Origin of the sequence: Coprococcus sp. TF11-13 (assembly GCF_003481085.1) — a bacterium.
Classification (GTDB): domain Bacteria; phylum Bacillota; class Clostridia; order Lachnospirales; family Lachnospiraceae; genus Coprococcus; species Coprococcus aceti.
This window is the reverse complement of the sequence record NZ_QUKK01000001.1, coordinates 980412-1038082: the sequence shown is the minus strand read 5'-3', so window position 1 is coordinate 1038082 and position 57671 is coordinate 980412. Positions and strand designations below refer to the sequence as shown.

At 41.3% G+C, this 57671-nt stretch carries 40 protein-coding genes and 1 CRISPR repeat array (2 of these 41 cut by a window edge); of the genes, 37 read left to right on the top strand and 3 right to left on the bottom strand.

Going from position 1 to position 57671, the window contains the following annotated elements:
• The 33 genes from DXD11_RS04550 to DXD11_RS04385 form a co-directional block, all read left to right on the top strand.
• On the top strand, nt 1-453 hold the final stretch of the coding sequence (locus tag DXD11_RS04550) for a GGGtGRT protein (RefSeq protein ID WP_004853826.1). The gene continues 558 nt to the left of window position 1, outside the view; only the last 453 of its 1011 coding nucleotides appear in the window; its start codon lies beyond the left edge, outside the window; the stop codon is at nt 451-453.
• 761 nt (nt 454-1214) lie between these two features.
• A complete protein-coding gene (locus DXD11_RS04540) occupies nt 1215-1499 on the top strand; it encodes a hypothetical protein (protein WP_118649047.1) in 285 nt (94 codons plus the stop codon).
• A 376-nt stretch (nt 1500-1875) separates the two neighbouring features.
• Entirely contained in the window at nt 1876-2199 is a 324-nt protein-coding gene (locus tag DXD11_RS04535; protein ID WP_118757840.1) for a hypothetical protein, read from the top strand.
• Nucleotides 2200-2329: 130 nt separating this feature from the next.
• Nucleotides 2330-3322: a GH25 family lysozyme gene (locus DXD11_RS04530; RefSeq protein WP_118757839.1), complete on the top strand. Its 993-nt coding sequence runs from the start codon at nt 2330-2332 to the stop codon at nt 3320-3322.
• A 177-nt stretch (nt 3323-3499) separates the two neighbouring features.
• Entirely contained in the window at nt 3500-4198 is a 699-nt protein-coding gene (locus DXD11_RS04525) for a zinc metallopeptidase (RefSeq protein WP_015533113.1), read from the top strand.
• Between the two features lie 188 nt (nt 4199-4386).
• Nucleotides 4387-12690, top strand: coding sequence for a leucine-rich repeat protein (locus DXD11_RS04520; protein ID WP_147360971.1), 8304 nt, complete (start codon nt 4387-4389; stop codon nt 12688-12690).
• 156 nt (nt 12691-12846) lie between these two features.
• Nucleotides 12847-14988, top strand: coding sequence for an ATP-dependent helicase (locus tag DXD11_RS04515; protein ID WP_199688721.1), 2142 nt, complete (start codon nt 12847-12849; stop codon nt 14986-14988).
• Nucleotides 14989-15614: 626 nt separating this feature from the next.
• Entirely contained in the window at nt 15615-16295 is a 681-nt protein-coding gene (gene cas6, locus DXD11_RS04510) for a CRISPR-associated endoribonuclease Cas6 (RefSeq protein ID WP_243105802.1), read from the top strand.
• Between the two features lie 15 nt (nt 16296-16310).
• Nucleotides 16311-17996, top strand: coding sequence for a type I-B CRISPR-associated protein Cas8b1/Cst1 (gene cas8a1 / locus DXD11_RS04505; RefSeq protein ID WP_118757835.1), 1686 nt, complete (start codon nt 16311-16313; stop codon nt 17994-17996).
• Complete coding sequence (gene cas7i, locus DXD11_RS04500; protein ID WP_118757834.1) at nt 17989-18867, top strand: type I-B CRISPR-associated protein Cas7/Cst2/DevR; 879 nt, start codon at nt 17989-17991, stop codon at nt 18865-18867. The genes cas8a1 and cas7i overlap by 8 nt, the downstream gene beginning before the upstream one ends.
• Complete coding sequence (gene cas5b / locus DXD11_RS04495; protein WP_118757876.1) at nt 18851-19549, top strand: type I-B CRISPR-associated protein Cas5b; 699 nt, start codon at nt 18851-18853, stop codon at nt 19547-19549. Before cas7i ends, cas5b begins: the two co-directional genes overlap by 17 nt.
• Nucleotides 19550-19597: 48 nt before the next feature.
• Nucleotides 19598-21988, top strand: coding sequence for a CRISPR-associated helicase Cas3' (gene cas3, locus DXD11_RS04490; RefSeq protein WP_118757833.1), 2391 nt, complete (start codon nt 19598-19600; stop codon nt 21986-21988).
• 12 nt (nt 21989-22000) lie between these two features.
• Nucleotides 22001-22495 (top strand): CRISPR-associated protein Cas4, encoded by a 495-nt coding sequence (gene cas4 / locus DXD11_RS04485; protein WP_118757832.1) that lies wholly within the window; start codon nt 22001-22003, stop codon nt 22493-22495.
• An 11-nt stretch (nt 22496-22506) separates the two neighbouring features.
• The gene (gene cas1b, locus DXD11_RS04480; RefSeq protein ID WP_118757831.1) at nt 22507-23499 is read left to right on the top strand and encodes a type I-B CRISPR-associated endonuclease Cas1b; all 993 of its coding nucleotides are present in this window, start codon (nt 22507-22509) and stop codon (nt 23497-23499) included.
• A gap of 3 nt (nt 23500-23502) precedes the next feature.
• The gene (cas2, locus tag DXD11_RS14830; RefSeq protein ID WP_118757830.1) at nt 23503-23781 is read left to right on the top strand and encodes a CRISPR-associated endonuclease Cas2; all 279 of its coding nucleotides are present in this window, start codon (nt 23503-23505) and stop codon (nt 23779-23781) included.
• A gap of 177 nt (nt 23782-23958) precedes the next feature.
• A CRISPR array of direct repeats spans nt 23959-32512; the repeat unit is 30 nt; unit sequence GATTTAATAGATACATAGTGGAATGTAAAT.
• A 218-nt stretch (nt 32513-32730) separates the two neighbouring features.
• Nucleotides 32731-33180, top strand: a complete 450-nt coding sequence (locus DXD11_RS04470; protein ID WP_118757829.1) for a YaiI/YqxD family protein — start codon at nt 32731-32733, stop codon at nt 33178-33180.
• 66 nt (nt 33181-33246) lie between these two features.
• Complete coding sequence (locus tag DXD11_RS04465) at nt 33247-34440, top strand: class I SAM-dependent methyltransferase (RefSeq protein WP_118757828.1); 1194 nt, start codon at nt 33247-33249, stop codon at nt 34438-34440.
• A 20-nt stretch (nt 34441-34460) separates the two neighbouring features.
• Complete coding sequence (locus DXD11_RS04460) at nt 34461-34871, top strand: peptide deformylase (RefSeq protein WP_015534796.1); 411 nt, start codon at nt 34461-34463, stop codon at nt 34869-34871.
• A gap of 8 nt (nt 34872-34879) precedes the next feature.
• Entirely contained in the window at nt 34880-35662 is a 783-nt protein-coding gene (locus tag DXD11_RS04455) for an AlkZ-related protein (protein WP_118757827.1), read from the top strand.
• Nucleotides 35663-35841: 179 nt separating this feature from the next.
• Nucleotides 35842-37122, top strand: coding sequence for an L-aspartate oxidase (locus tag DXD11_RS04450; protein WP_118757826.1), 1281 nt, complete (start codon nt 35842-35844; stop codon nt 37120-37122).
• Between the two features lie 2 nt (nt 37123-37124).
• Entirely contained in the window at nt 37125-37979 is an 855-nt protein-coding gene (gene nadC, locus DXD11_RS04445; RefSeq protein ID WP_118757825.1) for a carboxylating nicotinate-nucleotide diphosphorylase, read from the top strand.
• Nucleotide 37980: 1 nt separating this feature from the next.
• Nucleotides 37981-38505: a transcription repressor NadR gene (locus DXD11_RS04440; RefSeq protein ID WP_118757824.1), complete on the top strand. Its 525-nt coding sequence runs from the start codon at nt 37981-37983 to the stop codon at nt 38503-38505.
• A 25-nt stretch (nt 38506-38530) separates the two neighbouring features.
• Nucleotides 38531-39445 (top strand): quinolinate synthase NadA, encoded by a 915-nt coding sequence (gene nadA, locus DXD11_RS04435; protein WP_118757823.1) that lies wholly within the window; start codon nt 38531-38533, stop codon nt 39443-39445.
• A 158-nt stretch (nt 39446-39603) separates the two neighbouring features.
• The gene (locus tag DXD11_RS04430) at nt 39604-40476 is read left to right on the top strand and encodes an aldose 1-epimerase family protein (protein WP_117549108.1); all 873 of its coding nucleotides are present in this window, start codon (nt 39604-39606) and stop codon (nt 40474-40476) included.
• A 234-nt stretch (nt 40477-40710) separates the two neighbouring features.
• On the top strand, nt 40711-41031 hold the full coding sequence (locus DXD11_RS04425) for a PadR family transcriptional regulator (RefSeq protein ID WP_117549107.1): 321 nt from the start codon (nt 40711-40713) through the stop codon (nt 41029-41031).
• On the top strand, nt 41024-41617 hold the full coding sequence (locus DXD11_RS04420) for a DUF1700 domain-containing protein (RefSeq protein ID WP_117549106.1): 594 nt from the start codon (nt 41024-41026) through the stop codon (nt 41615-41617). Before DXD11_RS04425 ends, DXD11_RS04420 begins: the two co-directional genes overlap by 8 nt.
• Before the next feature lie 2 nt (nt 41618-41619).
• Complete coding sequence (locus DXD11_RS04415; RefSeq protein WP_117549105.1) at nt 41620-42564, top strand: DUF4097 family beta strand repeat-containing protein; 945 nt, start codon at nt 41620-41622, stop codon at nt 42562-42564.
• Between the two features lie 208 nt (nt 42565-42772).
• Entirely contained in the window at nt 42773-43984 is a 1212-nt protein-coding gene (locus DXD11_RS04410; protein WP_117549104.1) for a PrsW family intramembrane metalloprotease, read from the top strand.
• Nucleotides 43985-44014: 30 nt separating this feature from the next.
• Entirely contained in the window at nt 44015-45304 is a 1290-nt protein-coding gene (locus DXD11_RS04405; RefSeq protein ID WP_117549103.1) for a dihydroorotase, read from the top strand.
• Nucleotides 45305-45355: 51 nt separating this feature from the next.
• Nucleotides 45356-45649: an acylphosphatase gene (locus DXD11_RS04400; RefSeq protein WP_015534784.1), complete on the top strand. Its 294-nt coding sequence runs from the start codon at nt 45356-45358 to the stop codon at nt 45647-45649.
• A gap of 26 nt (nt 45650-45675) precedes the next feature.
• The gene (locus DXD11_RS04395; RefSeq protein WP_117549102.1) at nt 45676-46608 is read left to right on the top strand and encodes a GTP-binding protein; all 933 of its coding nucleotides are present in this window, start codon (nt 45676-45678) and stop codon (nt 46606-46608) included.
• Between the two features lie 28 nt (nt 46609-46636).
• On the top strand, nt 46637-48457 hold the full coding sequence (locus tag DXD11_RS04390; RefSeq protein ID WP_117549101.1) for a hypothetical protein: 1821 nt from the start codon (nt 46637-46639) through the stop codon (nt 48455-48457).
• Nucleotides 48458-48495: 38 nt separating this feature from the next.
• Nucleotides 48496-50337, top strand: a complete 1842-nt coding sequence (locus DXD11_RS04385) for a DUF4153 domain-containing protein (protein ID WP_147360970.1) — start codon at nt 48496-48498, stop codon at nt 50335-50337.
• A gap of 90 nt (nt 50338-50427) precedes the next feature.
• On the opposite strand, the gene DXD11_RS04380 is transcribed toward DXD11_RS04385, so the two are convergent.
• On the bottom strand, nt 50428-51045 hold the full coding sequence (locus DXD11_RS04380) for a TerD family protein (RefSeq protein ID WP_117874281.1): 618 nt from the start codon (nt 51043-51045) through the stop codon (nt 50428-50430).
• Nucleotides 51046-51062: 17 nt separating this feature from the next.
• Nucleotides 51063-52508: a sodium:proton antiporter gene (locus tag DXD11_RS04375; RefSeq protein ID WP_117549098.1), complete on the bottom strand. Its 1446-nt coding sequence runs from the start codon at nt 52506-52508 to the stop codon at nt 51063-51065.
• 214 nt (nt 52509-52722) lie between these two features.
• Between DXD11_RS04375 and DXD11_RS04370 the strand changes: the two genes are divergently transcribed.
• The gene (locus DXD11_RS04370) at nt 52723-54552 is read left to right on the top strand and encodes a GGDEF domain-containing phosphodiesterase (RefSeq protein ID WP_117874279.1); all 1830 of its coding nucleotides are present in this window, start codon (nt 52723-52725) and stop codon (nt 54550-54552) included.
• Nucleotides 54553-54893: 341 nt separating this feature from the next.
• Nucleotides 54894-55484: an NADH peroxidase gene (locus tag DXD11_RS04365; protein ID WP_055224152.1), complete on the top strand. Its 591-nt coding sequence runs from the start codon at nt 54894-54896 to the stop codon at nt 55482-55484.
• 124 nt (nt 55485-55608) lie between these two features.
• Here the strand turns inward: DXD11_RS04365 and DXD11_RS04360 are convergent, their stop codons facing one another.
• Nucleotides 55609-56535, bottom strand: coding sequence for a DUF6709 family protein (locus DXD11_RS04360; RefSeq protein ID WP_330426609.1), 927 nt, complete (start codon nt 56533-56535; stop codon nt 55609-55611).
• Nucleotides 56536-56725: 190 nt separating this feature from the next.
• Here DXD11_RS04360 and DXD11_RS04355 point away from each other — a divergent pair, with 190 nt between their 5' ends.
• On the top strand, nt 56726-57277 hold the full coding sequence (locus tag DXD11_RS04355; protein ID WP_055273512.1) for a VanZ family protein: 552 nt from the start codon (nt 56726-56728) through the stop codon (nt 57275-57277).
• Nucleotides 57278-57377: 100 nt separating this feature from the next.
• Nucleotides 57378-57671 carry the 5' end (the start) of a chorismate mutase gene (locus tag DXD11_RS04350; RefSeq protein WP_117549095.1) on the top strand. Its footprint extends 570 nt past the window's final position, so the window shows 294 of its 864 coding nt (coding positions 1-294); its start codon is at nt 57378-57380; its stop codon lies off the right edge, out of view.

Sequence of the window (57671 nt, the reverse complement as noted above, 5' to 3'; positions counted from 1 at the left end):
GTATACGAGAAGGCATATTCAGATGGTATCCGTGCAACAGTTAAGTGCTACGGCGCTGATGATGTTCAGGAAGGTGTCGCTATCATGCACAAGGAGAACGTTGGTGTATCTATCACAGGTAACTCAACAAACCCTACACGTTTCCAGCATCCAGTTGCAGGTACATACAAGAAGGAGTGTATCGAGCAGGGTAAGAAGTACTTCTCAGTAGCATCAGGCGGTGGTACAGGACGTACACTTCACCCAGATAACATGGCAGCAGGTCCTGCTTCATACGGTATGACAGATACTCTCGGACGTATGCACAGTGATGCACAGTTCGCTGGTTCATCATCAGTTCCTGCACACGTAGAGATGATGGGACTTATCGGTATGGGTAACAACCCTATGGTTGGTGCTACAGTTGCTGTAGCTGTTAGCGTAGAGGAAGCAGCTAACGCTGGTAAGTTCTAAATAAAAACCTAGTATTTAAACGATTTAGAGGGCTTTTAGAGAGATCTAAAGGCTCTCTATTTTTTTGATTTTTAAATTCTTTGAAGGTTGAAATCAATTTTGATGAATACAAATTTGGCATGCTTGTATATTATGATGATGACAGCCATACATATGAAATATTGCTTTGATATTCAGCATTAGTTGGAAAACGGGAGTTGCTAAGGGATTTTACAGCAACTCTTTTGTTTTATTTTGTCAAGACTAGTTTTATATTTATTCGGTATTATAATTGCCTTACATATCAAATGGAAGGGGTGATTAAAATGGATAGAACTATAGTAGTAGAATATTTTGATGGCGAGAAGAAAGTAAAAAAAGTTATAATTTTAAAATAATCTCGCGAAAAATTGCCTTATACGCGCATTTGTGAAAATCTATTGACTTATGGTTGATTTAGGGCTAAAGTGTGGCTACCAATCGGAAGAAAAAACAGTAGGCAGTAATATAGATTGACACATAAAATACTTGACAGCACATTTAAAAAGATACTTACGCACTCCAGAAAATATAGCATCGTTGAAAAGCCTTATAAAAACAGATATAAGGGGTAGCATAGATAAGAACATTGAACTTGGAAATATAACACTTGAGGATGGGCACAGCTTTATGGCAACTCGGAAAGAGGTTGAATTAATATCCCGATTTCAGAGAAAAGGCCTATATCAATGAATTCTGAGAATTATATATAAGACATTTGAAATAAACAAGGAGGGCATGAGATGGGCATTTATTTTAATCCAAGTAATGACAGTTTTACAAAGGACAAGAATAGTGAATTGTATCTTGATAAGACAGGTTTGCTTGAATATCTGAACAGAGTTATATGTACAAATGCTAATTGTATCAGTGTCAGTCATGCCAGACGATTTGGTAAGTCCCATGCGGCATTTGATCTTGCACTTCAGAATTTTATTTTTGACAAACGTCAAAAATATTGTATAATATACTTAACAAGACAGCCGAGCGATAGATACGTCCTATCCGTCCGGCAAAAACCATTTTAAGATGAAACACCTCATAGCTTAGTCGGCTGAGGTGTTTTTCTTATTTTCTATGATTCAGAATTGTCACAATAAGTATCGCAACGGTTAATATAACCATGAATTCCTCATATGTACTCATAAGGCACCACTCCCTTCCAAGACTCGAACGGATATGGTGTAACACCCCTCGGCTGCCCGGTTAAATACATTATTCTATTTTCATACAGAAGTAATTTTGATATATATACATTTTGGAGATTCCTATATAACGTAAAACACCTCGCATTAACGCGAGGTTGGATTTAAAAAGAGATTTAAGAACACAATAATATTTTATAACCACATACCACCTTCCGGAATACATTAAACTATATCATGGACAAGGAGGTGAATACGCATGGACAGATTCGCAGTATATCTTGTAGTTGTTGCGGTTCTTTGCACTTTGATATCGATAATAACGGAATTTACGAAAGAGGTAGGAGTGCTGAAGAAGATCCCTACCTCTTTTCAGGTTCTGATCACCAGTGTCATTGTGTGTGAGGTGGGACTTTTTGTTGGACTATCATTTTATCACATAGCATTTGTGTGGTATTATCCTGTGGCTGCGTTTTTCGGGGCATTTGTCATTGCGATTATATGTACCCGGGGATGGGACTACCTGATATCGATATTCAAGCGGTTTTACAAGGGCGGAGATAAGGAAAAGTGGCATGAATAAAGGCGTCATGACAGTGGTACATGTAATACGAGACAGATAAGTATAAGTTCGGAATAATGATCCTAAGATTGTCTCCTGATTCAATGTCTGGAATATTATATACAGACAAAGAAATTCAGGAGACAATTTTATGGCTTCTAATAAGGTCCCATTAAAGGGCTACATGGATGGTATAGATATATCAGCGTGGCAGGATACTATAGATATAACCAAGGTGCCTTGTGACTTTGTGATAGTGAAAGCGACGGAGGGCACGGACTACAAGAACAGATTTTTTGCAAAGCACTGTGATCAGGTGATTAAAGTGGGAAAACTTCTGGGGGCATTCCACTATGCAAATGGTGGCGATCCCCACAGGGAGGCTGAGTATTTCCTTGCATACAGTAAGAAATATGTGGGCAAAGCCATACTCGTGCTTGACTGGGAGGGGCAGAACAACCCACAGTTTGGCAGAAGTGACAGGGCATGGTGCAAGGAGTGGTGTGATTATGTGTACAGAAAAACTAGGGTAAAACCGCTGATATATATTCAGAAGAGTGCCATGGAAAATGTCAAAAATCTTGGCTACAGGCTGTGGGTCGCTCAGTATCCTGATTATGAGCAGACTGGATATCAGGAGCATCCGTGGAATGAGGGGCAGTATGATTGTTCTATCAGGCAATACACTTCTGTAGGCCGGCTTCCGGGGTATGAAGGAAATCTTGACCTGAACAAGTCTTATATAGACAAAGCGACATGGAGAAAATGTGCTGCGATAAAGACTGGCAGTGATAAGGGAAAAACGAAAGGGAAAGGCTCTGACAGCAATAGCGGGAAAAGTAATTATAAGAATAGAAAAAAGAAAAGCATAGATGTGATCGCGAAGGAAGTCATAGCGGGCAGATGGGGGAACGGCGAGGATCGAAAAAAGAGATTAAAAACGGCGGGATATGATTACGATAAAGTTCAGGAGAAGGTGAACGCTATAGTGAAATTCTCACAGAAGAAATCTATTGACGAGATAGCCAGAGAGGTCATAGCCGGCGACTGGGGAAATGGCGATGACAGAAAGAACAGGCTGAAGAAGGCAGGGTATGATCATGTCAAGGTGCAGAATAAGGTAAATGAGATGCTTGGCAGATAGCTGCAGGTAAATGACATAAGAAAAATGGCAGGAAAACGAAGTATAAAATTAGTTCCGGCAAAAATGAAATTTATATGAAGAATCATCCACACCTGTTGACGAAGCGCAATATATACTATAGGATAGTGGAAAACAAAAGCCCCCGTCAGGGATACATGAAAGGAAAAGGTGATATATATGCCATATTATGGATTTTATTTTGACCCAACATATCTGTTGGTTCTCATAGGCGTGGTGCTCTGCATGATAGCGTCGGCAAGAGTCAAGACCACATACAAGAAGTATGAGAAGGTGGGATCGCGGTCAGGCTACACAGCGGACCAGGTCGCATACATGATACTCAGGAATGCGGGGATAACGGATGTGTCAATACATCACATCTCAGGAGATCTGACTGATAATTACAATCCTAAGGAGCATACGCTCAATCTGTCGGACAGCGTGTATGGTTCCAGATCCATCGCAGCGATAGGCGTGGCAGCCCATGAGTGCGGACATGCCATACAGCATGCAAATGCATATGCACCGCTCACCATAAGGTCAGCCATCATTCCAGCGGCAAATATAGGCTCAGCCATATCATGGCCGCTCATACTTATAGGACTTCTCATTCCGAGGGTTGATTACCTTATAACACTCGGAATCATATTGTTCTCACTGGTTGTTGTCCTACAGTTTGTGACACTTCCGGTGGAGTTCAATGCATCGAGAAGAGCCATGGCGATACTGGAGGGCAGCGGGTATCTCTATCCGGATGAACTCAAGGGTGCAAGAAGTGTACTCACAGCGGCAGCTATGACATATGTGGCAGCCATGGTATCAGCATCACTTCAGTTGCTCAGACTTGTATTATTGTTTGGCAACAGGAGAAGATAGCGGAATTATAACAGAAAATATAAAAATGCATAAAAAAGTCTTGTGAATTTGTTGATAGTATTTGCAACTTTGCTATGGTAAAATGGTTAAAGTGGCAAAAATCTACATATTTGCAAGACTTTTTCTGCTATAGTGCACAATTATAGCGGGAATGGTCTGCGAAACAATTAATTAAGGGAGGGTAATTGATGAGAAAGAGAAGGCTACGAGGAGGTATAACGGCCTTGTCGGTGCTTGCTGCTATTGGCATGGCATCGGGAATAACGGCATTTGCGGCGGACGGAACACAGTCTGAAGCTGCGAATACGGGAAAGGGGCTGGAGTATGTATATGAGTCGTCAGGCTCTACACCATCAGGTGTCACGCTCAACGGCAATTCGGTAATCATAAAGCAGTCGCCGAATTCCACTGACAGCGAGCAGTTATTAAATATTTACAATGACAAAGACAGGGATGGAATCCTTGATGAGGGCGAGGAAGCTTTCGCATTGGATGGAAGCACGGACATACAATATGGCAATATATATGGAATCTATCATGGTAATGGCAGTTCGCCGATCTCCATAACCATAGACGGTGCTGAACTGCCTGTTGTATATGGAGCATTTGAGAGCACTGTTGAGACTCCGGAGAACATGACTGCGGTAACTATCAGTGTGAAGGGCGACGCGGCAGTTGAAAGTCTGTATGGACTTTTCAGGACATATTGTACTGGTGGTGTACTGATAGACACGGAGAAGTCAGTTAAGATAAAGACGCTCTATGGTCTCAGCACATCGACCATAGATGGAGACATCACGGAGAATATCAATTATAGCTGTGACGGCAACACATTTGTCACACTGGCTACAGATGGATATTACACAGGAAAGGCATACACTATAAATGGCGATGCAGTGTTCAATATGAAAGGAGCCAGCGCCAATTCAGTGTATCTCGTGCAGAATGGAGCTGTGCTCAGTAAGACACTGACGGCCAAGGTGACTGACTCCAAGGTAGACAGCCTGAACGGAGTTTCCCAGGGGGCAAAGGTTGATGGTGACGTGAGCCTTACATTTGACGGAATATCAGCCGTAAAGGATGGAAGAAGTGCCAGTGTATATGGTGCGTCAAGTGCGACTATCCTTGGAAATCTGGACCTTAAGCTGAAAAGCCAGTCTGGATCAGAGATGTCTGTGTATGGCACCAATAATACAAATATAAAGGGAAATGTAAATGTCAGCATTGATGGCTCAGGAGCAAAGTTCAACACCATATATGGAATGTATGGCGGTATGCTGGGCGGAAGGGCTGATATAGATATAAAGAACTGCGCTGCCGGTTACACAACATGTGGCATGAATTCGGTTTCGTTCAGTCAGACTCAGCCGGAGGAAGAAGGAACATATACGTATACTGTGAACATGGAGAATATCACTGGCGCCAGCGGCAGGGTATATGGAATTTCAAATTGTTCCGGTATCACTTCTGCCAGCGTTGTAATGAAGGCTGTGGCAACAACAGATACATTAAATGGCATGTATCTGAGCACAGGTGTAAAAGGTGATATAAAGGCAGAACTTTACAACTGTAATGCAGCCTATGTAAAAGCTCTGGAGCTGTCAAATGTGACGGTAAATGGTTCTGTAGATGCCATAGTTTCGGGCTGCAGCATTACGAGATCTCTGAATGTAGAGCAGGGCGGAAGCATCAGTAAGGATCTTAACATAAGCGTCAGCAACGTTATCAGCAGTTCAGCACAGCTTGTATACGGCGGTAGCTGTCTGGGAAATATGACGGTCAATGTGGATGGCATGAATGATGAATCCATAGTAGACGAAAATGGCGATCCGCTTGTGAACTCGTATGAATACGCGGGCAGCGACATGTTTACCATGATGGGCAACTTTGCACTGGCAGGGGAACTCAAGGCGGATATAGCAAAGATACATTTTGCAAAATGTGGACTCGCCGGAGGTGATTACAGTTGCGGAAATATCGGAACAAAGGTTGACATAACGTTGTCAGACAGCAGTATAAATGGACTGGCGGGAAATAATATTTTCTATCTGGCAAATGAGAGCTATTCCGGTTCAACCGAGAATACAGTTCCTGTTGATATAAAGATCAACAACACAGATTTTACAAATGCAGACGGAATAAGTTTCCAGATGTATATAGGTAATAACAAGGATGCAAAAGTTACATTTGATGACAAGTGCAGTATGCCGGAGAAGTATTATATGGCTCCAAGCATGAATACCACCGGCTCATCTGTTATAACCTATGGACAGAATATATATTATGGCGGACAGAATCTTGTGATAGACAAGGATGTAACTGCTGACAATATTTACTTTGGTAACTTCACAGAGAACGGAAGCCAGGGCAATGCCGTGATCGTTATCAACAAGGGGGTAACGGTAACTGCAAATGAGGGTATATATGCAGCAGGCGGTTCAAACATACTCCACAGTGGAATCCTCAAGGGAACATTTAAGGCGACTGATGGGTATCTGCCAAATATATTCTCAAAGGGGGGCGTAATAGAGGACTCGGCTGTAGGGGATGTTGCAAATGTAAATTATTCATTGGATGTTGTGTCCAACGAGAAGGCCGCAACGTACACCATGACAGGCAAGACGTCACAGTATATTGATCCTGATGGTACATATGTCAAGGGCGGCGCAGATGTCAAGATAACACCGACCGTGAACAAGGGATATATTCTTGACAAGGTGACCTTCAGAGGTCAGAGCGACACAGCGGAAAATTCAGCGGTTGAAGCAAATGGCGTGTACACGTTCAGCATGCCGAACGAGCCTTGTACAGTGACGATCGCAACGACAGGAAAGCAGATCGTGGTATCCAAGACAACTGTTGATCCATCGGCACTGCTTGGAAAAGAATACACAGCAACTTCACCTCTCTATGACATGGCAGATCTTGTCATATCAAACGACGCAAGAGAGGGCGAGGTCACATACGAGATCGACGAGACAAATGGTCTTCCTGAGGGACTTACATTGATCGATGGCAAGATCGTCGGAACGGCAAGTAAGCTTTATGAAGACGGAAAAAATGTCATAGTCCATGTGACAGGAAGAAACGGTTCAAAGGCACAGCTCTCATTGAACGTGATCGTCTCAAATGAGGAGAAGAAACAGGACAACCAGGATGGCCGAATCGCAGTTGATGAGGATGAGAAGACTATATGTCTCAACGGAACATCAGTGGTCATCCAGGCAAAGGACGACACAGATACAGAGATATACGTGGACGACAATCAGGATGGACAGGCAGATGGCAAGACACCTCTGTACACCGGAGATCTGTCGGAGTACACGATAACAGGTGTCGAGGACAACGCCATAAGACGAAGCATCAGGATCACCATGACGGGGGGGAATGTAAAAGCAATATACGGTGCAAAGGATTCAGAGCTTTCATATAAAGGCGGCGATGCGGTGAGTATAAATATCCGTGGTGGTAAGGCAGCAACTATGTATGTTCTGTCGAATTCAACCGTGGATGGAACCATAGCATATGAGATCGCAGAGAACACTGTAGATAAGGGCGGATTTGCAGCGGATACAACATCAAAATATACCGGTGCATTCATGAGAAACAGCAAGGATATCGTAACTATCAGGGGAACCTACGTTGTGAATAAGAAGCTCACGGCAATGGCTCTGATAATCTATGACAGTGCGGCAGTTGATGTAAATGCTCCTGTTGAGGTAACGGATTATGTGTCACTGAACGAGAGATCATCCGCAGTATTTAACGATACGCTGACCGCTGACAGGCTTGGTTATTCAAAGTATGCCAAGGCAGTTGTGAATGGAGATACGAAGCTTGCGGCTCTCAATATGACACAGTATGACACGACACTCACAATAGGCGAGGATGCGCTGTTTGATGTGGGCAAGGTCAACATGACATCAGGCTGGGCAAGAGTATATCAGAAGGGTACGCTCAAGTGTCCTTCAGACCAGTTCAGCAACACAGGTGTGTGGGTGGCAGCAGGAAAATTTGCAGATGATATAGATGCCAGCGGCTGGACAGGAGTGTATTACAGCTATGCAGGCGGCTCAACAAACATGGACAACACATCAGCAAAATTGGCTGCACAGTCATATGTAGTTGAATATGAGAATGTCAAATATGTTGCCTGCAAACAGGCGATCACAGTTAGCTATACCGATGTGCCGGGTTACACAGCCTATGTGTCGGCAAATGGCGGCGAGCCGGTACAGGGAAGCAACGGAAGTGCAAAGGTGACAGGCCCGGATTCATCTATGTCTATTGTAGTGGATTATGTGGCAGACCAGATAGACATCAGTAAGGAATACGCAGATCCGATTCTGGCGGCGGAGACCAAGTACACAGCGGATTCACCAGCGTACGATCTCACGATCCTCAAGGTTACAGGAGATACCACAAAGAATTATGGAACTGACATGCAGTACAGATTGAAGAGCGGTTCGACACTTCCATCAGGACTTGTGCTTGAGTCGGGTAAGATAACAGGAACAGCCAAGAATGCAGGTGAAAGCACAGTAGTATTTGTCATAACAGGACGAAATGGAACACCGGTTGATTTCCCAGTGGTATTCAAGGTACTGCCGGCAGGCACGGAGATACCTGATATCAACAAGCTTGGTGTATCTGTGAACACAGAGGATAAGACCATTGATCTCGGTGGAAATTCAGCAGTGATAATAGTTGATCCGTCGGATAGCAGCAAGAGCTCAGTATATCTGGATGCTGATCATAATGGAGTGGCAGACGACAACAGACCACTCAGAATAGACCAAGAGGTTACATATGATCTGTCAGGCTACAGCATATCAGGCTATACGGACACAGCAAATAAATACACTGGTGACATATCGGTGACACTCAGAAGCGGAAATGTCGGCAATATATGTGCTGCGGGTTCAACTGACAGCAAGGCAGACCGAGTGACGATAGATGGAAATGTAACCATGACGATCATGAGCGGTTATGTGTCAGGCACTGTAGCTGCGGCAGGAAACGCTGATGTCAAGACAGTGACCTTCGCGGCAGAGGACGGAAGAGCAGGAAGCGTGGTATACGGTGCGTACAATACAAATGCGGAGAAGGTAGACTTCACATTTGCAAAGTCTGCACAGATGTACACACCGAAATCAACCAAGTCTGAGAATATGTATGTTACATCGGGTGGATCAGTATCCGGTGATGTGGATATAAGAGTTGGTATAACTGATCATTACAATACATTTATATACGGTGCGGATTACATGAACAAGCGCTCCTACTTCAACGGAGTGTCGGGAACAGCCGTATCCGGAAATGTGAACTGTGTGGTTGATGGAAGATGGTGCGCTGAGAAGTGCAACAACTTTGTCCAGCAGTCAGATGTGAAGGGAGATCTGTATGCCGAGATAAAGTCAGGAGAACTCAGAAAAAATGACGTCAACAATGAGCATAGCAAGGCATTGGTATTTAACTATGGTCACAGCATTGGAAATATATACGTCAAGGCAGGAACAGAGGGCGCTGTCACAGGTGACTTTGTACTTGCGGCAGGCGGTAAGGTTGGCAAGGTAGAGTATGTAGACGAGAATGCAAAGTCCACAGCTACTGTAAAGGGCACCGCTGACAATTACCAGGTTGAGAGTCTGGGTTCACTGTATATGTCTCTCGCCGGCAAATTAACTATAGGCGGAGACTACACACTTGACAGAGAGGTGGAGGTAAAACAGCTTGAGATCCTCAAGGATTCAAAGCTGACCATCGCCGAGGGCGCAGCTCTTACAAATACGTCGACAGCGACAGTTACCGGCGATGTTGAGAACCTTGGCACATGGAATGTGGACGGCGCTCTGACTATGACAGGATCACTGGTCAACAGAGGTGCATGGAATCTGAAAGGAAATGTTCAGGCTTCAGCAACAGTAGATAACTACGGGGATATCACAGCAGCAAATAGTGAGAGGATCACCTTGAATACAAATGCAAAGCTCATCAACAGAGCTGATGCACAGTTTACATTTGGCAACCTCACAAACAGTGCAATGATCGTAAACTATGGTAATATGAAGCAGCTTGCATATACGTCAAGTCTTGGAAGCGGAAGCATACTCACCACAGTGATCCCGGATATGGTGTACGCACTGAAAAATTACAGCGCCATTTTCTACAAGCTGGATGTGGATTATCCTGCATATTGCTTTAAGGATGGCGATGCAAAGATAGAGAAGAGTTCATCGGCAACAAGATGTCAGAAGAAGTCAGGTGTTGACGGTGACGATGCACTCTATATACAGGGTGGCAAGTCGTTCTACATCACAATAGACGGTGAGCCGATAGATGGAATGGCGGTGGATTCAGTTGTATTTGGACCGGATGACACAGCCATGACTACAAGTAACAACCGTCTCTGGAGCGGCGTCATGACATATGAGCCGGCAACAGTTACGGTAAATATGGCAAAGCAGGAGGCCGTAAATATAACTCTCGCAAAGACAGAGGATACAGTTAAGGCGCAGGTTGGAAAGACAACCACAAAGGATGAGCCATTATATGATCTGACAGCCATAGAGATCCAGAATGATGAAGCTGTGGACAACGGATATGTGTCATACTCCCTTGCAAAGGGACAGACACTTCCGGCAGGACTTGTGATATACGATGGAAAGGTATATGGAACGCCGAAGACTGCAAGTGCTGAGGCACAGACAGTCAAGTTCACGGTGAGAGGACAGAATCAGACAGTGGCTGAGTTCACACTGATCATATCCAGCGTGGAGAAGGGAATACCTTCATTTACTGCCGGAAAGGCGGGCGACGCATATGCCGGCAAGACCCTTGCGGATGTGGAGCTTCCAACATCGGCAGCAGGAAAGTACATGTGGGCAGATGGAACACAGCAGGTAGGCAAGGCCGGAACAAGCGAGACCTACGATGCATACTTTGTTCCAGACGACACAGCAAACTATGACTGGAGCAAGATCGATGCAGCAGAGGGAACATATGAGGAACTGGAAGACGGAAGTGTGAGAATTGCAGTGAAGCTTTCAGTGTATGTGAGAAAGCAGGATCCTGTATTTACAGTTCCTGAGAATGTCACAGCTACATACGGAGACACTGTTGGCAAGATACTCCTGTCTGAGACAACAGGTGGAATGTTCATCTGGGAGAATGCAGATGAATCTGTGGGAGAGGTTGGAACAAAGACTTTCCTTGCAACATTTGTACCTGAAGATGAGGATGTATACGAGAGAGCAGAGCATGTGGAGATAACTGTTCAGATTCTTCCTGCAAATGCAGTATTTACTCAGGCGATAGATTCACTGAGTGCTAAGGAGAATATGACTCTTGCAGACATAGAGCTTCCAGAGCGCGAGGATGGAGTATACACATGGTATACAGACAGAACGACAAAGGTTGAGGATGGCAATACATACAAGCTTTGTTTCAAGCCTGCGGACACAGCAAATTATGACTGGACATCAGTTACAGGATGGAACAGGGCTTACAATGGAGTTGTATTCAATGTAAAGATCACCATCGAGAAAGAGCCGGAGCAGCATGTACACGATTACGGCAATAAGTACAAGAGCGACAGCAGATCTCACTGGTATCAGTGCTCATGTGGAGAGAAGTCAGGCCTGGCAAATCACACATGGGACAAGGGCGCGATAACGACCAAGCCTACAGACACAGCGGCAGGTAAGAAGACATTTACCTGTACCAAGTGTGGATACAAGCGTTATGAGTCAGTAGCTGCCCTTGGAATAGACATAGGAAATTCCAAGAACAATGTGGTCGTAAGCGGTATAGAAAAGAATGGATATACATACACAGGATCATCTATCACTGTTAAATCGCTTGCGCTGAGGAGAGGCAAAACAACACTGAAGAATGGTGTGGATTACATCGTACAGTACAAGAACAACAAGAATATCGGTACAGCGACAGTAAAGATCACTGGTAAGGGTAATTACAGAGGCTCCGTCAGCAAGACATTTGCTATCAAGGCTGGCAAGGGCAAGATATACAAAGTTTCGCAGAAGGGCGTGCCTGGCTATCTGAAATACAAGGTGACAAATGCTGCTTCAAATGGCAAGGGAACAGTGACACTTGTTGGAAGTACAAGCAAGAAGAACGACAAGAAGTTCAAGTCACTCACGGTTGCATCCAGTGTCAAGATTGGTGGAGTGAACTTCAATGTTACGGCTGTAGGAGCGAAAGCATTTACAGGACGCAAATATCTCACCACGGTTGTGATCGGAGGAAACGTTAAGACCATAGGCGGTGCAGCATTCAGCAAGTGTGGAAAGCTTGGAAAAGTTACCATAAAGTCTACAAGGATAACGACTATCGGTAAGAATGCTTTCCAGGGTGTCAAGAGCAATGTGAAGATATATCTTCCTAAGAAGAAATATGACGCATATGCAAAGAAGCTCAAGGCGAAGGGAATGAACACTCCTAAGAAAGCGGTATACAAAAAGTCAAAATAAATGAAATGCGTTGATGCATTGGCGGGACAGTCACAGATGATGTGGCTGTCCTGTTTTTTATGTGAAGATCGTTCTGGTGTAAAAACATGAGTGTAGTGACAGGAAAGATATAATCTGCTATACTGAACATATGTTTGCGAATATATGGAGGACTGTATGGATAATTTTATAGATGAACTGAATGAACAGCAAAAGGAGGCAGTGACCACCACAGAAGGGTATGTGCGCATAATTGCGGGAGCGGGAACCGGCAAGACAAAGGCGCTCACATACAGATATGCGTATCTGGTGGACGAGCTTGGAATATCCACATCGAATATACTGTGTGTAACATTTACAAATAAAGCGGCGAGGGAGATGAGCAAACGTATCAGACAGATGATCGGGGACAGTGATATGGGATACATCTGCACATTTCACGGCTTCTGTGTGAAGCTTCTGAGGGAGGATATCCATGCCATCAATTATCCCCAGAACTTTGTGGTGATGGACAACGAGGACACGGAGGATATACTCAAAACGGTGTACGAGAATGCCCATATACAGTCGAGAACATATACATTTGACATGGCGAGGGATCACATATCGGCTATGAAGAACGAGATGCAGCATATCACATATTTGGCGGACATAAGCAACGACAGACTGCTGGCGGATTATGAGAAGGCTTCAGACATACCTGAAAAAGTATTTCTGGGATACCTGTACGAACAGAAGAAGGTGTATGGACTTGACTATGATGATCTCATAACCATTGCGCTCCACATCCTCAGAACCGATGCGGAGAAATGCCGCAAATGGCAGGAACGCATGATGTATGTCATGGTGGACGAGTTTCAGGATGTCAGCGGCAACCAGTATGCGCTGGCGGAGATACTCAGCGGTTATCACAGGAATCTTTTCATCGTGGGCGATCCGGATCAGACTATATATACGTGGCGCGGGGCAAGGATAGAGTACATACTGGAATTCGACAAGAACCATGAGAATACACAGACCATATTCCTCGACACGAATTATCGTTCAACTCCTGACATACTGGCGGTGTCCAACTCACTGATCGAGAAAAACAGGAACAGACTGCCCCACAGGCTTGTGGCTGTGAAGCCGTCTGAGGCATGCCCTCTGTACGTACATTCCAGGACCACCGGGGATGAAGCCCAGTGGGTGACAAATGAGATAAAAAGACTGGTTGAGGCGGGCACAAAGTACAGTGACATAGCCGTTTTGTACAGGTCACATTTCGTGTCGAGAAGCATAGAGGAAGCATTTATCAAGACAAAGATCCCGTATATCCTCTACAGCGGAACGGAGTTCTACAAACGCAAGGAGATAAAGGATGTGCTGGCATATCTCAGGATGGTGGCATACGCGGATGATCTGTCATTTCGCAGGGTGATAAATGAACCAAAGCGGAACTTTGGCAAAAAGAGAATGTCGATGCTGAAGTCGTACTGTGAGACTCGCAGATGCTCACTGTACAGCGGTCTTCAGGATCTTCTGGAGGAGAAGACTGTTAAGTCGACAGGGGCTTCAGCCTTTGTCGATATCATAGAAAATTTCAGGAGGACATATAAGGAGAAAAGTCTGTCAGACCTTGTGACAGAGCTCATGGCCGCCACGGGCTACGAGGCGATGCTCAGACAGGCAGGCGAACAGGAAAGGCTGGACAACCTGGCAGAGCTGAAGCAGTCGATAGACGGATATGAGAAGACCTCCGGTGAGGAGAATACGCTGGAGGAATATCTGCAGAGCATAGCTCTCTACACGAACAATGACAGGGAGAAGGACAAGGATTCTGTGACGATGATGACCATACACACCGCAAAGGGCCTGGAGTTCCCATATGTGTTCGTGTGTGGTGTAAATGAAGGTATATTCCCAAGCAAGCACGTGGACACTGAGGCAATGCTCGAGGAGGAACGACGCATGGCATACGTGGCATGTACCAGAGCGGAGCGCGGTCTGTACATCAGCGATGCCGAGGGGCTGAACTATGATGACTCGTTCAGGTATCCATCGAGATTCATATTCAACATAGATCGGGACACCATCGCTTATGTGAATGAACTCCCGCAGAGGTTGGTGGATGATACAAAGAGCTATATAGCGGCAAATGAGGCTCACATATATCCTCCAGACACAGAACTTAAGCCTGGCGACAGGGTGAAACATAAGGTGTTCGGCGAGGGCACTATAACCGGTATCAGGGGAGATATAGGGTGCTATGTCATCAAGTTTGACAAGATGGCAACGGAGAGAAATCTGAAGATAGGGATAGCACTTGAAAGAGTGTGAGGATGGGAGGTATGCATAGAATTGCATATATTTACATACCTGATTTGGTGGAGCAAATACCGGCAATGGGCGATTGATGATCGTGCGTTGCTGGTATTTTTTGTGGAGGGGAGTGGGTGTTAAGAAGGCTATTTCGTGTGGAGAAAATCGGACATAGGATGATGTAAAATTATATAAAAAGAGGTTATAAAAGGATAAGAGGTTTTACATTTAGGAAAAATGATTGTATAATATAGAAGATGTATACGAAATCAAAAACCGCAGTAATAATGCTATTTGTAAAACTAAAATATGGGCTATAATAAAAGCTTGTATTTTATACAAGCTTTTATACATTGTGGGAGTCCCAAAATGTAACAATTAGTAAATTACATATAAAATGCATCAAATTTACATTCCACAATGTAGTTGGATTATATATTAAATAATCGCAGATATCAATAATAAATAGGAAAAGATAAATATGGTGTTTATAAAGATAGAAACAAAAGTAATCCATTGATACATTTTATAAGGAATATGTATTGACGAATGATGGAATTTGTGTTAAAAATAAAACATAGGAAAGGAGGTGGATTATATAAATGTTTCAACTAAAAATTCTTTTTAAATTGGAGAATAATCATTTGCCAAAGGAAATGGATCGGCTTATGCTCAGTTTTTTTAAGGCGGCGACAGAACGATATTCGAAAGATATGTTTAGTGCTTTATATGATAAAAGCAGATCAATAATAAAAACATATACATATTCGTTTAATCTTCCTGGTGCCGTGTTTGTTAAAGATGGGATAGAGTTACAGAAGAATGAATTTACAATGTTTTTCTCTGATTCTGATCAGGGGGAACTTACGATGTTCTTCAACGCATTTCAGGGAATGAAATTTCAGAAGTATCCTATGGCGGGTAATTCCATGCAGCTGGTGTCGATGTATATTCAGAATATGAATGAGATTAAAGATGACGAGATAATAATTAGAATGTCTAGTCCTTTGATTGTGCGAAGACACAATTCAGATGATAATTCCGATAAGTATTATGTATACAATACGGATGGATTCGAGCAGACGCTTAAGGAGAATATAGATACTTTTATCAATAGGATGAACATACCTATAAAATCTGACAGTTTTGGGATTGAACCAATCAAAGCAAAGAAAGTAGTGATTCCTGTGTTTGGTAGGAACACAAATGCTTCGTTAGGTATATTTAAACTCAAGGGAGACAGTACTCTGTTGAATCTATTGTATATGTCAGGAATTGGAGCAAGGAGATCTGAGGGAAAAGGTAAATTTGATATACTCGCGTAGAAAGGAGGGTGAAGAGTGGACAGTATAGTCATAAATTTAGGAGATTTTTTAAAGAATGCAGGAATTGTGGGGCTTAATTACATACTTGAGGATGTTATCTGTGCAGAAAAGGATAAAGATTACGGATATACACCAGACAGACAGGCAATATGGATCTCCAGAGACTTTGCTTTGAGCTGCGATTGGACAGATATATATTTTAAAGCATTCACAAAATATTATAGAGATTATTCCGTGTATCAGGCTGTTATAGACGAGATAAACGGTATACTTGCAGTAGTTGAGAATGATAACTTTAAACTAAAAGATGTAAAAGAAAAGTTGAAATTTATCAATGATAAGTTACTTTCAAACAGCTATAAATCAGGATTTGTCAGCGTAAAAGATCAGCTTGATGTGATTCAGCCATATGAGGAATTACAGGCACAAAAGTTAAAAGATACAATGGATGTCAAGGAAGTAAAGCGAAGACTAGAAGAACTTTTGCGCTTTCTGAAACAGCCGGTATGTGAAGAGACGTTTGTAATGAAAAGTGCACTATACAATTACATAAATCGTTTCTGGGATGGCAAATGTTTTTTGCTTAGAGCAAATGCAGCAAAAAATATGAGGGAAGTGTTTGAGGCTGACTTTGCAGTGCCGTTAAGGGAATATATAAAGAAATCACATGATAAGGAAAAGGATATATGCATAGACTGCGGCAATCTGATATCCGGAAAAGAGAAAGTTTCTATAGCTTTTATGAAAGATATGGCAGATGATCTGAGCAGAAAGAGATCTGCATTCTGGAATTGTAAAGTGGATGCATTTCTGTGTCCGGTTTGTGCGTATATATATGCTTTAGCACCTCTTGGATTTTTGATAATTGGCAGACGATATGTATTTGTGAATGTAGGCAGTGATATTGATAATTTGCTGGCTGCAAATAACAAGTATAGTCATGAAAGTATAAAATCACAGAAAGACACAGAGAAAGAAGAACGATATAGTTCATGGATAGCAAGAACCATAAATATTTTGCTGGGAATAAAGACAAAAGGTCTCAGTAATGTACAGGTTATAACAAGGGGAATAAATGATGCGGATACCTATACCTTTGATGTTATCAGCAAGAATGTGCTGTCTATATTGAATGATAAAGGGATAAAAAACAGTATAGATTCACTTAGTAAGCATCCATATGTCAAGAATGGACCAGATTATATAAATGTTCACGAAAGTGTAATATTGAATATTCTCAGATATAGAAGTCAGTATGATTTGCTGAATACATTACTGAAAATAGCTATTGAAACAAATGGGGTAGTTTACACAGCGGCAAATGTTTATGATGTGCAACTTAGAACAAATGTTCATAATATTGATACATATAAGAAAAAAGGAGGAATAATAATGAGTCGATACAGTGTGAGAGATCGTGGTTACGAATTGCGTAAAGCATTGCTTTTGGCGAAAGGTGCTACAGATGATTCGTGTATAAGAGGAACTGTGTATCAGCTGTTAAATGCATTGTCTGTGGGAAATGCAAATAAATTTATGGAAATTATATTAAGAGTATATTGTTCCACAAGGTTACAGGTACCTAATGAGTTTGTAGAGTGCATTGGAGATCAGAGCAGGTTTAAAGAATATGGCTACGCATTTTTATTAGGACTGCAGGGTAGTCATTATGAGAAGAAGGAGGAGATTACTAATGAGTAGAAATGGATTAACAGTTACAATGGTATTCCTTGCCGAGAGTGCGAATTATGGTGAGGGTGTAGGAAACATCAGTACATTAAAAAAGATGACAAGGGGAAATTATGAGCAGTATTCATATATATCAAGGCAGGCACTCAGATATAACATGATACAGCAGCTTGGATGGGATACAACCCCAGTTGATGGAAAGAGTGGTGTTGTACAGTTTGCTCCATCAGCCAATATAGTGGATTATCCTGAAATAGATCTTTTTGGTTATATGAAGACCAGTTCAAAGGAGGATGATAAAAAGGGAGGCGCCATGACAAGAAGTGCAGTTGTAAGGCTTAGTAATGCAGTTGCACTTGAGCCATATAAAAGCGATCTTGAGTTCCTCACAAACATGGGACTTGCAAGAAGACAGAATCTTGAAAATGGCATAGCTCAGAGTGAAATCCACAGGTCCTTGTATACATATACAATAACAATAGATTTGGATAGAATAGGTGTTGATGGTGATATAAATATTCCTTCCGAGGAGAAAGCAGATAGAGTTAAGAAATTCCTGGACACAGTGATGTTCCTTTATAGAGACATAAAGGGAAGAAGAGAGAATTTGAATCCGGTGTTTGTAGTTGGCGGAAGATATTCAAGAAAGAATCCATTCTTTGAGAACAGGATTGTGGTAGAGGATTCTTGCTTGAATGTTAGAATGATATCTGAAGTTATCAATAGCAATGATGATGTAAAAGACAACACTATGGCAGGAGTTATGAGTGGTATATTCACAAATGATAAAGAGATAAAAGATACGATCAATGCAGTTACGGTAGCGGAAGTATTTACTCATTTAAAGAAGGAAGTTGATGAATATTATGGAGAGAGCAATTAGGATCGAATGTTATCAGAATACAGCTAATTACAGGAAACCTAGTAGTTTTATCATAAAAGAGTCGTATCCTATGCCTCCATACTCAACGGTTATTGGAATGGTACATGCTGTGTGCGGATTTAAAGAGTATCATCCAATGAAGGTAAGTATTCAGGGAACGAACTCTGGATCAGTGTCGGAACTATATACAAGATATTCATTTTCTATGGATTCAAAGTATGAGGCGGGACGCCATAATATCTGTATTGATGAGGGTGATAAAAAATACGGAGCATTTAAAGGCATAGCTCATGTGGAACTGATATGTAATAGCAGATTGATCATTCATGTAGTCCCAGAGGAGCAGGATTATGATAGGGTATTTGAGGGACTAAAAAATCCTGTCGTATATCCTTCTCTCGGGAGATATGAAGACCTGCTGGATATACAGTCAGTCAGAGAAGTTACGTTAAGTGAAGATGAGGAGATAGAAACTCTTAATGATATCTACGTGCCGGTAAGTAGTGAGATTGAGATGGCGGGAACTGTTTATACACTCACCAAAGAGTATGAGATTACAAAACAGGGACTTCGTCGTTGGAAGAGGGAAGGCGGTAAGATTAGGGTATATCACATGACAAAGGGGACTGTATTTGAAGAGGTGTGTGTCGATGATATGGGAGCTGTTGTAGCATTGGCATGATTCTAGTCTATTAATAGTTACATTTTGGATTTATTGGGGGGAAGTAGTATGGAATATTATGCAAAATCGGTTGAGAAGGGCTTGCCGAAAGATAAAATAGATAAAATTATAAAAAATACCATTGCTTTGATAAATGAATATGATGAAAACGAATACTATGAATTAATTGATAAATTAAAAATTTATTTGAAAAATATTGATTCAAAGTTATCTGATAAAGAACAAAAAACGTTGGCAGCACACACAGAGGAAATATTGTCATGTGCAGAAAAATTCTTTGGTATATATGGAACATATTTTACAGACAAGGAAAAGTATCTGGTCATGAAAGCCTGTGAATGGCACGATGTTGGTAAGGTGAATTTAGTATTTCAGTCTATAGTCAATCCAAACATACATTTAGCTAGTGATGTGGCGCAGATTCCACATGGTTTTCTGAGTGCATTAAGTATTTCCAAGAAAAAAATATGTGCAGAAATGATGGGAAATAATTTAGAATTGCTGAAAGATGATTTTAGGATACTGGTTTCTGCAATATATTATCATCATGATAGAGATGATGTATACACTAATAGTTATATAGAAAAATATGCTGAGAAATGGTATATAGATGAGATTGAGAAATATCTGGGTGAAGAAAGATTTAATTTGAAAAGAACTAATAGAAATAAACTATTATTTTCAGATGCTTCGGATGTTCAACTTGAATCAATAAGTATTTCGGAGAATATATGGTGCAAGTATATGCTTGTTAAAGGCATGTTGAACAAGTTCGATTGGACGGTCAGTTCTGGATATGAGGAAGCAGAGCTCGGTGTTGATATATTTGAAAAGAAGTTATGCAAAAATATAGAGATGAAGATGCAGGGATCTCTTCGACCGGCCCAGGAATACATGAAGGATAATTCTGACAAAAATGTTGTGGTGATAGCACCTACAGGTTCAGGAAAGACTGAAGCAGCATTACTTTGGCTGAACGGCGATAAAGGATTTTATACATTGCCACTTAGGGTATCGGCAAATGCAATATATGAGAGAATTAAATATAAATATGAATTTGAAAATACAGCTATACTTCATTCAAATAGTCTGAGTTATTACTCAAGCAGCAATTCAGATGCTATTGGTGATCAACAGAAACGGTATGAGAGAGCAAAACTACTTGCATATCCACTTACAGTGTGTACTGTTGATCAGTTATTGAAATTTGTGTATAAATTTCCTGGTACAGAAGTATTTGCGGCAACATTGAAGTATTCAAAACTCATAGTTGATGAGATACAGGCGTATTCACCCAAGATAGTTGCAGCACTGATATACGGACTTAAAGAGATAAACATGATGGGCGGAAAATTCTCAATTATAACGGCTACATTTCCACCAGTTATGTCGTATTTTATGAACAAGTATGGTTTGTTGGAAGACAGGGATTATGTATATCAGGATTTCTCGGCAAGTGCTATTAATGATAGACATCGTATAAAGATGGTGGATGGAGATTTAGACATTGATAATATCGTTGAAGAGGGGCAGCAGAAAAAGGTTCTTGTAATTTGTAATACAGTTACAAAAGCACAGAAATTATATAGGGATATTATTGAAAGTGGAATGTGTTGTGATCTACTCCATTCAAGGTATATAAACAGGCATAGAAGGATACTGGAAAATAAGATAATGGATTTTTCGAAAGATGAATCCGCAATAGGAATCTGGATTACAACACAGATAGTAGAGGCCAGTCTTGATATAGATTTTGATGTACTTTTCACTGAGATGGCAACTGCGGATAGTCTATTACAGAGAATGGGACGATGCAATAGAGCGGGATATATAAGTACGGATCAGCCTAATGTATATGTATATGTAAATAACTCAGGTGTAAAGAATGATAAGAAGAGAGGAATATATGATAGGGTTATATATGATCGATCAGTGGAGACTTTGCGAAGATATGATGGGAAGTTGATGTCAGAGACAGACAAAAGAAACTATATAAATGAGGTATATGATATTAATGCGATAGAAGGTTCATGGTACTTTGATACAATAAAGAAAAATCTAGATAAATTTGAAAACTTGAAACCGCTTGATTACAAGAGCAAGAAAGATGTGGATTATGATTTCAGAGAAATAAACAGTATTACACTTATTCCTGATGATGAATATTATAATAACTGCGATATTATAGAAAAAGAGATAGCGTTATTGCAAACGCCGCGAGTTGATAGAGAAATTAGGCAGTTGATAAGATCAGACATATTAGACAGGACACTAAGTCTTAATCTGTATTCGAGCAAATATGGTGTGGAAGGTATAGATACATGTATTGAAGGTACAAATATTCATAGAACATCGATGCGTTATGAATTTGATGAGGAAACGGGCACAGGAGTAGGTCTGGATCTGTTCAATAAAAATGACGAGGATAATTTCCTGTAGGAGGATGTGCATATGGAGAATCGTATCACAGGTGTTATGGTCTATTATTACTTTGTGTGTAAAAGAAAGTTATGGTATTTCAGTAATGAGATACAGATGGAAGGAGATAATGAGAATGTTCAACTCGGAAAACTGCTGGATGAGGATAGTTATAAACGCGATGAGAAACATGTAAATATAGACAATATTATTAATATTGATTTTATAAAAGACCATAATGAATTACACGAGATAAAAAAGAGCAGAGCGATTGAGGAAGCGGGAATATGGCAGGTTAAATATTACTTATATTATTTGGAGAAAAGAGGGGTAAGTAATCTGAAAGCAAAAATCGATTATCCTTTGATAAAGAAAACTCTAGTTGTGGAGCTTAGCGATAGCGACAAAACTGAGTTGGACAGTATATTAAAAGATATAGACATAATAGCCAGAGGAGAATTTCCTCCTGCATTTGAGGAGAAAAAAATCTGTAATAAATGTGCATATCATGATCTCTGTTTTATTTAAAGGGGGATTTTATGGGACAAAGTTTTTATGTATATAACGATGGGGATCTTAAACGTAAAGACAATACATTAAGATTTACATCGTATGAGGGAGAAAAGCGGGATATTCCGATTGAGCGTATAGATGATATATACATAATGTCAGAAATGTCATTTAACACAACTTTCCTGACATACATATCTCAATATGGAATACCAATCCATTTTTTTAATTATTATAATTTCTACACAGGCAGTTTTTATCCGAGGGAGCAGTTGCTTGCAGGAAATATGCTTGTGAAACAGGTAGAACATTATACTGATTATACAAAGCGTATGGTTATAGCCCAGAAATTTATTGAGGCAGCGGCTGATAATATATACAGAAATCTGAGATATTATAATGGCCGTGGAAAAGCTGTTTCTCAACAAATGAGGGAAATTGATAGTTTGAGAAGAGAAATTGACAGATCTAATACAATCGAAGAACTGATGGGAATAGAGGGTAATATAAGAAAAAGTTACTACTCGGCTTGGAATATTATAGTAGATCAGGAGATTAACTTTGATAAAAGAGTCATGCATCCACCAGATAATATGATAAATTCGTTGATTTCGTTTGTAAACTCGCTTATATATTCAAAGGTATTGAGTGAGATATATAAAACCCAGTTAAATCCAACTATAAGTTATTTGCATGAACCGGGTGTAAGAAGATTCTCATTGTGCCTTGATATATCAGAGGTATTTAAGCCACTTATAGGTGATAGATTAATATTTTCATTATTGAACAGACGTCAGATCACAGAAGATAGTTTTACAAAGGAACTAAACTTTTTACATTTGAAAAAGGAGAGTTCAAGGCTCATTGCTCAAGAATTAGAAAAGAGTTTGAAGAAGACAATCATGCATAAAGAATTAGGCCGTCAGGTGTCGTATCAGTATTTGATGAGACTTGAGGCTTATAAATTGATCAAACATTTAATTGGAGAGAAACAGTATGAAGGATTTAAGATATGGTGGTGAGAAATGTACGTTGTACTGGTATACGATATTAGCTTAGACGATAATGGCCGGAAACGGTGGTCACATGTATTCAAGATATGTAAGAAATATCTGACACATATTCAAAATTCAGTATTTGAAGGTGAAATTTCAAAGGTGCAACTTGTAAAGTTGCAGAGAGAACTGGATGAATATATTGATAAGCAACAGGATTCGGTGATCATATTTAAAAGTCGTCAGGAAAGATGGCTAGATAAAGAATTCTGGGGAGTGAAAGATGACGCAACTAGCTTCTTTATCTGATGCCTGCTGTGTTGTCGACCTGAAATGTTGTAAAAATACAGGGACATCGACAATGTAGTAGTTATGCGGTGAATAAAGAAAGTTTCTGATGTATACATATTTTGTTACCATGAATGATGGTAGGTCGACAAAAAAGCACAAAATAGGCTTGAGAAATGATAAGGTGTTGCGGTACGGGATTTAATAGATACATAGTGGAATGTAAATGTTCATCAAAATATTCAGAGCGTCTGTTTATCGGATTTAATAGATACATAGTGGAATGTAAATATATTTGAAATTTTATCGCTAGTGCCGATTAGTGAAGATTTAATAGATACATAGTGGAATGTAAATACTAGTAGCCAAGCGGTTGTTTTACCGCTCGACCTGGATTTAATAGATACATAGTGGAATGTAAATACTGCGCTTGTTAATGCGCCCGCACTTCCAGTGTTGATTTAATAGATACATAGTGGAATGTAAATTTGTTTAACTCCTTATCTCTTGCTCAACTCAGCATGATTTAATAGATACATAGTGGAATGTAAATTGATGACTTACTGAGACGTTTAGCAACTCTATATGATTTAATAGATACATAGTGGAATGTAAATCTTATAAAAGGCGGTAACGCTGTCAGCAGTTGAAGCGATTTAATAGATACATAGTGGAATGTAAATTAGGTAGTATATTGTTAGCTATTGCTTCCGTGAGAGATTTAATAGATACATAGTGGAATGTAAATCTGTCGATTACTCTTTGCCATGGCGGTATAACATCGATTTAATAGATACATAGTGGAATGTAAATTTGCCCGTGGCAAGCAATAGCAAACTCAAAACCGCGATTTAATAGATACATAGTGGAATGTAAATTGATTCATTGTCTTTCATCATTGCCGAGTATATATCGATTTAATAGATACATAGTGGAATGTAAATTTACCTCGTCAATCCATTCTTTGCGCCCCTCAAATTGATTTAATAGATACATAGTGGAATGTAAATGTCTTTGTTCAGTTCTAAGTCACCGCCAAGCCCCGGATTTAATAGATACATAGTGGAATGTAAATGTCTAATGTATCGGAGTCATTGACAGTTAACACAAGATTTAATAGATACATAGTGGAATGTAAATCTGTTGATTACTCTTTGCCATGGCGGTATAACATCGATTTAATAGATACATAGTGGAATGTAAATATATATCATCGCCGTTTGAAACTGATAAGTATGTCGATTTAATAGATACATAGTGGAATGTAAATGGCATTCCAGAAGCATCAAAACAATGACCAGAACGATTTAATAGATACATAGTGGAATGTAAATTTTTATTGTCATGATACAATGCAGCCTGTCTCTTGATTTAATAGATACATAGTGGAATGTAAATACAACATATGCTAAGATATTTGATGAGCTCAAGGCAGATTTAATAGATACATAGTGGAATGTAAATAATAAACTCCAGTTACGGATGAGCTAGACACATTTTTGGATTTAATAGATACATAGTGGAATGTAAATCCGCGTGTATGTGGTATTGCCTATCTCCTTGATGTCCGATTTAATAGATACATAGTGGAATGTAAATGAGAGGTCAAGGACGGCACAGGCGTGTGGAGTCAGAGATTTAATAGATACATAGTGGAATGTAAATCGTTTTATTTACGCAGTAAAGACTTCCTGTTATTTGATTTAATAGATACATAGTGGAATGTAAATGTAGAGAATTACGATAGATATGAAAAATTATCTCGATTTAATAGATACATAGTGGAATGTAAATTGATGGAGACAGGACGAGAATATATTATTGTCATGCGATTTAATAGATACATAGTGGAATGTAAATTTTTTTATTATCGTACATATAGCCCCACAACCACGATTTAATAGATACATAGTGGAATGTAAATGCAAGTAAGATTTGTGGCATTAACAAATACATTTGTGATTTAATAGATACATAGTGGAATGTAAATTGACATCAAATGTATCTGTCGCCTCTGTCGCTACGATTTAATAGATACATAGTGGAATGTAAATTTAAAAGGGGCAATGTCATTAGAATATGCTACTGTGATTTAATAGATACATAGTGGAATGTAAATGTGTTGGTTGTATGGGTAGTGTTCAAATTATGAATTAGATTTAATAGATACATAGTGGAATGTAAATAAAAGAATACCTTTCCTTTTCGCTTTTTTGTGTCTTTGATTTAATAGATACATAGTGGAATGTAAATTCAAGGTCGTTCTCAACCGCCTTGTTGTACAGTTCCTGATTTAATAGATACATAGTGGAATGTAAATGACCCTGAGCATCCCGAATGGACATATACATATAGATTTAATAGATACATAGTGGAATGTAAATTTTGAAGCTGACAAATATGTCATTGTTGATGAGTTGAGATTTAATAGATACATAGTGGAATGTAAATTGTATATAAAGATGCTGATGGTAATACAGTATCATCCGATTTAATAGATACATAGTGGAATGTAAATTTGTCTAATAATACGTTTTCTTTTTCGACTGCTTTAGGATTTAATAGATACATAGTGGAATGTAAATCTCTTGCAAGGCATCCGCAGGACTTCACCTTTCCTTGATTTAATAGATACATAGTGGAATGTAAATGCCTTCGCATTATCTGACTTGCCTCATACTTCGTGATTTAATAGATACATAGTGGAATGTAAATTGTCTTGAATGATATCCACGTAAATCTCTGCATTACGATTTAATAGATACATAGTGGAATGTAAATCCGCACCGTTTGTTATGATGTGGTAAAAATGTTTAAGATTTAATAGATACATAGTGGAATGTAAATATGGTAGCTATTTGATAGATACCAAAGCCCAGAATGATTTAATAGATACATAGTGGAATGTAAATTAAGGACAATGTAGAGATGTACTCCGAGGGCAGATAGATTTAATAGATACATAGTGGAATGTAAATGTCTTACGTATGCCCTCGATGACGTCATTACTTGCGATTTAATAGATACATAGTGGAATGTAAATCATGTAGTATTGATTACTACGTGTGTACTAGCTAGGGATTTAATAGATACATAGTGGAATGTAAATACTTGTTATAAGCTGTTACTGTCTTAGTAGTATCGGATTTAATAGATACATAGTGGAATGTAAATGTCGAAGAGAATAATCTGGTGTTGCTGTCTGATTTTGATTTAATAGATACATAGTGGAATGTAAATTTACATGATGGCAGCTAAGATATTTGTCTGGATGAGATTTAATAGATACATAGTGGAATGTAAATGTTTATATATGTTGTATCTCCACGGCAAAGAGTAATGATTTAATAGATACATAGTGGAATGTAAATTAAAGCTATTATGATTACAAAGTCAATGACCCGTAGAGATTTAATAGATACATAGTGGAATGTAAATATATGAGGTAGGTATAATTGTGCTTGCTTAAATGGACTTAATAGATACATAGTGGAATGTAAATCGGGAACGGGGCAATCAGTAATATATAAGCCCAACAGATTTAATAGATACATAGTGGAATGTAAATATACCTATCGCAAATAACGGCAAGCTCAAAACTGGATTTAATAGATACATAGTGGAATGTAAATTTATTAACATCATGCATGTTATATCGCTTGTATGTGATTTAATAGATACATAGTGGAATGTAAATATTCCTGTCGCAAATAACGGCAAACTCAAAACCGCGATTTAATAGATACATAGTGGAATGTAAATTGCTCTGTATATTCTCAAGTGCCTATGTCGTCATATGATTTAATAGATACATAGTGGAATGTAAATCAAACTCAGTCGGAAGTATTATAAAAGCGTATTACTGATTTAATAGATACATAGTGGAATGTAAATCGCAATGTTAAAAAAGCATTTGCCGAACGTTTGCGTCGATTTAATAGATACATAGTGGAATGTAAATAGCTTTAGTGAGGTTTACAAAACGTTTCCGTGTTCGATTTAATAGATACATAGTGGAATGTAAATGACACACAATTAGAGTACGATATACACATGACATATGATTTAATAGATACATAGTGGAATGTAAATGAAAGTGTTGCAACACAGGTGGCGGCGCTGATTATGATTTAATAGATACATAGTGGAATGTAAATTAGCTATGTGTATATACACGATATACACGCTCAACAGATTTAATAGATACATAGTGGAATGTAAATATTGAAGAGAATAAACTCACTTTGCTGTCTGATTTTGGATTTAATAGATACATAGTGGAATGTAAATAAGAATGAGGAGGAGAACACGAAAGAGACTCAGAAGATTTAATAGATACATAGTGGAATGTAAATTACTGGATAAAAACGACATTAATAATATAATCAATGATTTAATAGATACATAGTGGAATGTAAATGAATTTGACTTATATCGTTTTGCTAACATGTTTACGATTTAATAGATACATAGTGGAATGTAAATCTTGAAGAGAATAAACTGGTGTTGCTGTCTGATTTTGGATTTAATAGATACATAGTGAAATGTAAATTACGTAAAAAAAGATAAAACGGTCAATAAATTGATGATTTAATAGATACATAGTGGAATGTAAATAGCATATCAGCTTTTTTAAGATCTTCAACGATCGCTGATTTAATAGATACATAGTGGAATGTAAATTATATATACGCCCGTACGCCTTGCACCTGTTGCGCGATTTAATAGATACATAGTGGAATGTAAATCGTCCTGGGCGGCTGATTCATCTTCTGTCAATTCGGATTTAATAGATACATAGTGGAATGTAAATTGGAATCATCACCGCCAATGAAATCTCTTACATTCGATTTAATAGATACATAGTGGAATGTAAATTTGTCTGACCGATTGCGTTAATAATTAACTTCTGTACGATTTAATAGATACATAGTGGAATGTAAATAAAGTTAAATATGACTATCTGCAATAAGGAAGGACAAGGATTTAATAGATACATAGTGGAATGTAAATCGAATAAACTTGGAATTGGAACAGAAAAGTATGAAAGATTTAATAGATACATAGTGGAATGTAAATTTCAAAGCAAGTTAAATATTAATCAAGCGATCAAGATTTAATAGATACATAGTGGAATGTAAATGCAAGCATATATAATATACTATGTGTATAGTATTGGATTTAATAGATACATAGTGGAATGTAAATCTTATATAGAATGTCATTCCATTTTCCGCAAGTCAGATTTAATAGATACATAGTGGAATGTAAATAATAGTTGTCCTCCGGTGGTATGGTTGTTATAGTTGGATTTAATAGATACATAGTGGAATGTAAATATTCAAATATATATTGAATTATACAGATACAGCGGGATTTAATAGATACATAGTGGAATGTAAATCAGTAATAACTGAAGCAGTATTTGTCGATAATGCCACGATTTAATAGATACATAGTGGAATGTAAATTGCAGTTAAGCTGGCTAACAAGCTCAAGAAGTCAGATTTAATAGATACATAGTGGAATGTAAATCCCAGCCCCGTCTTGATGTCATATATTGTTGCCGGATTTAATAGATACATAGTGGAATGTAAATCAGCTTGAGTGTGGAAACATCCTAGAGCAGATTACGATTTAATAGATACATAGTGGAATGTAAATGTCTATAACTATGACAGGACAAGCACTATTACTACGATTTAATAGATACATAGTGGAATGTAAATACATACAGCACAGACATAGCTGATTATTCAGACTGATTTAATAGATACATAGTGGAATGTAAATGAATATTTTAAAGTATCTGTGCAGTTTTCTTTTAGATTTAATAGATACATAGTGGAATGTAAATCAACATAATAGTTGCATAAAGGTCACAGGAAGAAACCGATTTAATAGATACATAGTGGAATGTAAATGTCTTGAATATGCTTAATGTATGTATCATCATACTGATTTAATAGATACATAGTGGAATGTAAATTTCTGAATGGAATGCGTTTTCTCGTTTGTCTTATTCGATTTAATAGATACATAGTGGAATGTAAATCAAAAAGTTATTAAACGCTTTAACTTCTTCTGTCGGATTTAATAGATACATAGTGGAATGTAAATACATTTGAAACCGCTGTAGAAATTGCCTCAAAAGGATTTAATAGATACATAGTGGAATGTAAATATAGTAAGTCAAACGTAGTGGGTCTTATGTGGGACTGATTTAATAGATACATAGTGGAATGTAAATGTCTTGAATATGCTTAATGTATGTATCATCATACTGATTTAATAGATACATAGTGGAATGTAAATTTCTGAATGGAATGCGTTTTCTCGTTTGTCTTATTCGATTTAATAGATACATAGTGGAATGTAAATCAAAAAGTTATTAAACGCTTTAACTTCTTCTGTCGGATTTAATAGATACATAGTGGAATGTAAATACATTTGAAACCGCTGTAGAAATTGCCTCAAAAGGATTTAATAGATACATAGTGGAATGTAAATATAGTAAGTCAAACGTAGTGGGTCTTATGTGGGATTGATTTAATAGATACATAGTGGAATGTAAATTTTCCTGTTTGTAGTCTGCTACCGCCGACTTAACAAGATTTAATAGATACATAGTGGAATGTAAATAGGGGAACAAAGCATGTTACCGATGAAAGCACTATAAGATTTAATAGATACATAGTGGAATGTAAATCATGAAGAACTTGGACTTAGACCATGGGAACAAGCGGATTTAATAGATACATAGTGGAATGTAAATTCTAACTTTGATTCAATTCCAACAATCAGAGCTAGGATTTAATAGATACATAGTGGAATGTAAATTTATTTAAGTGGTATGAGGTCAATTATAAGCGATAGATTTAATAGATACATAGTGGAATGTAAATATGATCGTATTTGAGTAATTACAGGAGGTAAAACATGATTTAATAGATACATAGTGGAATGTAAATACAGTCTATATTCACGAACTACCTGGGATGGAACTGATTTAATAGATACATAGTGGAATGTAAATACTATAAGAGATGGAATATTTTTATCATGGGATTAGATTTAATAGATACATAGTGGAATGTAAATGAAGCTATAGTGTATATAATAGTCCTTAAATTCCGATTTAATAGATACATAGTGGAATGTAAATCTGAGAAACCGCCGAGTGCGTTGAGATACGCCCAGATTTAATAGATACATAGTGGAATGTAAATTCGTCATATCCAGAGTCTTTCCACTGCCGAACACCGATTTAATAGATACATAGTGGAATGTAAATGATAGCCCCCACTTCATCAAACACGAAGAGCGTCACGATTTAATAGATACATAGTGGAATGTAAATTCAATAACTTTATTACTATTATCTATAGTTATATGAGATTTAATAGATACATAGTGGAATGTAAATAATTTACCAAACATCAACATTGCGAGTGGGACAGGTGATTTAATAGATACATAGTGGAATGTAAATTCAAGCAAGCATATATACTATACTATGTGGATGGTGGATTTAATAGATACATAGTGGAATGTAAATAAAGTGGGATTTGGCTGTACACCGAACACGGATATGTGATTTAATAGATACATAGTGGAATGTAAATTTGTACTGGGTCTGGTTAGACTCTGAGCCGCTACGCACTGGATTTAATAGATACATAGTGGAATGTAAATGAAACAGTCGATACTTGAAAGGCAGCTTGAGACTAATGATTTAATAGATACATAGTGGAATGTAAATGCTATTAAAGAATGGTTCAGAGGGCGGTGCGTATAGATTTAATAGATACATAGTGGAATGTAAATATAGTTACCGACGCAATACCGAAGGTGACAGAAATCGATTTAATAGATACATAGTGGAATGTAAATTTCGATGTTTGGATCATACTTTTCAGCGTCAAGCCAGATTTAATAGATACATAGTGGAATGTAAATGTGTTTCCTTCGCTCTTGCCGAGATTTCGGTAGCCTCGATTTAATAGATACATAGTGGAATGTAAATTTGTATCTGTTATAAACGCACCTAGCTAACATCGTGATTTAATAGATACATAGTGGAATGTAAATCTAAAATTTCTTAAAATCACACAGAATACGATATACTGGATTTAATAGATACATAGTGGAATGTAAATGCGTTGAACTTGTGATTAAGAACATCAAATATACAGATTTAATAGATACATAGTGGAATGTAAATTCAGAATCACCATGAACGACCCAAGAAAACTTATCGATTTAATAGATACATAGTGGAATGTAAATCAGATCCTAGCGCAAGCGGGTTTTGGTCGATACTCAAGATTTAATAGATACATAGTGGAATGTAAATCGTTTTGTTTACACAGTACAATGACCCTGTTATTTGCGATTTAATAGATACATAGTGGAATGTAAATTAATCCAGATGACGCCAGTACCGCAACGATGACAGGGATTTAATAGATACATAGTGGAATGTAAATCAGCTCGGACACTATTACATGGTCCCATTCAACAAGATTTAATAGATACATAGTGGAATGTAAATAACATCCGATACACGGCACCTGTAAGCTCTGCATAGATTTAATAGATACATAGTGGAATGTAAATACGCATTAATAGCGGAGGTAACCTGTCTGGTGTATCGATTTAATAGATACATAGTGGAATGTAAATAAGGACTTAATTTTTATGTCGGTATCACAAACGCTTGGATTTAATAGATACATAGTGGAATGTAAATTCTATATCATGGTGCCAGAACTCAATTCTGTTTTTAGAAATTAATAGATACATAATGGAATTCAATATTGTAATACATGATATATGTAACGTTATCAACAGTGATTTATAGATGATATATAGTTTTTTCAATAAAATATTATAGAGATTGAACTATAGCCACGGGAAATGTAAAATAATAACATAATATAAAAACAAAGTAATATAAAGGACTTACCCATGCACATATACATAGACGCCGACGCCTGCCCCGTAGTAGGCATAGCAGAAGACATAGCAACAAAATATAACATACCGATAACGCTTCTATGCGATACGAACCATGTCCTCACATCTGATTACAGTGAGGTTGTAGTAGTCGGTGCCGGAGCGGATGCGGTGGATTACAAGCTGATAAGCATTTGCCATAGAGGTGATATAGTTGTAACTCAGGATTATGGCGTGGCTGCGATGGCACTGGAAAAAGGTGCATTTGCGATACACCAATCGGGAAAGTGGTATACAAATGAGAATATCGATCAGATGCTTATGGAGAGACATTTGAATAAGAAAGCGAGAAGGGCATCGAGCAGGAATCATATCAAAGGGCCGAGGAAGAGGACAGAAGAGGATGACCAGAGATTTGCGGAGTCATTTGAGAAGCTGCTGCGGAAGGCAAATAATCTGTAGATACATATGAAGGTGGAGGGGGATTCGAAACCTCACCACCAACGAACCGGAAGAGGTCAGATTTTAATGGATGATAAAAACACAAATAGAACAATAGAATACTACAACACACATGCTGACAGATATTCAGAGGTAACCAGAAATGCAGACATGTCGGACATTTACAAGCGATTTGAGGAACATCTCAAGCCGGGCAGCAGGATTCTTGATCTTGGCTGCGGCAGTGGCCGTGACAGCAAATATTTTCTGGACAAGGGATATGATGTCGTATCTCTGGATGCGTCTGAGGCTATGTGCAGGAAAACTCAGGAGCTGACGGGAAAAGAGGCTGTACATATGCGCATTGAGGCCATGAACTATGAGAATGAATTTGACGCTGTGTGGGCGTGTGCTTCGCTGCTCCATGTTGCAAAGAGTGATATGCACAAGATCCTTGAGAAGGCTATGAAGGCGCTCAGGGTCGGCGGGGTATTGTATGCTTCGTGGAAGTACGGCAAGAGTGAACGGACGCGGGATGATGGAAGGACATTTGCCAATTATACGGAGGCCCGGGTCTGCGATATGGTGGCGTTGGTTTCAGGCGCATCGCTGGAGGATGTGTGGACGAGTCAGGACGTCAGGCTTGACAGGATAGGTCAGGGACACTTGTGGGTAAATGTTCTGGTGAAGAAGACCAGAGTTGTCATAACTGAGAAGGAATTTCTGAACATTTTCTGGAAGCAATACCAGATCATTGAGAAGGATGTCAGGATCAGTTCGGAGTATGTGGACATTCACAAGAGCAACTTCCCGACATTTTCAAGCAGATACATAAATATGTTTCTGAACATCTGCAGCAATATTGATTCTCTGATTGAGATATATTGCAAGATGGTAGAGGAGGACGATTACAGGAAGAAGTACAATATACATGACAGGCTTACTCCTGTGCTTAGGAAATTCCCGGCTATCAGGCTTGACGCAGTGAGGACGATAGACACATTTGAAGATATCGAGTTGAAGCCGTTCAGCGCATTTGTGGATGGCAGGATCGCGGATTGGTGGAATGACTATAACCTGGTAAAACATGCCAGAAGCGAGAAGAATGAGAAGACGGGAAAGTACAATTTCCAGAGCGCAAATCAGAAGAATGTGCTGACTGCCCTGGCTGCGTATTTTATCGTGTGCAACCGCATATACGAGGAGATATGCGAGATCTCGGCAACGCCGAAGAAGCTGCTCAAGTCGAAATTATTCCTGTACGTGAAGAATGGTGAGTAGATAAGGAAAGGTAATAGACCATGGTAAAACAGATAGTAAGAGATCAGATGTTTCTCAGCCAGAAGTCATCTCCGATGACGACTATGGATGCGGGGATCATAGCAGATATGCAGGACACATTAGCGGCAAATCAGGCGAGGTGCGTCGGCATGGCTGGCAACATGATCGGATATAAGAAGAGGATAATCATCGTCAGTATGGGATTTGCCAATGTTGTCATGCTGAATCCGGTACTCCTGTCAAAGTCGGGGGCTTACGAGACAGAGGAGGGATGTCTGTCTCTGGACGGCACGAGAAAGGTGACAAGGTATAGAGACATAGAAGTAGAGTTTCAGGATGCATCATTTGCAAAAAAGCGTATGAAGTTCAACGGATATATAGCCCAGATAGTGCTCCATGAGATGGATCACCTTGAGGGGCGAATAATTTAGGAGAGTTTATGGAATCAAAAGACGGAACATGGATCATGTATGGAGTTTCGGAGGATGATCCGGAGTGCCTGCACACGGTGGACGAACTTATCGGATATATAGAGGAAGTGGGATTCCTGCCTCTTTTCCGCAATGAGATACCTGGATTTTCGGTGGAAGAGCGAACCACGGAGAAGTATTGGTGGAGTGAAGACCCGCAGAGGGATCCTTGGGTGTGGCGCGAGATCATAGCCAGAAGAGGCGATATCGCATACGGCAAATTTTTCCACAATAAGGCGGGATTTATCTCAAAGAAATGGTTCCCGTATTTTGCAAATTATAGAAGAGCTGGATATGATTTCGATGCCAGATGGGATGATGAGCTTGCATCATTCAGGCAGAAGAAGATCATGGACTTGTTCATGGATGACCGTATAGACGAGGAGAGCGATGCGGAATTTGCAGCAGAAAAGCTGGATAGTATGTACAATACAGAACTTTTTTCATTCGATATAAAGAAGCTTGCCGGATTTGGCAAGGGCGGAGAGAAAGGCTTTGAGGGTACGATGACACAGCTCCAGATGCAGACCTACCTGTGTGCATGTGACTTCAGAAAGCGGGTGAACAAAAAGGGCGCGGAATACGGCTGGAATGTGGCCGTGTATTCTATGCCGGAGAAACTGTGGGGATATGACTACGTGGCATCTGCATATGGTGAGAGCCCGGAGAAGTCATGGGAGAGGATAGTGAGGCATATGGATGATATCTACCCGATTGCCACAGAGAAACAGATAAAGAAGGTTTTAAAGTAGAGACGATATACAGACAAGATGACGAAAATATTTATATGTATGGAAACTGCATCAAAAGGGTTTACATCAAAAGTTTACACATAACATTACATATATCTTTACATATGTGTTTACATATGTTATGTTTATATGCAAGTCAGGTTATAAAGAATAATATGATGCCTACTTGAAGAGGAGAAATGATGAACACTGTATATGATGTTATTATCGTGGGAACTGGCGCTGCAGGTTTGTTCTGTGCGTTGAATTTTCCAGAGACAAAAAAGGTCTGTATTATCACAAAAAGGCGGGCTGATGAGTCCGACTCTTTTTTGGCCCAAGGCGGCATATGTATGCTGCGGGGTGAGGAAGATTACGAAGATTATTTTGAAGACACCATGAGAGCCGGCCATTATGAGAACAATAAAAAGACAGTTGATCTGATGATCAGATCATCTAATCTTGTTATCAGAGAATTGATAAGGCTTGGAGTCAGATTTGAGAGAGATGAGAGCGGAAAGCTTGCCTTCACCAAGGAGGGAGCTCACAGCCAGCCAAGAATATTGTTTCACGAGGATATTACCGGCAAAGAGATTACATCCACTTTGCTGGAGTGTGCAAAGAAAAAATCCAATATCGAGATATATGAGTATACGACTATGCTCGACATCATCTGCAATGACAATGCCTGTGGTGGCGTGGTTATAGTTGATGAGGCCAAGAACATAAGCATACTTAGATCCAACAACGTTGTATTGGCGTGTGGTGGAATCGGAGGTATATATAAGAACTCAACGAATTTTGCCCATATAACAGGTGATGCCATAGCAATTGCCTTAAAACATGGAGTAGAGGTAGAGAATCTGAATTATGTGCAGATCCACCCGACGACACTGTTTAGCCGGAATAAAGGAAGAAGATTTCTGATATCTGAATCTGTGAGAGGCGAAGGCGCATGGCTTCTAAACAAGGCGGGCGAAAGGTTTACAGATGAACTTCAGCCTCGTGATGTAGTCAGCCATGCAATATGGAAACAGATGGAGATAGATGGAACGGAGCATGTGTGGGAAGATCTGAGACCGCTTGGAAGAGATGTGATCTTGCAGCATTTTCCACATATATACAAGCAGTGTAAGGATGAGGGATATGATGTGCTTGTTGAACCGATACCGGTTGTGCCGGCTCAGCATTACCACATGGGCGGAGTGAAGGCAGATCTCGCCGGAAGGACATCCATGGAAGGATTATATGCGGTAGGAGAAGCCGGATGTAATGGAGTGCATGGCAGAAACAGACTGGCAAGCAATTCGTTACTTGAGTCGCTTGTATTTGCACAGAGGGCAGCAGATGATATCATGTTCAGCAGAGAGCACAGAGGCTGTGGAGAATACAACATAGATCTGTCTGAATATGAAGATATAGATGGTTTATTTAGAGAATATAAGAATATAGTTTTGACAGAAACGGAAAGAAGAGGCTGAGAATGAATCAGATAACAATGAAATTGAATGCGGACAAGCTTATAATGATGGCTTTACAGGAGGATATCACAAGTGAGGATGTATCCACAAATGCGGTGATGCCAAAGGCACAGAAAGGAAAAGTAGACCTGATATGCAAGCAGGATGGAATCGTTGCAGGGCTTGATGTATATGCAAGAGTATTTACCATCTTAGATGACAGCACTGAGGTTGAGTTCTTCTGCAAAGATGGCGATGAGGTGAAGGCTGGCCAGCTTATGGGAATTGTGACTGGTGATATCAGGGTTCTTCTCTCTGGAGAGAGGGTTGCGCTTAATTACCTGCAGCGTATGAGTGGTATAGCTACATATACCCATGAGGTTGCAGAACTTCTTAAAGGAAGCAGGACTACTCTGCTGGATACCAGAAAGACTACGCCTAATTGTCGGATATTTGAGAAGTATGCAGTCAGAGTCGGCGGAGGCAGCAATCACAGATACAATTTGTCGGATGGAGTATTACTTAAGGATAATCATATAGGCGCTGCGGGAAGTATAAGCAATGCAGTGAGAATGGCAAAGGAGTATGCACCATTTGTTCGCAAGATAGAGGTTGAAGTTGAGACACTGGATCAGGTAAAAGAGGCTGTTGAAGCGGGAGCTGATATCATTATGCTTGACAATATGACAACGGATCAGATGAGGGCTGCGATCGATTTGATCGATGGACGTGCGGAGACAGAATGTTCAGGCAATGTTACAAAAGAGAACATAGAGAGACTGGTATCATTGGGAGTGGATTATATATCAAGCGGTGCGCTTACACACAGCTCACCTATAATGGATATATCGATGAAAAATCTTCATGCGGAGGAATAAAGTGAAGGCAAAAGAGAGAAGGGAAAGGATACTTGACATTGTGAAGAATTCAGATGTCCCTGTTCCGGCAAATAAGCTTGCGTCAGAATTCGATGTCAGTAGACAGATAATAGTGCAGGACATTGCAGTGATCAGGGCGGCTGATGATGGCATAATTGCAACTAACAGGGGTTATATATACAAGAATGAATCAAAATGTCAGAGAGAGTTTAAAGTAAAACACGGTTATGACAGGACTGAGGAAGAACTCACGATCATAGTTGATTATGGCGGTGTTGTAAAGAATGTAAGTATAAGTCATACGGTGTACAATCGTGTTACTGCAAAGATGAATATTGCTTCCAGATACGACGTGGCAAAATTTATGAAAAAATTGGAAAACAGCCAGTCGTCCCTGCTTGGAAATGCTACGAACGGATATCATTACCATTTGATAGAGGCTCCTAGTGAAGAGATCCTGGACACTATAGAGCAGAAACTCGAGGAGACAGGATTTCTTGTTCCATGGCAGGAGTGGGAGAAATAATACAGAATGATTTGGAGAGAATAAAATGACGATAAAAGAGATACAGGAAGAGATAATCAGACTGAAGAAAGAGAAGGATTTCTGCATACTGGCACATGCTTATCAGGGACATGAGATTCTTGAAGTTGCAGATTATATGGGAGATTCATATGGACTTAGCGTTGAGGCGAGCAAGGATTCCCGCAAAAATATAATAATGTGCGGTGTGCGTTTTATGGCGGAGACATGTAAGATACTGTCCCCTGATAAGAAGGTGTATCTGCCTAATCCTGAAGCCGGATGTCCGATGGCTGAACAGATGAACCTTGAAACGCTGAATGAGATGAAGAAGAAGTATCCGGGATATGCGGTTGTCGCCTATATAAATACGACATCTGAATTGAAAACTGCCTGTGATGTATGTGTGACATCCTCATCAGCAGTGCAGATCTGCAGCAAGCTTGATAATGACAAGATTCTTTTTATTCCAGATCCGAATCTTGGAAACTATGTTCAAAAGCAGATGCCGGAAAAGGAATTTGTATTTTTTAACGGCGGATGTCCTAGACATCTGGCGGTTACCATAGATGATGCTTTGAAGGCAAAAGAGTTACATCCGCATGCGGAGCTTCTTGTCCATCCTGAATGCAGACCTGATGTAGTTGCAGAGGCTGATTATGTAGGTTCAACCACAGGAATTATGGCATATGCCAGAAAGTCAGAGAAAAAAGAATTTATCATCGGTACAGAGCACAGTATTGTGGAGCATCTTCAGTATGAGTGCCCTGACAAAATGTTCTATCCAATTTCTTCAAAGCTGATGTGCCATAATATGAAGCTTACTACCCTGGTTGACATATTGAATGTACTAAAGGGCACAGGTGGCGAAGAGATAGTCCTTTCTGATGAGGTGATGGAGGGAGCTTCCCGCTGCATCAACAGAATGATCGCGCTTGGATAACGAGGTGCGGATGCCGAGAAACAGTATATAAAATACGGTTGCTTATTAGTTCATTAAGCGACCGTATTTTTTTGTACCTGTGTTATAATGTTATAAAAGTGTATAATATTATTTGCAAATTATGATCAGCCAGACTGGCTGGAGTATAGGAGGACATGATGGGTATTGTTGAATTAAAAAATGATAAGATCGCTATAAAGGTGAATACTCACGGTGCAGAGCTTGTGAGCCTGAAGAGTATCGAGACAGACAGAGAATACATGTGGTGCGGTGATGCTGAGTATTGGGGAAGAGTTTCTCCTGTGCTGTTTCCATTTGTGGGAAAGCTCGAAGGACAGCGTTACAGACATAACGGGGTGGTTTATGAGAATATACCTCAGCACGGATTTGCAAGGGACAGCGAGTTTGTAGTGGCTGGCCAGACTGGTGATACACTGCTGTTTGTGCTTGAGAAGAATGATACATGGCAGAAGAGCTATCCGTTTGATTTCAGTCTTTGTATAGGATACAGACTTGAAGGTTCATCTGTACATGTTATGTGGACCGTTGTGAATGAGGGAACTGACACGATTCATTTTTCTATCGGTGCTCATCCTGCATTTGCATGTGAGGGAGGCATCGGCGGTTATTCTCTGGATATGCACACAGGTAAGAACGAGATTGAATGTGGTCTTTTGACAGCAAATGGAGTTCTTGGAGATAGAACAGTTACGCACAGACTGACAGATGGAGTCTTAAAGCTGCGTGATGAGATGTTTGATGAGGATGCCCTGATCATGGATGGTAAGGGTATAAATACGATTACATTAAGGAACTCATCTGATGCGCCGGTTTTGCAGTTGAGATTTGATGTGCCGCAGATAGGCATATGGTCTCCTGCAAAGAAACATGCGCCATTTGTCTGCATAGAGCCTTGGTTTGGCAGGTGTGACCGCGAGGGATATGACGGAGATCTGGCGGACCGTGAGTATTCAAACAGTCTTGAGGCTGGCCATTCGTTCAGCAAGGAGTATGTCATCGACATACTATAATGGAAAACATATCATGTGTCAGATTAAGATATAGCAGAATATAATTTGTAAGCAGGGCGGGACATCCCATTGGTGGGATGTCCCGCCCTGTTTGTTATGTTTCATATACATTAATGTAGAATCTATGTAAAAGGTGCCTGACCCCATTGTTGTTCCTTTTTGTAGAGTGCTGAAAATACTACTTGACATATGATACTATGCGACGTATAGTATACTGCGTAAGGAGGTATAGCGATGGATATACAATTGAAGAGAGGGATGCTCGACGTGTGTGTGCTTGCGGCCATCAAGGACGAGGATTCCTATGGATATCAGATCATCAAAGATATGAAGCCGTATGTGACGATATCAGAGTCCACACTCTATCCTATCCTCAGAAGACTTGAGGCGGGAGCGCTGCTCACGGTTCATTCCGTGGAGCACAACGGAAGACTCAGAAAGTATTATCATATTACGGATGCCGGAAGAGCCAGGATAGAAGAGTTCAAGGAAGAGTGGAAGGAACTGGAATCCATATACAGATTTATTGTGAAGGAGGAAGTCAGAGATGAATAAACAGGAATATCTGGAGGCAATAAGAAGCAGGATCAGTGCGATGCCGGCTGATGATGTGAACAGGTTTATGGATTACTATAGCGAGATGATAGATGACCGCGTGGAGGACGGCCTTTCCGAGGAGGAGGCTGTGGCAGATATGGGATCACCTGATGCAGCAGTGGAGCAGATACTTGAAGATATGCCGCTTACGAAGCTTGTGAAGGAGAAGATCAAGCCAAAGCACGAGCTCAAGGCATGGGAGGTCGTACTCATAGTACTTGGTTCTCCGGTGTGGATTCCACTTCTTATTACGGCGTTGGTATTGCTGCTCACGTTGTGGATAGTTGCATTTGCACTTCTTATTTCATTCTACGCAGTTGTGCTCAGCTTTGTGGCAGCGGGAATAGGCGGACTGATATGTGCCATACCGCTGTTCATAGCCAACAGCCCATACACAGCAGTTCTCATGCTTGGAGCAGCACTCATTGGAATAGGTATAGCGATACTGTTTGTTGTATCCGTCAAACCTGTTACGGTTGGTATATTTAAGGTCTGCAAGGCCAGTGTGAATGGTATAAAGAGAATGTTTGTAAAGGAGAAATAGGCATGAGTAGAACAAAGAAAGCTGTTATAGCTGCATCGATCATGATCGTGGCTGGAATTATCACTGTGATCTCAGCACTTGTTGTAAATGGATTCAGATGGCCGAATGTGACAGTTAATCTGGCCCACATGACATCGGAGCCGGTGAACTACGTAAAGAAGACTGTTGATATAAAAGATAAATTCACTGCAATTGATGTAAAAAGCGCATCAGATGTGGATGTTGCCGTGAAGAAGGCGAGTGGAGATACAAGTTATGTGGAGTATTATGACTGCGGGAATCTGACACATCATGTAGATATATCAGATGGTGTGCTCAGGATAACCGCAGACGACAGCAGGAATGCAGCATTTAACATTTCCATTGGTGTGTATTCTGGAGCATGGCCATCCGTGACGGTGTATCTGGCTGGTACGGAGTACGATGATCTGAAGATTGTGACCAGCAGTGGTGACGTGGATATGGAATATTATCTGGCAATAGGTAATATCGATATAGAGGCCGCCAGCGGCGATGTGATCGTAAATGGTGCAAATGCAGATGCTCTGACGGTGGCGACCAGCAGTGGTGACATTAAGCTTGACAGTGTATCGTCAAAGGATACAAGAATATCAGCAAACAGTGGTGACGTCAGTCTTGGTGATGTGGTTATGGATAATATTGATCTGAAGACCTCCAGTGGCAATATCACATCTGGCAGTATAAAGGCAAAACGTATAAACGGTCGTGCGTCAAGTGGTGACGTAATGATTAGAGACTGTGATGCTTCTGAGATCAATGTCGTGACAACCAGTGGTGATGTATCGATCGGCATTGGCTCAGAAATGAAGTATGAATACAATACAAAGACATCCAGCGGTGATGTAAATGTACCGGACTCGGTTGAGGGAGCAGATGGAAAGTGCAATATCGAGACTAGTAGCGGAGATATTGATGTCACACAGTAAGTCGTAACTGAATACATTTGAAAATTGGTTCAAGGCAGGTCTTCTGAAATGGAATGACCTGCCTTGAGTTGTATTTAGGCTAAATTAAAGTTAATTAATGAAATAAAATGTCGGTAAAGGCCTCTGCTTATTGTGGATTCACGCTAAAAATGGTATCTTTAATATGTATATATATTTATACGGAAGAAAATATCAGGGAGAGTAAAGGATGAGTGCATTTGCATTGAGACTTGCAGTATTACCTTCGGTGTTACTGCTGTTATTTGTAGTCAGAAGAAATAAGAATAGCAGGGATCCAATGAGCCTGCTAGTATGGCTTGCGGTTCTGGGAGCTGTCAGCACGATACCGGCAGTAGTCGTGGAGCTGGTTGGGGGCGTATTGTTATACTACATGGGATTGGAATCCGGAACGGCGGTTTATGAGCTGGTCAACTGCTTCTTTATAGTGGCGATGATCGAGGAACTGGGCAAATTCCTTGGAATGTTAATACTTACATGGAAAAATAAGAACTTTGACCACAGCTATGACGGCGTTATATATGGCGTGTGCTCGTCGCTCGGATTTGCAACACTGGAGAATATCCTGTATGTATTCCAGGGTGGAATAGGACTCGGAATCCTGAGGGCTGTGACAGCAATCCCACTTCACTGCTCATGCGGCGTTATCATGGGATATTTCTACTCAAAGGCGAGAGAGAATGCGAACAAGGGCGAGGGTGCCGCAGGCAATATGCTGATAGCGTATTTTAGCACCATGGGAATACACGGACTGTATGATTTTGTGCTGTCGATTGATGACACCAGCGTGATCCTGTGCATACTGGTTCTGATCCTGTCGGTGGTTCTGATGTTCCTGCTCATATCCCATGCGGCAAAGAACGATCATATCATAGCGGTAAATCCTATATGGGTGAATCCGTATAATTTCAGATATATACCTATGCGTGGATACAATCAGCCAAATATGTACGGGCAGAACATGCAGTACAATCAGCCAAATATGTACGGGCAGAACATGCAGTACAATCAGTCAAATGTATATGGCCAGAGGCAGAACACCATACGGACAAATGCATACGGCCAGACGGGACAGTACAATAATCAGCAGAGTGGCTACGGCCAGCAGACCCGGTATGGTCAGCAGTATAATCCGCAGAGCAGATACAGTCAGCAGAGCGGTTACGGTCAGCGGCCGGGGCAGTACAATCAGCCGGGCAGCTATACTCAACAGCCAGGACAGTACAATCAGCCGTCAAGTGGCTACAGTCAGCCACAGCGGTACGATCAGCAGAATGGCTACAGCCAGCAGACCCAGTATGGCTGGCAGTCACAGCAGAATAATCAGTATAGCGGCTACGGTCAGCAGCCACATTACGGTCAGTCATCACAGTATGATCCGCAGAACACATACAGACAGTAATAAAATATTTATATAGAGGAGAACAGGCAAATGTTATTGATAAAGAATGGAAGAGTCGTTGATCCGGTCACCCATACAGACGAGGTCATGGATGTGCTCATCGACGGCAATCACATAGTTAAGACAGGATACGATCTGGAGGCAGAGGGTGCGGAGGTCATCGATGCAGATGGACTTGTAGTTGCACCGGGACTGGTAGACACACATGTACACTTCCGCGATCCGGGATTTACGTACAAGGAAGACATCGAGACAGGTGCCGCCGCCGCTGCAAGAGGAGGCTTCACGATGGTGGTATGTATGGCGAATACAAAGCCGGCGGTGGATAACCTTGAGACTCTCAAGTATATACAGGATAAAGGTGCAAAGACCGGAATACATGTAGTTCAGACAGCCACAGTCACAAAGGGCCTTGCTGGCAAGGAACTCGTGGACATGGACAGTCTTGCGGCTGCAGGTGCAGCAGGATTTACCGATGACGGAATCCCAATCATGGATGAGAAGCTTCTTCTTGAGGCTATGGAGAAGGCAAGGGATCTTGATCTTCCGGTGAGTCTTCATGAAGAGGATCCGCTGTTCATTGTACAGCCGGGAGTGAATCAAGGAAAAGTATCAGAAAAGCTTGGATACGGCGGTGCATCCCGCACAGCGGAGGATATTATGGTTGCAAGGGACTGCGTCCTTGCACTTCACACAGGTGCATCAGTGTGCATACAGCATATAAGCTCAGGCAATTCCGTGGATATAGTGAGAACTGCAAAGAAGCTTGGAGCGGACGTACATGCGGAGGCAACTCCACATCATTTCACCCTTATAGAGGATGCTGTGCTGAAGTACGGAACCATGGCGCGTATGAATCCTCCACTCAGAACTGAGAAAGACAGAAGACAGATCATAGAGGGAATACAGGATGGCACAATAGATATGATAGTGACGGATCACGCTCCGCACAGCAGTGAGGAGAAGGCGAGACCGTTTGACAAGGCGCCAAGTGGAATAACAGGGCTTGAGACATCTCTTGCCCTTGGAATATATTCCCTTGTACAGCCTGGATATATCTCACTCATGAAGCTCATGGAACTAATGAGCAGGAATCCTGCAGAATTTTACCGCATGGAACCGGGCAAGATAGCAGAGGGAGCTCCTGCGGATATAGTCATATTTGGCGAGAATGAGCAGTGGACAGTGAACAGCTTTGCGTCAAAGGCATCCAACAGTCCATTTGCCGGATGGACTCTCCCGGGAAGGGTTCACTATACAATCTGTGGTGGAAATATCGTGTATGACGCAGAAAAGTACGATGCTGAACATGATGTGTAAGATGCGGGCAGCAGGATATAAAATGTAAGATATGAGAAGATCATAACAGAGATGGGACATATAGATATGGACAAGATAAGACGACATTATACATTCAGAGGAAGAGTGCAGGGAGTTGGCTTCAGATACAGGGCGAGCTATGCTGCATCCATGTACGGAGTCACCGGCTGGGTGTGCAACAGATATGATGATTCTGTTGAGATGGAGGCTCAGGGGCTGCCTGAGGCTATAGACAAGGTGATAGCAGTTCTCAGAAATGACAGATATATATTTATAGAGGATATGGATGTCAGGGAGATACCTCTGGAGAATGACAGCGGATTTCATGTGAGATCAAGCTGGTAACGCGCGTAGATAAGGAGAGTGGACATATGGTAAAGATAGATTTGATAACGGGCTTTCTGGGCTCAGGCAAGACGACATTTATTAAGAAGTATGTGAGCTACCTTGTTGGCAAAGGATATAATGTCGGAATCCTTGAAAATGATTATGGTGCAGTCAACGTGGACATGATGCTTCTTCAGGATGTGATGGGCGAGAACTGTCATGCTGAAATGGTGGCAGGTGGCTGCGGCGAGGACTGTCACAAGAGAAGGTTCAAGACAAAGCTCATAGCGATGGGGATGAGCGGCTATGACAGAGTCATTGTTGAGCCTTCCGGAATATTTGATGTGGATGAATTCTTTGACGTCCTCCACGAGGAGCCACTAGACAGATGGTATGAGGTTGGATGCATCATTTCCATAGTCGATGCCGGACTTGACCGGGACATGAGCAGACAGTCCAGATATGTGCTTGCGTCTGAGGTTGCGAACTGTGGAACTCTGGTGATGAGCAAGGTTCAGGATGCATCGGAGGATGAGAAGAGGAGCACAATAGAATATATCAATGAAGTGCTCACCGAATTTCAGTGTAAGCGTCAGTTCGGCGATGATGTTCTGGAGAAGAACTGGGATGATTTCACGGATGATGACTTTGAAGGTTTTATGTCAACCGGATACAAATTAAACGACTATGTAAAATTATGGTTCAAACAAAGTGATGTGTTTAACTCGGTATATATCATGAATAAGGTCATGCCTCAGGAGCGGCTTGAGACGATAGTCAGGGATATATTTGAGGATAAGGAATGCGGAGATGTCTTTAGAATCAAGGGTTTTCTCCCTGTAAATGACACCGGATGGATAGAGCTCAACGCCACGGTAAAAAAGACCGAGGTGAGACCTATAGAGAACGGGCAGGAGATCATAATTGTGATCGGTTCGAATTTGGTGGAGGACAAAATAAAACGGTACTTTGAGTAAAGAGGCTGATGGACAGGAGCGGATTTTCATGACAGACAGGGCTAAGAAATTGAACAGAGAAGAGAAGCTTCAACTTCAGGCTGAAAAGCTGAAAGAACAGGCACAGATAGATCTTGAGGGGTACGTTATGTGTCGTTCTGCACTCAGGGCGACCAGAACGGATCTTCATGAGGAGTCGGAACGGTATGACAGACTTAGGGAAGAATATGAAGAGCTGAAGAACAGACGCGCACCGTACAAGGTGCTGTTCTATAAACGCAGAAGAATCAGAAAGTGTAAAAAGCACATAAAGGAGCTGGGAAGGGCAAAGAAACGTCTGCGCAAACAGATGAAGGAACATCGTGAGGGTGTCAGACGAAGAACTGTTACCAACACATTTGCATTTGTTGCAGCGCTTGCGATGTTCGCCATGATGGCGTGGAGGATATGGCAGCTCGCACAGGGTGTGTACTATATGGCATTTTACAGAAATGGTGAGGCCCTTGAGATAACGGCTGTTGCTGTGCTCAGGCAGCTCCTGCTTGTGGCGTGCATCGTATATGGCCTAGTGGTTGTATGGCAGTCATTGCAGGTGTGGGGCATGAAGCGGGAAGGCTGGAATAGTGTAATAAGAATTAAGGTGAAACAGAAGGCCTACTGGATTATGATGATAGGCGTACCGCTTCAGATAGTCAGCCATGGAGATATGCTGACGAATGCCATGATGCTTATAACGATTATCAGTCAGATGGTCATGGCGGCACTTTTGTCGACGGTCCAGTCGAGAAGGATACTTGTGAAGATATTTGCATGGTGCTATGTCGGGGGAATCTGTGTGATATGGCTGTATGGCGGAGTGTACTGCAGAAACTTCGAGATATCGGGAAATGATTCCGGAACCAGCACCTATGCGGTTGACAACAAGTCGAATTTCTCGCAGATATGGGAGATGTCGACTGAACCGGAATTCTATCATATGGGTATGTATGCCCAGAACAGGGATACCGATTATGGCATGATGATCATTCCGGGACTTGCGTATGCTGATACGATAGGCAGTGAGTCGAGGGAGATAGAGAACTGCACGTCCATGACGCCACAGGGGCTGGCGGTGACGAAGAAGTATACATTTGTCAGTGCATATTGCAAGACGAAGAAACACAAATCTGTGATATTTGTTCTTGATACACAGACCGGGCAATATATTAAAACACTGGTTCTCAAGGACACGACACATGCCGGAGGACTTGCGTATGATACGAAGAATAATGTGCTGTGGGTTTCCTCGTATATGATCGATGAGGATGAGGACAGGAGCAGGAAGGCATCCATATCATGTCTTACGCTGGACTCCATAGAGAAATACGATGTGGCTCAGGGAAAGCCGATAAAATACAGGAACACATGTAGCGTCATGTTCCCTGCAACGTCATTTATCACGATATATGACGGACATATATATGCGGGCTACTGGCGAAAGGATAAGAACAGCTACAGCATGGCAGCCAGCTACGAGATCGTAAATGGCGGCACCGCCATATCCTCGGAGGAGGACGAGGCTTTCTATATACCAGGAAGGGTGCAGGGGCTTCAGGTGTATAAAAATGAGATAATATTCTCTATATCATATGGTATAGATGAATCCAGGATAGAGGTATACGATACAGATATAGGTAAGCTGTCCAGTGTGAATTACGGCACAGAGACACCGAGACAGGTGGTTAAGCTCCCGCAGAAGCTGGAGCAGATATATTCGTATAATGGCAAATTATACTGCCTGTTCGAGTCTGCAAGTTTTGCCTACAGGCTGACAGCACCGGTGTGTATGGACAGGATCGTGGGGCTTGATGAGATGGCACTTGTAGAGTAGCTCAAAGTGGTTCAAGGTGAAAAAATGGAGGGTTTGGGATGAACGAACAGAATTTTAACAATGGAATGAATGGAGGCCCGGGGATGCCCCCGCCGCCACCGCAAGGGTATATGAACATGAATGGAGGCCCGGGGATGCCCCCGCCACCACCGCAAGGGTATATGAACATGAATGGAGGCCCGGGGATGCCCCCGCCACCACCGCAAGGGTATATGAACATGAATGGAGGCCCGGGGATGCCCCCGCCACCACCGCAAGGGTATATGAACATGAATGGAGGCCCGGGGATGCCCCCGCCGCCACCTCAGGGTTATATGAACATGAATGCCAGACCGCCGCAGAGGAGAAATCCTGCGGTGTCTCCGAACAGATTCAGGATGTTTGGTATTCCGGTACTGGTATATGCGATCATATGTGCGGCATGTCTGTACAGCAACTGGTCGAGTATATTGTCGGCTGTGCTTTCGATAGTATCAATAGTGTTTATCAGTACATGCATGGTACGATATGAGAAGAACATCGGTGCAGACCGTGAGGCCATGACCACTGGAGCTGCGTTGTCGAAACAGAGTATACTGATCCCATATTATATTCTTGTGTTCATGATGTCGGTTGCCCTGAGTCTCACAGACGAGGGATATATCATATTTGGATGTAATGTGGGAATAATCGTTACAGAGATGTATGCGGTTATGACATACTTCAATGACACTGAAAAGCAGGGGATATTCAAGGGAATATTCTCATTTTTCGAGATGTTCTTTGGTTCGATAGGGTATGTAAACATGCCATTTGCCGACAGAAAGGCGGAGCGTGAGATAACCGGCAAAAAGAGAAATTCCAAGCTGATGTACATACTTCTTGGATGTGTGATAGCACTTCCGATACTGGTGATCGTGCTCAATCTGCTGTCTTCGGCAGATCCTGTGTTTGCAAAGGTCATAAAGGACATATTTGGCAAACTGTTCTTCTCGTGGGATATAGTGAAGATAGTTCTGTTTGCCGCTGTGATATTCCTGTTTGTATATGGATTTATTGTCAAGGCGGGCCGCAGAGATCTTGGTGCAAATGCTCCGAAGGAGGGGCAGTACAATGCAGTGACAGGTATAACTATAACGATAGTGCTCACAGCGTTCTATCTGATATTTGCCGTTGTTCAGATAGTGTATCTGTTCATGAACAGCGCAGGACTTCCGGACGATATGACATACGCAGAGTATGCAAGACAGGGCTTCTTCCAGCTGCTCTTTGTAGCGGTTGTAAATGTGTGTATGGTGCTGATATTTAGTGCTATATTCAGAAAGAGTCTGGTGCTCAACGTGTCACTGCTCATGATGTGCATATGTACATATATAATGATTGCCTCATCAGCTGTGAGGCTGTCCATGTACATTGCGGAATATGATCTGACATACCTCAGAATAAATACCATATGGGCGCTGATAGTCACGTCTATAGTGATGCTCGGTGTTATCATAAGCCTGTTCTGGAGAAATATGCCGCTGTTCAGATACATATTTATGACGGTTCTGGTGATGTTCACGCTGTATGCATTTATCAGACCTGGCGCAGTGATAACGAGGTACAATATCAGTCAGGCACACGATGGCAAGAAAGTGGATCTTGAGTATGTGATGGATATAGGTAATGACGGAGTTCCATATCTGATCGATTATTTCAGGACCAAAGACATTACGCCCGAAATGGTCATGGAGGAAGTGATGTCGAAATATAGCGAGGACACCTACTACTGGAGAGACGACACGGTGGGAGAGAGGCTTGAGAAGATGCTTGAGGAGAATGACGACAAGGGCTATATCAGAAGCTTTAACTTCTCCAGATACAGAGCTTCAAAAGCTATAGAGAATTATATAAAGTAGCGCAATATAGAATTATAGATCACAATGAAGAAAGCCCCCTGCTTTCGGTTATTTACACCGGAGGCAGGGGGCTTTTAGCTGCATTAAATATTAGTCGTCTTCTTCAGGAACGTAATGTCTTGATGTGTAATACTCAAATATATCCTCGGACTTGTCGTATGGCAGGAACTGGGATCTCTCCCTTACAACCCACTCATCTCCATTGTGGAGAATCTCGCCGAATACATAGCAGTTGTTGTGCTTGGCATCCTCACATGCCTTGAATATTGCGTCCTCACGTACATATACCTTTTCGGTATGCTTACATTTGATCAGCGCAAATACGTTGTCCACCTCTGCCAGGCATTGCTTGTGAAGGTTGCCGTTGTAGATGTAGAGGAAGAGGATGATTCGTCCAACGTTCTCACCTCTGTCGAGGTAGATGCGCATCTCCTCGTCGATACCTTCCTTCTGTCCTGTTCTGTCATCGCCCTTCAGGACTACAGAATCGCTTCTGCTGTACTTGTGACCCCAGAATACCAGTTCGGGATCTGAGCCGTCATTGTGCTCAACGATCGCTGCAAGGTTGAGGTCATATGTGTCCTCGGATGTAGCGCTCATGATATTGTCTATGGCAATCTTAATCTTTTTCTTGAGGTCGACCTTCTTGGCATCCCAGCCAATGCCGACCGTAAGTTTATTATCACCTTTTACAACATATTCGTTCATACAAAAACCCCCTTAGATTACAAGAAGAATAATAATGTGTCTATGAAGAATGTTGGTACAAGAATAGCAACTGACCATACGAGGTAGCCTACAAATGAAGGCATCTTGATACCATTTTCTTCGGCTATTGAACGTACCATAAAGTTAGGTGCGTTTCCTATATAAGTGTTGGCTCCCATGAATACGGCACCGCAGGAGATAGCCATCAGCATGACCTGAGGAACTACACCCATAGCAGTGCTTATACCCTCTGTAAATCCACTTGAAGCAGCGGTGGTGAAGAATACAAGGTAGGTAGGTGTATTGTCAAGGAAACTTGATAAAAGTCCTGTCATCCAGAAGAACTGTGCCGGATGTGTAAGTCCGAGCTCAGAACCACGTGCCTTGAGAATCAGGAGTGCAGGGATCATAGTGATGAATATACCTATGAACAGTATGGCAACCTCCTGTATAGCATCCCATGTAAAGTTGTTGGCCTTACGGACTTTCTTGCTCGTTGTCTTGAATGAGAGGAAAGCCGCTGCGAGCATGATCACGATCTCGATGATAGCAGCCCATGAGAGCGTTACGCCCTCACAGAAATTGATACCCTTTGCAAATGCAGGAAACTTCATAGGAAGAACACCGCTGAGGATAACTGCGCCTACGATCATTACAAGGAATATAATGTTGTGAGCGCCCTTAAGTCTGATTGGCTTTTTGGTATCCGCATCGAATACCGGCTTCTGTCTGCCGTCTGCGATATCCTTCTTGTACGCTCTTGTGTCGAGAAAGAAGAATACAGTCAGCAGGATGATGAGATTGACAACCATGACCTTTGCAAGTCTGAGGCTCCAGAAGAAGTCAACACCATTCATGAATCCCATCAGAAGTGGAGGATCACCGACAGGGGTGAGACAGCCACCAATATTTGAAACGAGGAAGATGAAGAATACAATGATCTGAACCTTTCTTCGTCTCCATTTATTTGCCTTTATGATAGGTCTGATCATCAGCATACTTGCACCGGTAGTACCGATCCAGCTTGACAGCAGAGTACCTATCAGTAGAAGCAGAACATTGAGCTTAGGTGTTCCCACCAGGTCGCCTTCAAGAGATATATTGCCTGCCACACAGAACAGGGCAAAAAGCAATACAATGAAGGTGAGATAGTCACCGATCATTACCTCGAGCAATTGTTCGCCCATCGTACCAAAGCCATGGAATATGGCAAATGGAATTAAAAATAAAAGAGACCAGCCCGCAACAGCCCACTGTTTGTGTTTTTCCCACCACTCACCGGCGATAAGGGGCATAACAGCTATGCACAGAAGCATACACACAAATGGTATACACCATGTAAGTGGAAGCGTAGCACCGAGTGTTTCAGTACCGGATTCGCTGTCTGCCGCCAGGGCACTTGCCTGTGACAGTCCAAGAACTGAGATGACTGTACCGAGACCTAGAAATAACCTGTTTTTCATCGTTTTTGCCTCCTATTAATTATAATTGAAAAACCTTATCTATGCTAACAAAAATATGGTAAAAATTCAACGAAAAAAATCGAAACTTAACCATTTATTTTCCAGAACAAAAAAATAATAAGTATAGCCCAAAAGATGGATATGTGATAGAATGAAAAAGATTGAAAATTGCAATACTATGGCCTTAGGGCAGAACAGAGGTAATTGATATATTATGGAACATCAATGGTCAAAGGCATACAAACCAAAGAGAAAACTTTACGTGCTGAGGTCCAGAGAGTCAGAGGGATTTGACGATTTTTGTCAGGAGAATGGCTATGACTGGTACAAGTGCTTTAGCAACATATACAGGCCGCTGGCAAACAGGGCTTTGTTTTATATGCCTGAGAAGATGATGGACGCCGGATATTCGCGTCTGTGTGGAGGAGTGGAGATAGGATACAGTGATATGGAGATGGTTCCTCAGAACTGTGTGAGCATCACGGTTCCGGGATTCGACGTTGTGGATATAAAGGGATTTGATATATCTCTGATAGAGGATATACCGAGACTCATGACCATGGCGTATTCATATGCCAAGTTGTATATAGAGACGGAGAAGCTGCACATTGTTTCTAACCACAAGCTTCCATATATATGTTACATGGAGAGCGCAGACAGTCTGTGCGTGGAGATTCCGGTATGGTCCAAGAAGACCAAGACGGAGGAGATGCTGACTCTTGACAACATGAGTAAGAGAGATCTCTATGAGATAGCATACAGGGAGCCTGCCACCGGACATTACAACTGGACATGGCTCAAGGAGAAGCTTGAGCAGTGTGAATATATAGGACTGGATCAGTTTATATTTGCCAGATTCGACATAAAGGGCTTCAGGCTCATCAACAACGTTATGGGCCGTGAGGTGGCGAAGGATCTGTTCAGATATATATGTGACGCTATGACCAAGCAGGACTGGATATTGTACTCTGCAAAGTGTGAGAGTGACGATTTTGCCATGATTATAAAGTATATGCCGGAGGATGAGATAATGAACCGGCTATATACATTCTTTGAGGAGATAGGACAGCTTCCGTCGAACAGGAAGTATAAGATATTCTATAGCTGTGGTATCGTATTCTATGATGAATTCGAGAAACTCAACATGTCAATGCGCGTTGAGGACATGGCGCAGATGGCACACCTCCAGTGTATCAAGACCAATGTAAATGAGATAAAGATATACACATCGGAGATGAAGAAGGAATACATCATGGCACAGCAGTACAAGCTGGAGCTCCCGGATGCCATAGAGAATGAGGATCTCATGGTATATCTTCAGCCGAAGTACAATCCACAGAACGACACCCTGACCGGTGCTGAGGCTCTGATAAGATGGTTCTACAAGGGCGGAGATATTCTCTCGCCGAAGTATTTCGTGCCGCAGTTTGAGACTGACGGAACTATAGACATCATAGACAGATATGTGCTGAGACAGGTGTGCAAGAAGTTCAAGGAGTGGAAGGAGCTTGGCTACCCGCTCTACCCGATATCCTGTAACCTCTCGAGACACCAGATATCGAGACCGGATCTTATATATATACTGTGTGATATAGTCGATGAATACGGAGTGGATCACTCGCTTATAGACTTTGAGATAACTGAGAGTGCAGATTTCGCTGACGTGCAGTATCTGATAAAGGTGCTCAAGGATCTGAAGGCTGAGGGCTTCAAGATATCCATGGACGACTTTGGAACAGGATACTCCAGTATGGCACTTCTTAAGGATATGCCGCTGGATATAATCAAGATAGACAAGAGCTTTATTGACGGAATAGCCACCGGCGAGCCGAACAACAAGGACATGCTCATGACACAGGATATCCTTGCCATGTCAAGGCATCTGGGAATCAGAAGTCTTGCGGAGGGTGTTGAGACATTTGAGCAGAAGGAATACCTGAGAGAGTGGGGATGCCACTACATTCAGGGGTATTACTACAGCAAGCCTATACCTATCACGGGATATGAATATCTTCTCAAGAAGATAATGCTGGGACAGAGCTAGCCGGATAATGATGCTATATAGCGACATATAGAGAATATACAGAATAGTATAAGAGGATTGATATATGAATGTATCGATCCTCTTTTTCTATTTATATTGGACCTTAACAGGATGTAATCTCAATAATGTAATGTATATAATTTACAAGTCTTGTATATATAATCAACAACCTACTAAAAAATTATTAAGAATTATTCCCAATAAGGGTTGACTTTGATCAAAAAATAGGTATAATAAGACATAGTTGATAAATAAACATCAACAAAGAAGACAGAATATATTTTAACAATCAATGATGGATATTGATTAGATTATTTAAAAGAGAAAAGGAGAATTAAGTTATGGCAAAGTTTGTATGTACAGTATGCGGTTATATCTATGAGGGAGAGCAGGCACCAGCAGAGTGTCCTATCTGTCACGCAGGAGCAGATAAGTTCAAGAAGGTAGAGGGAGAGCTCACACTTGCAGCAGAGCATGAGTTTGGCGTATATGCTGAGACAGTTAAGAACAATCCAGAGATCAGCGATGAGGACAAGAAGTATATCTACGAGCAGCTCAAGGCTAACTTCGAGGGAGAGTGCTCAGAGGTTGGAATGTATCTCTGCATGGCTCGTGTAGCACATCGCGAGGGCTATCCTGAGATCGGTCTCTACTGGGAGAAGGCAGCGTACGAGGAGGCTGAGCATGCAGCTAAGTTCGCAGAGATGCTTGGATCAGACCTTGAGCAGAACATGACAGCTTCAACAGAGAAGAATCTTGCATGGAGAGTTGACTGCGAGTTCGGTGCAACAGCAGGAAAGGTAGATCTTGCAAAGTGCGCTAAGAAGAACAATCTGGATGCGATCCATGATTCAGTTCATGAGATGGCAAGAGACGAGGCAAGACACGGCAAGGCTCTCAAGGGACTTCTTGACAGATACTTCGGTAAGTAAGAAGAAGGTAAAGATTATTCATAAGGATAGTCAGTCTTACACATAAATTTAAAAAGTATATGCGGAAAGCAGTCAGGCTGCGATCCGCATATACTTTTTTAGATTTATGTGTGCTATTTAATTGTTACTCATCTTTCTTGAGACTGAAGGAAGAGGAAGATGTAGTTGAGCTTGTTGTTGTATAAGGATTAGATGCGTGGGCATCCTGCTCTGAAGCTGCCGGCTGCTGTGAGTAGAACGGATCACTGTAAGACTGCGGTGCCTGTGTCTGTTCTGCAGTGCCGTAGCTGCCACTGTCTGTACTGCCATACTGCTGTGTATAGCTGCCGTTATTTGGGCTGCCTGTGCTGCCCGGAGTGTACACGCCGTTGAAATCGCCTGTACCGTCATAGTAACCTGTGCCTGCTGGCTGTGCAGATGCGCTGATGGTGTTCTTGCTTCTTGTTGCCTTCAGGATCATGATCACTGCTGCCAGTAGGAATACAGCTCCGAGGACAAGCTTGAATATGTAATCTGAAGAGTCAACCATCTCTATATAGTAAGGAAAAGCTTCTGCCTTTGCGGTCGCATAGTCCTCACTTGTAGGAGTGTATCCATAATATTGTGCGTATGCGTCGACATACTTGGTGATGTAGTCGTCAAGGAAGCCCTGCACCTTGTCGCTGTTCTTGCGGATGACCCCTGTTATGTAGACTGGTTCTGCATCGTCAGCAGATGAGATCGCGTCAAATTTGGCGTCATCACTCTTGGAGATCGATATTCCGATCCACTTGGATGTGTCTCTTTTTGAGCCGTCTTCATTCTTGTCGCAGATATCAACGAGATAGTAGTATCCGTCGGTCTTGGTGACCACGTGATTGTACGTTGTAGTCTTCTCAATGTAAGCTCCGTATCCGTAGGTGAGTGTTCCCTCCACATACACTCCCGGTTTAACTTCCGATTCGTCACATGTAGTAACGTTTAGAAGCTTTCCGTGTAAACCGATAAATGTTCGTATACCCAGGAATAAAAGAACTATTCCGAATATACCGAAAACAACTGCTGATACGATGGGATTCCCTTTTTCTTTGTTCTTGCCATAATGTTACCTCACTTTTTTTATTTGTTATGAATTATACATAACCACTTCAATACCTCACTTTTCTACAGTACAGGTAAAAAACTAATATTTCAAGTAAAAAAGGCAAAATCAAAAAAAATTAGACATTTTTTATGGTATACTCATTCATGGTGGTGATTTTATGGCAAAGAAAACAAAAAAGAATGAGAAAAAGTACATATATATAATTCCGGCAGTGCTGTGGATGATATTCATATTTTACATGTCGTCCAGAACAGGAGATGACTCGTCGGCGGTGAGCAACCCCATGACAGACTTTATAGTGGGGTTGTTCCAGAAGGTGAGAAATGATTCCGCGCCCGTGGTTGACAGGATGACGGGAGTGGTGGAGATCATGGTCAGAAAGGGTGCACACATGACGGAATATGGAATCCTTCTGGCTCTGCTGGCCCTGGCGGTCAGAAAGGCCGGCGGAAGGATGACTTCGGCTGGCGTGTATATATGGTCAGTTGTGATAACATTTGTCTATGCGTGCTCCGATGAGATTCATCAGCTCTTTGTCGCTGACAGGGCAGGCAGGGGCACGGATGTGCTTATAGATATGTGCGGCGCACTGGCAGCTCTTCTTATTATATGGGGATCAAAGAGCACAAGGGGAAGGATAATAATGGGCTTTGTGATAGGGATAGTGCTGGTGGCAGCGGTTATGTTCCTTTTCCTGTGGCCTTTTTAGAGCGCATTTAGTATTGGCAGCCTTGAATTAGAGTGGGGCAGATGGTATATTAAAAAAGACTATGAGCATCACATTACCGATGCTGACTGGAGGATGCAGAATGACATTAGCAGATGTTAGAAAGAACATAGACCGGGTCGACAAGGAGATCAAGCAGCTCTTCAAGGAGAGAATGGTTCTTGCGGACAATGTTGCTCAGGTCAAGGCAGAGACCGAGGATGACATATATAAGCCAGACCGCGAGGAGGCCATCATATCCAATCTCACAGGGGATGTGGATGATAACATCAAGATGGAGTACACGGCGCTTATCAAGAGAATCATGGAGATAAGCAGAAAGTACCAGTATGGAAGGACTCTGGAGCTCAGGAACTGCCTGGATGTGGAGTATGAT

What these genes read in the sequence shown, in the direction of transcription:
- DXD11_RS04540 (WP_118649047.1), top strand. Translation starts at nt 1,215, where the DNA reads ATGGGCATTTATTTTAATCCAAGTAATGACAGTTTTACAAAGGACAAG.
- DXD11_RS04535 (WP_118757840.1), top strand. Translation starts at nt 1,876, where the DNA reads ATGGACAGATTCGCAGTATATCTTGTAGTTGTTGCGGTTCTTTGCACT.
- DXD11_RS04530 (WP_118757839.1), top strand. Translation starts at nt 2,330, where the DNA reads ATGGCTTCTAATAAGGTCCCATTAAAGGGCTACATGGATGGTATAGAT.
- DXD11_RS04525 (WP_015533113.1), top strand. Translation starts at nt 3,500, where the DNA reads ATGCCATATTATGGATTTTATTTTGACCCAACATATCTGTTGGTTCTC.
- DXD11_RS04520 (WP_147360971.1), top strand. Translation starts at nt 4,387, where the DNA reads ATGAGAAAGAGAAGGCTACGAGGAGGTATAACGGCCTTGTCGGTGCTT.
- DXD11_RS04515 (WP_199688721.1), top strand. Translation starts at nt 12,847, where the DNA reads ATGGATAATTTTATAGATGAACTGAATGAACAGCAAAAGGAGGCAGTG.
- cas7i (WP_118757834.1), top strand. Translation starts at nt 17,989, where the DNA reads ATGAGTAGAAATGGATTAACAGTTACAATGGTATTCCTTGCCGAGAGT.
- cas5b (WP_118757876.1), top strand. Translation starts at nt 18,851, where the DNA reads ATGGAGAGAGCAATTAGGATCGAATGTTATCAGAATACAGCTAATTAC.
- cas3 (WP_118757833.1), top strand. Translation starts at nt 19,598, where the DNA reads ATGGAATATTATGCAAAATCGGTTGAGAAGGGCTTGCCGAAAGATAAA.
- cas4 (WP_118757832.1), top strand. Translation starts at nt 22,001, where the DNA reads ATGGAGAATCGTATCACAGGTGTTATGGTCTATTATTACTTTGTGTGT.
- cas1b (WP_118757831.1), top strand. Translation starts at nt 22,507, where the DNA reads ATGGGACAAAGTTTTTATGTATATAACGATGGGGATCTTAAACGTAAA.
- cas2 (WP_118757830.1), top strand. Translation starts at nt 23,503, where the DNA reads ATGTACGTTGTACTGGTATACGATATTAGCTTAGACGATAATGGCCGG.
- DXD11_RS04470 (WP_118757829.1), top strand. Translation starts at nt 32,731, where the DNA reads ATGCACATATACATAGACGCCGACGCCTGCCCCGTAGTAGGCATAGCA.
- DXD11_RS04465 (WP_118757828.1), top strand. Translation starts at nt 33,247, where the DNA reads ATGGATGATAAAAACACAAATAGAACAATAGAATACTACAACACACAT.
- DXD11_RS04460 (WP_015534796.1), top strand. Translation starts at nt 34,461, where the DNA reads ATGGTAAAACAGATAGTAAGAGATCAGATGTTTCTCAGCCAGAAGTCA.
- DXD11_RS04455 (WP_118757827.1), top strand. Translation starts at nt 34,880, where the DNA reads ATGGAATCAAAAGACGGAACATGGATCATGTATGGAGTTTCGGAGGAT.
- DXD11_RS04450 (WP_118757826.1), top strand. Translation starts at nt 35,842, where the DNA reads ATGATGAACACTGTATATGATGTTATTATCGTGGGAACTGGCGCTGCA.
- nadC (WP_118757825.1), top strand. Translation starts at nt 37,125, where the DNA reads ATGAATCAGATAACAATGAAATTGAATGCGGACAAGCTTATAATGATG.
- nadA (WP_118757823.1), top strand. Translation starts at nt 38,531, where the DNA reads ATGACGATAAAAGAGATACAGGAAGAGATAATCAGACTGAAGAAAGAG.
- DXD11_RS04430 (WP_117549108.1), top strand. Translation starts at nt 39,604, where the DNA reads ATGGGTATTGTTGAATTAAAAAATGATAAGATCGCTATAAAGGTGAAT.
- DXD11_RS04425 (WP_117549107.1), top strand. Translation starts at nt 40,711, where the DNA reads ATGGATATACAATTGAAGAGAGGGATGCTCGACGTGTGTGTGCTTGCG.
- DXD11_RS04420 (WP_117549106.1), top strand. Translation starts at nt 41,024, where the DNA reads ATGAATAAACAGGAATATCTGGAGGCAATAAGAAGCAGGATCAGTGCG.
- DXD11_RS04415 (WP_117549105.1), top strand. Translation starts at nt 41,620, where the DNA reads ATGAGTAGAACAAAGAAAGCTGTTATAGCTGCATCGATCATGATCGTG.
- DXD11_RS04410 (WP_117549104.1), top strand. Translation starts at nt 42,773, where the DNA reads ATGAGTGCATTTGCATTGAGACTTGCAGTATTACCTTCGGTGTTACTG.
- DXD11_RS04405 (WP_117549103.1), top strand. Translation starts at nt 44,015, where the DNA reads ATGTTATTGATAAAGAATGGAAGAGTCGTTGATCCGGTCACCCATACA.
- DXD11_RS04400 (WP_015534784.1), top strand. Translation starts at nt 45,356, where the DNA reads ATGGGACATATAGATATGGACAAGATAAGACGACATTATACATTCAGA.
- DXD11_RS04395 (WP_117549102.1), top strand. Translation starts at nt 45,676, where the DNA reads ATGGTAAAGATAGATTTGATAACGGGCTTTCTGGGCTCAGGCAAGACG.
- DXD11_RS04390 (WP_117549101.1), top strand. Translation starts at nt 46,637, where the DNA reads ATGACAGACAGGGCTAAGAAATTGAACAGAGAAGAGAAGCTTCAACTT.
- DXD11_RS04385 (WP_147360970.1), top strand. Translation starts at nt 48,496, where the DNA reads ATGAACGAACAGAATTTTAACAATGGAATGAATGGAGGCCCGGGGATG.
- DXD11_RS04380 (WP_117874281.1), bottom strand. Translation starts at nt 51,045, where the DNA reads ATGAACGAATATGTTGTAAAAGGTGATAATAAACTTACGGTCGGCATT.
- DXD11_RS04375 (WP_117549098.1), bottom strand. Translation starts at nt 52,508, where the DNA reads ATGAAAAACAGGTTATTTCTAGGTCTCGGTACAGTCATCTCAGTTCTT.
- DXD11_RS04370 (WP_117874279.1), top strand. Translation starts at nt 52,723, where the DNA reads ATGGAACATCAATGGTCAAAGGCATACAAACCAAAGAGAAAACTTTAC.
- DXD11_RS04365 (WP_055224152.1), top strand. Translation starts at nt 54,894, where the DNA reads ATGGCAAAGTTTGTATGTACAGTATGCGGTTATATCTATGAGGGAGAG.
- DXD11_RS04355 (WP_055273512.1), top strand. Translation starts at nt 56,726, where the DNA reads ATGGCAAAGAAAACAAAAAAGAATGAGAAAAAGTACATATATATAATT.